Genomic DNA, 57671 nt, shown 5'->3' on the forward strand with positions numbered 1-57671 from the left:
AATATAGCGCAAGCACAACTCCAAAACAGGCATGTGCAGTTGGAAGTAGCCAAACCTGCAAAGTTTTCTTTCTTTGTAGATGAAATAAAAGATGAAAAACCGAACCGAAAAACGCTTGATTATTATCTGCGTACAGATATAAAATATACCCAAGAAGAAAAAGAAGAATACAAACGCCTGAAAGACCAAATGCTGGTGCATACTGAAGAATGGCAACAAGGTGACTGGCTCTACACATGGCAGGCAAATGGTATGCTGAAAAATGTGAAAAAACCAGATGGGAGCGAAATCTCTTTTGAATATGACGCATTGGGCAGAAGAACTACCAAAACATATCAGGAAAAAGTAACAAGATTTGTTTGGGATAGCAATGTTTTGCTACACGAATGGAATTACGATCAGAAAAAAAGCCCGAGATTCTCTCTTGATAACCAAGGCGAGTTTGTTTATACTTCTACCAAGAGTACAGAGAATCTTATTACCTGGGTATATGAAGATGGCAGTTTTGTACCAAGTGCTAAAATAATTGGTGGAGAAAAGTACAGTATCATTTCCGATTATATCGGCAGACCAATACAAGCTTATGATGATAATGGTAACAAAGTTTGGGAAACAGATTATGACATCTATGGAAGATTGCGTAATTTGCAGGGAGAGAAACAATTTGTAGCTTTCCGTCAGCTTGGGCAGTATGAAGATGAGGAATTAGATGGTCTTTATTATAATAGATTTAGATATTATGATTGTAATATTGGTGGATATATAAGCCAAGATCCAATTGGATTGGAAGGAAATAACCCTAATTTCTATGCATATGTTTATGATTCTAATCTGCAATATGATCCTTTTGGTTTGGAATGTCCTACAATATGGGATTCAGTTACGGGAAAAAGTTATAATACTGCAAGTGAAATGCCAGTTATAAAGCCTGGTACAAAGGCCTGGAAAAGTGCTGTTGAATCTATTAAATCACCAGGTAAAAGTAAAAATGTAAGAGTAGGGTCTAAAGCTGAAGCAACACAACTTATGAATGAAGCAAGACCTGGTTTAACCGAACAACCGACATATACAGAGATCCCCTATAAAGACGGATACGAATATCATCCAAATGAATCACATACAGAAAATGCTCCTCATAATAATTTGGAACATATTAAATGGAAGGAGTGGTCATCAGGTAAATCTTCTGGAGGAAATGGACATATATTTTATTAAATAATTATTAATATGACTACATTAAATGAATTAAAATTAACTACTGTAGGTTGGAGATTTACTGATCAGAAATCTAATAAAATAGATGAAGAAGATTTAAAAGACATTAAAATAAATGATCCTGAATATTCTAAATTAAAATGGACTGAGTTTACTCACTCTCAAGAATTTCATTTATTTAAATTAAATAATGATTTTTGGAGAAGCTTAAATAAGGTTAATCAAATTAATGTAGATTGGGGAAGCGAAAACAAAGAAGAATTAAATATAATTTCTAAAGAATGCAATTTAGAATTTGATGATAGAATAATTTTCTTTTGGGGTGGACAAACGTCATTTGAAATTAGTTGGTATTTATTTATTAAATATTGGGATGATTTTTGTTATCCAAGTGACGATAATAATCTTATCATTTGTGAAGAAAAAAAAATACTAATTACATATGTTGAAGATTGTTTTACTATATATTATTTACAATAAAAATCTTTAATATTTTAGCTTATTTATGTAATACTTTTCAAATTCATACCAAAATTAAGTCAGTAATAGTTGATTAGTGATCTACTGTTAGTCTTTGTATATATACAAGCAGGGTAATAAAATTTGAATTATAATGTGGAATATTTTCTTAAAACAAAATAGTGATTTTAAAAAAATAAATGAAGCAGTAGATGTATCTGATGCTATCAATAAATCATTTGAACATAATATCGATAAAGTAATAATTATATTAGATTCTATTGAAATTGAAATGTGCTTAGTTTACCAGTTTTCTGATTTATTTGAAGATTTTTTAAATATATTAACAGATGTTATTGATAATGAAAATGGAGACGGTTATTATGGTTTCTCTCAAAATGATTTATTTGATGCAGATTGGAATTTAAGTTGGGATAATGATTATCTAGAAATTAAAATTAAGTGGAGAATTTTTAAAGATAAAGATATTTCTTCATTACCAAATCAATTTCACTTCTCAAAAAAAGAATATATAAATTCATGGAAAATATTTTTAAATAGCCTATATCATAAATTAGATTTGGATAATTTGAAATTAGAGTATAATGATGAAAAATTAATAATAAATGAAATAATTTCAGAAAAATAAAATTAAAAAATCTAAAAGGAGAGAAACAATTTGTAGCTTTCCGTCAGCTTGGGCAGTATGAAGATTAACTCCCGGCTCCCTTTAGAAGGTTTTGAAAATGTAAATTATTCACTATCACTCTTTACGTAAATTCGTACAGAGTGATGGTAATAAAAAAATAGAGCAATCAGGATTTAATAAAAAGTTGAAATTTTATATTTTTACTTATGGTCTTATAATCAATATTTTATTGTTTAATAAGTATTGTTATAATTTTATCTGCAAACACCATTAAAATCCTTATAATAATACTCTACATAACCTTCTTCAAAACTTTCAATTTGTAGTTGTGAAAATTTCGCTGACTTTACTTTATAGTCTGCATAAACATTTTTATACACTGAAATGTTTAAAAAATTGTTTTCCTTTAGTTGACACAAATTTTTATCGGAGCAAGAAGGATTTACATTTCTTATTTCTTGACCATTGGAATTATTTACGAAAATTTATTTTGAAATTTCCAGTCTCCTATAAATGCATTTTAGGATAAATTTTGAGCTTCAATTTCGCCTGATGAATGCTACATGATGATTGTAAAATTAAAACCATAACAAGGCTTAAAATAATTATTTTTTCATTTTTAATTTATATAAGTTATTCATTATAAAAATCTTTATATATGATATCCGTAATTCTATAGTTATACGCTTCAAGTTCATTTTCATCGATTTGGTCAAGATCTCTTGTCTTGCCAGGAATATAAGAAAGCAAATTATCTGTGAAATACATCAACCCCTCCGATGGCTTATAATAATACAATAGCCATGTAAATACACTTTCATATGATTTTTCTGTTAAATATCCTTCGATTGGTCTAATATACCATGAGATTCTTGCAAGTTGGTTTGCGAGCATAGTTAAAATTTGAATAGGCATAATTTTCATTTTCACAAGACTATGTTCTAGAATTTCATCTTTTAAATCCAGTGGGAAGTAACGGTATTGAAAAGAGTAGTTTTTTCTTTGGATGTTTACAAGCTGATTTATTATCACTTTACAAGGATGGAATTTGTACCATTCCATAAGTTCTTGTCTTTCCTTAAATGTAGAAACCTCTAAAAAAAGAGTGATACTTTTTTCAAAATGAAGCATCAATTGATCCTGATTTTGATCTTTCTTCATAGGATCTAATGGGTTTTCCTCAAGATAAAGGGCTAAATCATGTGTAAGATAAAGTTTATCTCCTGGAGTTTTTCTGTTTGCAAATAAAAAAATATCTACAAATCTTCTAACAATTTTGGATTAGGGTGGAGCTTCAGGTAGATCTTTAAAGTTCATAACAAATTTGATTAGTGGTACAGTTCCGAATACCTTTTTTAAAATGCAAAAAGCGTGGAACTAAACTTAATTTGCTAAAGGAGGTTCTGACAAAACCTTACAGTACAAACAAGAATAGCCCACGCCATAGGCGAGGGCATCAACTGTCTATTCTGTACTGTATTTGAAATTGTCAGATTTCCTTTAACAGAATAAAAGCTAACGCTTTATTTTTTTCGATAAAATTTGAATAGCAAAGATAGAAAATTACTTTAAGAGATATCATCAAATTTTCATTGAAGAGATTGTCTTTTCCTCTTTTTCAAATTCATACCAAAAATAGTTGGTTAGTGATTTACTGTTAGTCTTTGTATATATACCGGCGGGGCAATAAAATTTGAAATATTTTGAAAAAGCTAAAACCCGTCCCCCTTTGGTTTCGTGCGTTTCGTTTTCTAAAATGAAAGTCGATTTTATCGGGCGTGATCCTGTCTGCTTCTGTGTTGTTTTAGTGGTTTCGTTTTCTGTTAGGAAACGAAACAAAACAGTTGCTCAATCAGTATTAATTTTTTTTCTGAGCTTCGAAAGAGGGTGATAAAATATTTTTAATTTCACAGTTGATTACAGTATGTTTAATGACTGGAATATTATTCATAAAAAATATAACTATATTTATAGTTGTAGAATAATTGATACGAAAACGTTTGCCTGCTGCTATCAGAAAAGTATTTTCGGAATGTTGAAACTATAATAAATGAAGAACCCTATACATATATTATTATATAGATATAGGGTAATTGAGTAGTTTATATTATTAAGGAATATCAACATCTATACTTTCTCCAATCTTCTTTTATTAGGAAATCAGCAATATCTAATCCATCTATCTTTTCCTGATATGTAGCTTTTCTTTCAAGAAAGTCCGAAACTATGAACTGTACGCCGGGAATTTTATCCTTAAAATAGTTTGCTTTATTCTCCCACTGTTTAAAAGTAGAACCATCTTTTGATAAATCCGGATATAGTGTAACTTTTCTGTTTTTAAGAATCTTTAATCTGTCAAGAGTAAATGTATCTTTGCTACCAACAGCTAACCAGATCTTATCATTCTGTTCTCGAGGAAATCCATAATACAATGTTCCATATATTACAGTTTTAGGAGCCTCAACCAATACTACAGGATTGTCTGGAAATTGTTTGAGAAGATGCTCTCCAAACAGGCAGGAAACCTTTTTCTCACTCTTAAAATAAGAACTTAACCAAGGCGGAATCGGCAAAAGGTTACCCTTTAAATATCGCACTAGCATGCTATGAAAAAAATCAGGTTTCCCTTTAGTATTGTTATTAACATCAAATTGTTTTACATGTACAGCTCTAATATTACTGTTGATATCTATAAAAGGAAATGCAACCGCCCCTTGTTTGCTACCTTTAACAATTGTTCCCAATTTATAAAGTTTTGCAACTTCATCAATATCTTTTTTACAAAAAGGATGGCGGACATTCACTAGTAAGTTATTAAGAAAAGCATTCTTACTATATCTGTTTTCATTTACAATTTTTTCAAAAGTTTGCTTGTCAAAAAAGACCAGTGGTAAATCTCTGTTTTTTTTAACAAATTTCGAATCAGCTATAACGTGATTTGATATATATCTATCAAGATAAGGATTTTTATGATGCTGACAATTATTACTGCGGTCACATCTGCCGTACTTTTCGGGAAGGTATTCCATGGTTATAATGTCTCTATATCTGGCAAAAGTTTTCTCTTCACATTTGGGACAGTAAAACTTTTTGCTACTTTTATCAAGTTGGAACTTAAAATTTTGTTTCATAAATAAGTTTTTAAAACGAAGCATTTGCTACATTTGCTACATAACTTTGTACAGTGCAGGAAATGCTTCAAATGCTGATTATTACAAAACTTTTTTTAAGGCATTAACTACTGTTCCAAAGCTTTTTCGACTTGTTTCAAAGCCCATGTTTCTAAGTCTTTCCGTAAAAGTTTTTAAAGAGCATTGCTTTAAACCGCTCTCATCACAATAGCAGCGATAATCATAAAACAGTTCTTTAAGAGCAATTTCGTTTGTAACTGAAGTTGAGATTTCATTGTCAGTAAGAAACATTTTAACGCTGTCACTCTGAGTTCTATATTGCTCAACTGCTAAACGAGCTGCATCGCATTCTGAAAACTTCTTTTGGCTTATAAGGCGATGAAGAGCTTGAATCACTAGATTTAGAACCCCAGGCATCTCAGCAGAAATAATTTTTGTATGAAGATCTTTATCCTGTTGTTCTGCAGGAATTGTAATGTTAAAAGGTATTATTAAAAACCGTCTAAAGTATCCGTTCGTCTGTTCAACATCTTTTGGAAGTTCATTACAATTAAAAATAAGTTTAGCATATTTTTTTAGGATAAAAGGCTGTCCGTAAGGTAACCTTGCTTCTACAGGTTCGCCGGAAACTAACTGTTTAAAGATAGACGCCTCAAGTTTTCCGTTAATTTCACTAGCGTAGTTAACAAGTTTATCAGATAACTTTGCTCGATAGTAACCATTTTCATTTGTTAAGCTTTGTAAAGAAAAGTTGCTAATGTTTTTTTCTCCTAAAAGCGCATTAACAATTTCAAAAAAGACACTTTTACCATTAGCTCCAGTGCCGTACAAGATCAGTGCTTTTTCTTCTTTCATTACTTTACTTCCATGTTTAAAGAATAAAAAGGCTATGTATTCAAGTAGAACTTTTTGGCTTTGCTCATCTGGTAAAACTTGGTTTAAATAGTTTTTGAATAGTGGACATTTTGCTTCAGGATCATACCTGTAAGGTAGCTGGTAAAGTAGAAAATCTGAACTATTAAAATTTCTTGTTTTAATCCCTTCCTGTGTAAATTCTAATGTTTCATTCAAGAGATTCACCATTACCTTATTATTATCTTCTTTAGGATTTGGAAGATATGCTCTAGACATAAACTGCTTATACAGTTGTTCCCGGAATTGATAAAATTTAGCTGTAAAAACAGGAACTCCAAGTCTTTCCGCTGCGGAACCAAGAAAATGTTCAAATTCTTCTTTAGGGACTTCTTCCCAGAAGCAACCATTATATAAATAAATTAAATTATTTTTTTTGCAGAGACCCCATTTCTTTTGCGCTTCTTCTAAAATGTGATCTACTATTATTACAAGATAATGATTGTTTTTAATCTTTTGATTGATTTCTTTATCATTTTCCTGAATGTCAGAATCTGAAGTATCAGTAGAATTTGTGGGATTTGTTTTTGGTTCAATTGCTTTTAAATCTTTTAAGATAAGCTCTTCATAATCCATAGGCTTATACATTTCTAATAACTGTCCTAGGATTTCTGTGTGTTGTACAGGAATGTTTTGTTTTTCCATTTTTTATTTTTTTGTTCTTGTTCTTGTTTTGTTAATAAAATATGCATCTGCAGCATTAGCAATTTCTAAAGATGATCTGACTTTATTCTGTCTAAGATTCTCAAGAAGTTCGGTTTTGAAAAAGTAGATCATTTTACCATTTTTCATATATGGTAATTCTCCTCTTGAAACTTTAGAATAAATTGTGGGTACTGCTAGATGAAGTAATTTAGCTGCCTGCTCTACATTCAAAAGAACATCATCATCATCTTTGTTGTTTGATTTATCTTCAGATTGTGATATAATAAGTTCTTTAAGTTCAGAAATCTGATTTTTCAAATCTAAAACAGCCGCAGGTAATTGCTCAAATGTTATCGCTTTGCTCATAACTCTTTTATTTGTTTTGTTATGCAATGTTACGGCAAGGATTTATGGTTAAAAAGGTGGGATTTATGGTTGATTGATTATCAATTTGTTATGGTTTGGTGTAAAACAAAAAAACCGATGCTATTAACACCGGAATCTTTTATTGTTTGTATGCTACTTATCTTAATAAAGTTTTATACAGTTCAGTATCAGAAAGATTAGAAAAGTGATTTAACGTGCGGACTACACAAAAAAAATTTTTATCCTGAGATAATTGCATATTCCCTAATTCTCTATAAATTTCATTCAAAATTTTTGCAACCTTAGTTTTCGTCATTCGTCTTAATTCGATTTTTTTTGAAATCTCATAATCTTGAAATTGAAAGAATGCAGATAGAGTATCCACAAAATATTTATAGTCATCTATGGTATAGAATGCGTATTCCCAACCTTTATGTGAAATATTTTCAAATTGTTCCTGAATTAATATTTTTGTTGGATTTTGATCACTTTCGTTACAATAATCTACTAAAGTTGGAGTCGATAGTGAGAACTTGAGAGAAATTTCTTTTTTACGTTTTTCAAGTAGGAGAAGTCTCTTATTCAATCGGTTATTTAACAAGATTGAAAAATTTTCATAGCCTACCATATTTTCGAAAGGGTAGGAATATAATGGCTTTGATAGTTCGGCTAAAACGGATTCAGATGATTTGATTTCTTTCTCTAAAAAGTCAATTTCTTCACTTTCAGGTGATTGGGATAAATATTCCTTAAGCCTGATTTTATAATTATTGGCATATTTTTCTACTGAGTAGAAAATAGGAAGATTTTCCTGCAGGCAATTATCTGATATAAATCTCAAAACATATTCATTATATTTTTTCAAGAGAATAATAGCAATTTCCCATCGATGTAATTTCGATTGTAGAAGGGCTACTTAGATGTACTGCAAATATTTGTCTTACAGTAAGCGACTTCGTTGAGGGTATAATTTCATCAATGTTAATATAATAATCGAATAGTTTTCCTGAGTGGAGATCATCTTGATCTTTGTTTAAAGATTCGAAGATTTTAGCTCGTAGGAAAAAAAAGGCGGCACTGACTGAGGGGGCAAAGTCGAAAACGTCTTCTTCTATTTCCCATTCTTTTTGTAAGGTTATCATTTAATCTAGTTCTAATTTTATTTTATCAGCAGCAATTCTTTTACTCTGATCGACCACCTTTGCATAAATTTGTGTCGTTGATAAATTTTTATGACCAAGCATTTTTGAAACTGTATATATATCAGTTCCGTTAAAGAGTTGTAAAGTTGCAAATGTATGCCGGAAACAGTGAAATGTTATATCCTTATCAATTCCTGCATCTTTAACCCATCTTTGCAACTCCTTATTAACATAGGCGGAGTATTTTAAACCCTGAAATACTTTTTCTATTTTATCCATATCATTTGGATCGGTCTTACCATTTGTAAAAGAGTATGCCTGTGAGGAAATTGGCAAATAATTATCTCTGTGAGTTTTTTGCCGCTTACTTATAATATTATATCCGCTATCTTTTGTAAAAGAAATGTCCCCCCAAGTTAGATTTTGAATTTCTTTAAAAGCTAAACCTGTGAGTGCAGAAAATAACGCTGCTCTTTTCATTACTTCATTTTTGAAAGGTGTCTTCGCCAAAGCATTTAATTCCTCAATTGTAACAAACTCTCTTCTAGTTTCTTCAGTTTTTATGGATTCCACTTTCGCATTTAAATCAATTTGTAAATAACCATCTTTAAATGCTTGTTTCAGAACACCTTTAATTTTATTAAAATAGGAAACAGCAGAATTTTGAGATAAACGAACCTTATCACTTTTGCGACTTTTAGTGGTTAAAAGATACTCCTTGAATTGTTCTAAGAGATTTTCATTCAAATCTGCAAATTTTAAAGTACCACTCGTAAAATTTTCTAAATAATAAAGAGCAGAAATCCAATTGTCATAATTTGATGATTTTTTTTATTAGCAATTGTACGAGCATAATCGACAAAGTCCTTTTGACCTATTTTTTTAATAAGTAACTGTTGTTTTTCAAACTCACTATATATTTCCGGTTTGTTTAGAAAGTTTTCTCTTTTGTAGCTAATACTTTTTGCTATCTAAGGTTTCGATATTGTGTTTTTTTTCTGCTGCAGTTTTAGGTTTTTCTAAAATATACATCCCTAAAAATTCTCGACGTGTTGAAGCTCCTGTTTCAGGATTTTTTATTGCTGGATAAAAGTCTAAATACAGACTTTTTCTTCCTTTAGAGATTGGTTTTTCTCTTAATGTAACTTTTATCATCAATTAGTCTTATTTTATATTGTTGAAAATTTCATTAATGATATCTTTCGACACATACACAAACTTGCCTTTTTGCTGCTTGCGAATATTTTCTCTTTTTATAATATTTTGCAATGCCGTCTGTGAAATATTAATTTTTTTTTTGTACCTCTGAAATTGTATAACATTTTTGAAATATCGAAGATTATTAATTCTTTTTTTTCTATTATTTCTTTATTTAAACAAGTGTCAAATAATTTATCAATACTTGATCTTTTAATTCTTGTTAGTCTGCTGCCTAAATTTCTTGCTGGAATACTTCCATGTTCAATGTAGTAGTAAACTGTTCTAATAGAGCAGCTAAGAAGTTTTGCTGTTTCTTTGACGGTTAAAAAATCTTTGTTCCTTTCATCAAAAGTCTTCTCTGATTTTGGATTACTTACTTGATTTATTACTGCGTTTATCTTTTCTGCTCTTTTTCTCGACTTATAAGTTCTTTTTGAACAAACCTCTCCGCAATATCTGGTTACAGTAGTTCTTGCAATAAAATCATTTCCGCAGTATTCACAACTTTTTTTAATTTCAATTTTACTGCTCATTTTAATATTAATAAGTGAATTTTTATGTAATTAAGTGCAATTAGGTGCAAAAATAAAAACCTTTTCAGATTATATTTCTCTCATTTATCAAATTCAAAAAACGAATAACAAAGCAAATTAAAAACAAAAATAAAATCAAACAAAACTCCTATTTAAAAGGGTTGTGTTTGATTTTGTATAATTTTGTTTGTTGTTGTTTTGTAATGATTACTTTCCGATACAGTATCTAAAGAAGTCTGTATTAATGGTAGTTTACGCAGATCGAGGTGTACAAAAGTGGTACAGGATTAAGATGCTGCAACATCTTTTTTTTCTACTTTTCCGCACGAATCTCGTCACATTAAGTACTTGTAAACCATTACTTTACAATATTTTACGATAAATTTAAAAGTACATTTGTACTACTTTTGTACACCTCTAAACTTATAAATAACTGTAAATTAGACAATTAACATTTCCCGAATGCGCCAGTGATAATTGATATATTTCGCCTGTACACCTCAATTTTATCTATTTTTCGAATAGATATAAATTTGTGATTCGAGCCTTAGTAGTTCAAAGTTCATAATAAGTCTTATGAGTTCTGTGCACTTTTCCTCAAAGTTATCGTTTTTTGAAACTTTGTTTTCCATATTATTTACTTTAGGAGACTATGGTACGATTGAACTATATTGAACAACTAAAAATAACACTTTGTAAGTATTTAATCAGAAAATATCATGTTCTTCGAAGACTCAATAAAGAGTTCGAGGGCAACTACTTAAATTTCATCTCGTAGTAATCCAATTGAAAGTCCTAGCGGATATGTTATATCACCCCATTTAAACTTAGAAATCATATCCTCATCATTATGTTGATTAAATTTAACAACAATTATCTCAACTTTTTTTTCGGCCAGTTCTTCTAATTCTATTTCATATATTATATCATTTGCAACAAGAACAATATTATCATTATTTATTAATCTGTCCAACTGTTGTAATATTTCACAGCCAATAACTTCATTAGTTTTACTTATAAAAACTTTAGCTTCGTTTCCATTATTAGTTATGAAATTTGAATTTACTAAACTACAATCAATTCTTTCTTCAAGATAAAATGATTCACTTAAGAATACATAACAACAAACAATCTTTTTTTCAGATTTATGCTTGTCATAGCTATCTAAAATATTTTTTAAAACAGTTATTAAATCAGGTTTAACAAATATTTTTTCTGGCCATATTTCGGAATAAATTTCTATGGTTTTATCCATAGCTTTTTCTAAAAAAATGCCATCAATTAGTACTGAAGTATAATTTTTAGGTTCAGCTTTGTTTAGTCTTTGGCTTAATATCTCAGACAAATCTTTATTGAAAAGTTTACTTTTGAAGTAATCCAATGTAATTTTATTATCATTTATAGATAAAAAATATTCATTTTTTTTATTAATCTTCCATTCTTTAACTTGTTCTGGCAGAAATAAATAAAGAAAATCATTTTTATCTTTATCAATAACATAAAGAAAAACTACAAAATTTTCCTCAATGTAGGATATAGGGATTACTACTGAAGAAGTTCCATTTTTTATATTTCTACCTTTACATTGTACTTTAAGAAATCTGGTTTTTTTTAAGTTGATGTTTTGAACAATGATTAAGTCAGTTCCTTCTTCATCGAAGAAAGGTTCTGTAACTTTAAATTCATACTTTAAAAGCTCAGAAGAGATATGATTTTCTGCTTGTTTCTGGAGTGGTTTAATATCCATAAATTGTTATTTATCGTCATTTTTCACTATATTTTGGGATTGTGTTTTGTGCCAAAATTTCAGGTACTAAGAAATCATAATTAAAATTATTTAATAATTCATTTAAATCATCTTAAATCGACGCAAGTAATTGATCTGGAAAAAGAGTAATATAGTTTTTATCATAATTACTTTAGTATTTATGTTCCAGATTGAATTTGTTTTTTTACAATTTTAAGTCACTAATTTTCTAAACATATAAATCGTAATGTGTAGGGAGCTTACACAACTCGCTAATATAGTTTTCTAAGAGAAATGTACAGAATAAGATGATAATTTTTCTAAATTATTTACTATATTTTAGTTGCATCACCAAATAGTTCCTCTGAATATTCCCTTTTTGTAATATCATAGACTGTTTTCACATAACCATAACCTGCGGTTCCATCTCCAGTTGAAATAAAGGAGTTTACATATTTCTTATAATCTCTAACTAAATTTTTATCAGGAAGACTATTTGCCCTGTAAGTTGTTGAAACAGCGGTAGGAATTTTATGTCCATTATAAACCGACTCAATTTTATGTAATAGTTTTGTAGATGTATTAGAAGTGTGATGTGGAGTTTTAATATATGTTAGATTTTCAAATAAATATTCAGGCATTAAACTTATTGTTGGGTTTTCAATATCTCCACCAAAAAGTAAATTTAATTCACCAACTTTAAATAAGGAGGCAATTGAGAAATCGTTTTTTTTTACAATTTTCCCAGTATCTATTCTTCTTCTAATTATTGCAGACATTGGAGCAATAGCTAAAACTTCGAAAGAAAAATTCTTCGAAGTTTTTTCATCAATATATTGCTTTTTGAAAATTGTATTATGCTGTCCTGCAACGAGTGTAATTGTATGTACATTGTAATTTTGTCCTGTGTTAAAGGCATTGATCTTATCAAAACAAACGCTAACTTCCGCATTGTATTTTACAAGATCTTCTACATTTCCATTAATGGCCTCAGGAAAATAGAAATTTGTTTTTTTATCACAATAGTGGTCTATCAAAATTTCAATTCCTACAGAATGATCTTCATCTGTATGCGTCCATATAAAATGATCAATATGTTTTATTTGATAAACATCTAATATGTCTTTAGTTTTATGTAAAGTCTGTGTTGAGTAACAGTCAATGACAAATGTTAATCGAACATTATCGTTTTTTTTATCCAGTAGAATTATAATTTGACTTTCTCCTTTTTCAGAATAGCCAACCGTAAAAACTTCTAATGTTAACTCATCGATATCCTCAACAATTTCTTTCAATTTCCTTTTTTTCTAATAGGTGGTGCGGAACGAATGTTTGAATCTGTTGAAGCAGGACGAGCAGTCCTCCTAACATCAGGAGTGAATGTATTTCCTGCTTTTTTAGCAATGCCACCAGGATGAAAGTTTTTATCAATAACTATTCTAGCCATGTGAATTTGATTTTAAAAATTGTTCTGTCACACTCATTTTAAAAATTTCAAATAAGTGCACATTATTAGTATTTTCTAATATTGCCTTTATATTTCCACCGTTTTTTATTAGCGCATCAAGAGCTTCTTCACTATAAGATGAATCAATATCTAAAAGCACTTGGAAAGCCCTTATGATCTCATCACGCTTGCTGTCATAATAATCTCCAGTATCAAATGATCTAACGTAATTTATGATTGGGCCATTTTGATCTGCACATTCCAACATATCTTTATATATACTTCTTTTACTTCGATATATTGACTCTTCAAAATCAAAATTAAAATATTCCTTTTCAAAATTATTAAAGATTTCGCCAGTTTCAAAAAATATGGAGCCTCCCAATTTTCGTAATCTCAATGCTTTTGCTTTAAAAAATGATATTTCTTCATCTAAAAAATTAATGTATTCTGAAAAGAAATCTAAATATAAATCTATCCCTTCATATTGAACACATTCAATTAGCATTGTAGAAAAATATTTACTAATATCTAAAATGACATAGTCTTTTCCAAACTTGTTTTCCGAAAATCTGTAAACTTCCTGATTTTCAATTTCTCTTTTTGGTATTGAGAGTGTATCACTTATTTCATTAAAATTGTAAATATCATGATCTAATTGATCCGCATACGTGGTTTCCATAACACCAAAATATTTTTCAAATTTAGTAGCAAATAAAGAACTAATTATATTTGGTGCCACCACTCCCTGATAGTTGACAGAAAATATAATTCTTTTCATTATATTTTCCTTTAAATCTTCCCTTTTTATTTGGTCTTTTACTTGATTTCTCATTAAGTCTATATTGGATTTAACTAAATAGTTAAGACTTTAAAATTAATTAAAAACATAAATTAATATGTAAAGTAATAATATCTTTCTTTAATAAACAAATTATTTGTATAAACTAAATTTGATTTGTATTTGTCCAGATTTTTTAAGTCGTAAGAATTTCGTTGTTGGCTCCCACCTTAATTACGATTACAGTATATTCGCAATTGGAGAAATGCGGTAAAACTGACGGAAAATTTCACTTTGTTTTTTAGAAATACTATTATATCACTAGCTCTTCTTCACAAATATAATTAGAGAGAAACTTACGATATCTGCAAGATTCCGAATGCGACAGTGTAAATTGATACATTTCGCCTATACACCTCAATTTCATCTATTTTTAGGACGAAAATAAAATAAGAATTCTAGAATGGACAGCTCAAATTTTCGATTAAAATGTTTTAATCAATTTCGTTATTAATTCTCTGTTGGATTTACTCACTCCAAAATCTTTTGATAGACTTGACCATTTACTAAGTGCGTAACTTGTTTGATCAATAACATTCTCTATGAATTCTTTTGATAGTTTAGCTTCCCTTCCTAATTTTGTTAGATGTTTGACAGTGATATTTCGTCCTTCTCCCATTACCATAGTGCTTTGTTCTCCACCTGGTCCAGATGAGAAAGTAAGGTCGTAAGCGGGTGATAATTTCCATTCACCAAATTCATTCATCAAAAACGAAAAATTCTTAGCATGGTCGTCTCTATTATGCGCAATAACATTGAAAACTGCTAACCGGAACATTTTTTCTACCTCTCGAATATCTTTGGTTAAAACCCCCGTCAATGATAATAAATCTTCATAATCAAGAGACGGAAACCTAAAATTGCTGTGAACGAGTCCGCTCACAGTATGCATATGGAAACGCTTATTTCCATCTCTATCAAAGCGTTTAACGGCAAAATAGCCATTTCCTTTCTGTGATGGAAACAAATGTACTTCAGGCATATTAATTCCTGCATTTAAAGCCATTAAAGCGTAAACATATTCTATTGCGCCCGCATCTTTCCCATCTAATGAGTTTGGAAATTTCACCATCCACGGTTCAAAATCGTCGCCTAACAAATTCGCCCCGTAGGAGATATTTTTTCTTTCTGTATCAATTCCAATCAATGCTTTTGGTCGTGCTCCGGCAGAAGATCCGTTCAAAGCTAAAAGTTCTGCAATCACTTCTTCCGAATCACCTTGCAAAACATCTTCTGTTTGAGTAGCCAACACGTCCAAATCAATCATCTCATTACTGCTATCTGGACTCTCATCCGGCTCATAAACCAACGCACCCATACCGTGCAACCCAACGTGCGCTAAGCGGTCAAGTGGAGAAATATCCGATGGAGAAATTCCTTCCGAGCGAAGCATACGATCAAAAAGCAATCTTCCCCAACCATCTGGCAAGTTATCATTGAAAACACCAGCCAAACCTTCAAATGGATCTCTTGGTAGCTCTATCACGCCTCGTTGCAAAGGAAGTTTTATAGGTGAAATCTCCAAATTGCTTTGCAGGAATTCTTCATCGTATTGAAAATAGATGATACCATCACGAATTGCAAGACGACCAACGGGTTGAATTCCAAAACCAAAATTTAATCCTACTTTTATTTCTCTTACTGCTATTTTCATTTTTTGTTTCCTCGTTTTTTAATGGGCTTTTCCTCTGATTTCAGTACATCATCAATAGATTTAAAATTCTGCTCCTTCGGTTTTAAAACATCAACCATTTCTTCTAATCCACCAACAACTGAAAGCAATTTTAAAAATGAATCTAAAGAAATCAAGCCTTTTTGCTCAAATTTCCTTAGAGTTGGTAAAGGTACACCCGATCTTTCCGCCAATCCTTCCTGTGTTAGATTCATTTGCAATCGTCTTTCACGGATATTATCAACTAGTTTTTTTTGAACCTTGGATAAAGAAATAAGTAACATAATAGTAGTATTTAATGCTATAATTTAAAAATAAATAATATTATTGTATTACAAATATACTGAATTTGTTAGTCCAAATAACGTATTGTTCAATTATTTTTACTGTTCGGTATTCCAATTACTGTTTTATTTTGACTAGCAACAATTAATAATAGTTTATGTTGAATCCAACCCAATTATGCATAAGATGAATATGGAATGTTTGAAAAGATATAGAAACTAATATACTGTGTTTTTTGTCTATTACTAATGTCCCTGAAACAAACAACCAGTCAGGATGTTTCGTTCAACAAGTTATAGCAAATGAATTAGAATATTTATATATTGTAGCAAAATAAACTAATATTATACTCAATCAATGATAAATAGAATCGTTCTTATTGGCAATGGCTTCGATTTGGCGCATGGAATGCAAACAAATTATAAAGATTTCATTAATAATTATTGGAGAAATAGATGTGAAGAGTTTGAAAAAAATACGGAATATATCTATGAGTGTGACGAGTTCTTATTAAGATCAAAGCATTACACGAATCATTTTGAAATCATTTCTTCATTTGCTGACTTATATAATTTCGCAGAAGAAAATGATAGAAAATTCACTAGCAAAAACAGTTTTTTTTTAAAATTAACGCAAGGGTTAAATTATCAGGGATGGGTGGACATTGAATCAGAGTACTATTCACATTTAAAAAACTTATCAAAATCAAAAAACCTAGATGAAGATTATAATATTGATAATCTTAACAAAGATTTTACGGGAATTATAAATTTACTCGAAAAATATCTTACTTCAGTTCAGGAAAATTTTAAAGTTGATGATCTGGTAAAGAATAGAATTACTGGAATTATCAACCATCCCGTAAAACTACAAGATCTCTCAGAGCATGTAATTCGAAAGATCATTGATGAAAACTGGAAATTATTACAATCTGATATTGAAACATACAATGGTTTTTTTAAGACAGGCTATAATTTAAGCAGTACTACTCAAAAAATTGTCAAGGATTTTGTTCAGAATAACACGCACTCACGTACCAAAGAGCACTTTACCATATATATGCTCAAAAATTTCGAAAACTTTTTTCTTTCTAAAAAAAACCATATTACATTTCTCAACTTCAACTATACATCGACGGAAAGTTTATATGCCAATCCTGAAACGCATATATGCCATATTCACGGAGAGTTAAATAATAAAGAAAATCCAATTATTTTCGGTTATGGGGATGAACTGGACGATTATTATAAGGACATTGAAAAGCTTAATGACAATAGATACTTGGAAAATGTCAAATCTATCAATTATGCAAAAACAGATAATTATAAAAAGATTCTTAATTTGATAAATGATGGATATTTTCAGGTTATCATACTAGGCCACTCTTGTGGAAACTCTGATAGAACTTTGCTAAATACAATTTTTGAAAATGATAATTGTGCTTCAATCAAATTCTTTTATCACCAAACAGATGAAACTAAAGATAACTATCTAGACATTTATAAAAACATCTCCAGAAATTTTAACGATAAGACAAAACTACGCGACAGGGTCGTCAATAAAGGTTACAGCGAAGCACTTATTCCTATTAACTTGCAATAAAGTTAGCAAAGAAAGTCTTCGATAATACAATAAAGTTTATTCTTTCAATAGCATTCAAATAACTAATATTACATAGAAATTACAGCAAGGATAACAGTAGAGAAGTGTGAAACAATATGACTAGTATATTGTAAATCTTATTAAGTCAGAAAGAAATCAATCACAAAATTTTCTGCAAATCATCTTCATATTGAGTTGATAAAAAACGATTTAAATCTTCAAACTTTTTTAATTCTGCTATTCTTTTTCGCAGTCTTTCAATTTCATAACTTTTTAAAAATTCTTCATTATTACCATCCTCATAAAATTTAGGATTTTTATCTAATAAGATATTGATTATAGCTGCATCAGTATTATCAGGGAGTTCAACAGCATTTTCCATCCATTCAATAACTTTTTCATCTTTAACATTTTTTGCTGCGTTTTGTAACAAATATTCAATCCATATTTTAGCTGTTTTATCAACTACTTTAACCATGTTAAGGCACTCCTCCACTGAATTATGGTCAAACTTATCATTAGTGAATTTAACTGCGTCACTATTTTGCATTACATTAAAAAAATGGGGGTTTTCTTTGTCTGGATTGAGCATTTCCAACGTTTCAAATATATTTTGAAATTGTATAAAAGGTCTTCGTTCATGTGGAAGCGAATTCCTATGCTTCCATAATTCTAGAACAGCCTCAAAGCATTCTTTCTCTGCATTATATTTCTCCATGCCAACAGATTCTTCAGCAATCGTTATTTTTTCAGCGATATAGTGAGCCATCCATCGTGATAGAGTATCAACACTAGTTTCTAATTTTAACTCTTTCACAAAGAGTTTACCCAAAGTTATAATCTTTTTCTGTAGTTCTAAGTTTTCCATCTGATGATAAAATAAATAATTGATGTTTTGGCTTTGAATATTCATACTCGTCGTCGTGATGACGGTACTTGTAAGATTTATCTCTCTTAATCTCGACTTCAATAATAAAATTACAATCAAGAGTTTTACACATATATTTCAAAAAGCTTAAAGATGCCTTTAAATTTTTACCGGCCTGATCTGGATTTTCATCTATTCTATATCGATGGCTACTCCAAATTTTGCAAATCATCGAAGGTTTTTCTGAAATTGTTGAATACCACTCCTTAAATAATCCATTTGATGTTAAATTCAACTTTTCTATAATCTCATCACCTAATAGATAGGGTGGATAATCTATATTATCAGCATAGGGATCATACTTATCAAATTTTTTAGAAGAATAAACATCTTTAATCCAGCCCACTAATTGAAATTGATTTAAATTAATTTCTGCATCTGATTCTTTGTAGTGAGGAAGTTTGTAATCGTACGGATCAATACAAGTTTGCAGAGCATTCATTAATGCTGTAGAACTACTTTTTGAAACCAATGCCGATCTTATTCGAACATTTTCGGTCTTATCACTCTTTTTATTTTCCCATCCGCCTTCTATATTGATCCAATACTCTTCATCTTCCGGTTCCGAAAGTAAGGTATTGTAAAAATAATCCTTTGGAATATTAAATCTCCAATTTTCATCATTGTCCTCAGACGACCATTCAGGGCGTAAGAGAGGTATGGGATCACGAAAATCTGATAGCCATTTACCGTTATCGCATGTTAAAAGGTGCTTTTCCAACCAATAGTCAAATCCATCATTCCAATCTCCTACTGCCACCAGAGGCATCTTTTTCAATAATTTAGATGCAACAACCATCATTGCGTGATATGATAAGTAAAAGGTCGCATTATCTGTTCTTGGATAATCTGTTTTACTGTACCAAGTATCTCTTTCACCATAAGATCTATCCCAAAGTATGTGGCGAGGATCATTTTTGTATCCGTTTATATGACCTAGGTTCCATTCATTAATTATAACATCAGCAGCAATATCTTCAATTTGCTTTGTTGAGATTCCAAAAGCTTCACCAAGAAATTTAAACCAATAGTCACCCATGTCGAGTCCAAAATGAAACCCGTGTTTTGTATCGATTAGTCCGTTTAAATGCCAGTAACTCTCAACCTTCTCACTATATTCAAGGTCTATCATAGGAAATTGATTTTTCTCTATAGATTTTAAGTGAATTGACGTTTTAGGATCCAGATATTCTTTATATACATCAGAAAGATTAAAAACTATTTCTGATGCAAATTTTTGAATAAGTATGTGTTCAGTTTCTTTAGCTGTACTAACAAAAGTATCAAAAAATGAAATAAGCAGATCAGGCCTTTCCTGAGAAACTTTACCGAAAGCTATTAAAAGATACATTTGTGCATGAAGTTTATAAAATGGAAATTTATGATGACCGAAGGAACTAATCTTGTCAATTTTCATCCATTTAACTAAACTATCAATAATATCTGCAGAACTGTACTTCCCAAGCATTCTAACTACATGGACAGCATTCCATCTCTCTTTCGAATGAGGTGAACCTAGTGCAGAATATACTAATCCAGCTATTTGATTGCTGATTGAATCTGAGGTGGCTAAATCATCTGTCCATTCTCCATCTCCAAAATCGTTTTCGATATGAAGTTCACAGCGCTGTAATGCGTAATCAACAAGACCATTTGCTTTTGAGGGTTCAATCACGGAGCTTGCAACACTAACAAAACCAAAGAACATTGCAGCATTTGAAAACTCATGTCCGCTCGATAGCCCTTCAAACATGCCTTGTTTGAGCTCAACAACATCATGGTCATTTAATTCCAGTTCTTCAATTAAAATATTAAAAGAGTATTTATTTGTTAAATCCTGTGCATATTTTTCACCGATTTTTCTAATGATTGAAGGCCATCTTTTTTTAAAGCTTACTTTAGCTTTCCAATTTTCAGGCAATAGTTTAAAAAAGGAACTCACTTCATAACGATTTATGGTTGAAATGAGCAATAGATCAATAAACTGAAAGTAATTTTTACCATCTAAAGTTTTAAAAGCTTGATTCCAAAAATCATCCGTATGAATGAAGGTTCCTTTTCTTTTAGTCCTATATCTTTGTAAACATATTTCAAATTGTTCAGCGATCAACAAGTCTACACCTTTAAAAAGATCACCCCAATCGAATGCATTATCAAAATGATTTGCGAGTCTGACTGATGTAGGAACATTAACTAACTCATCAACAATTTTATTTTTTTTATTCGCTCTTAAGATTTTATCTAACGCTGGGCAGTGAATCTTGTTTGTCACTGCTATCTTTTTCATCGTTTCATAATATTCAAAATCTGTCCCCTCAATCTGAAGTAAATGTATAGCATCGCTAAAAATCGTCTCCTTTTTCTCTATATCTTTTTCTTTTGTAAAAATTAATGAATGAAGAGATTCAAATTTATGTTTGGAAAAAAAACGAGCCATTGCCCAAGTAGTAGAGGGTGTTATCAAATCCGACTTAAGCATCTCTTGCAAAAGTGCTTTAAGATGCTCTTCAAAAAATCCAACATTTCTGTCTCTCCATCTACTTGTTGCGGCTATTCCCATAGCAGGTGACATTCTTGTACAGATTGCAATGGCCTTACCTCTATCTATTAGCTCATTCCCGCCGTAATTTCCCACAACTTCTGCACACCGTATGAAGCGATAGGCCAACTCATCAGAAACTTTTTCAGATAAACTTGCTTGTTTTGCAAGTGATCTGATACTTTCCCATCTTAAAGCTACTTCATCACCGAACTTTGATATGATATTCAAAGCTTCTTCGAAGTATACGCCTGCATCTTCGATTTCGTAATTGAATATGGCTCGGGCAAGACCTATAAATCTTTCTGCTGTTTGTTCTGGGCTATCATCATTAATGCTTTTGATTCGAGTATAATAATTATGCTCAAGATTTGCTTTTAAAAAAAATAAGTGAGGATTTCTAAAGGCTGCTCTAACAAGAGTCAGCTCATCAGGAACCCATAATCTTGTATTGTTTTTTATATATTTTTCGTGAAAGCTTTGTAAATCAGTGCAGCTTAGATTATGGGCCACTAATAAAATTTTTGATTGGATATCTGCAATTTCATTTTCTAAGGTATCGTGTGATTTGTAACGCCCAGACTTTACATTTGAAGATTCTTTGTCAGCTTTCGAGACTTCTTCTACAAAATCCATTTCAGTTGAACATATCGTTTTTATTCGTAAGATATACCATGGAAGAAGTCCGTAGATTACCTGTCTAAATTCCCTTAATTCAGTTTCTTGTTCATGTTTTGAAGAGTTCTTATCGATAAGTTTTTGCGGAATAATAGACTCAATTTCTGGAATAGTACTATCTTCTAGAAAATGCCTTATTGCTAAAACTTTAAGAAAGATTGTTCGTTCAGCAGATTGATAATCACGATGAACCATTGTAGAGGCTCTTTCAGGTATAAAATATTTTAAGACTCTTTGGATAATCTGCACCTCAAATTTATGGTGAATACATGCTTCGATAAAAGTTACAATCGATGATATTGAGGAAGAATTATTTTGAAACTCGATCGGTTTTTTAATTCTTTTTCCTAGATCAGATAGTAGAATCAAAACAGATTCTAAATATTCTCTTTCCGGAAATTTACCTACTTTTGAAAGCTCACTAACAATGGCAACTAAGTAATAAGGTTCTTTTTTGCTAATTTTCAGAAAATTATTAATTGCTTCAAAATTTCCGTGATCTATTAATCTGCTTATTAAATCCTCAAATATTCTAAAGGCATATTCTTTAGACCGAAAACGCTTGAGAAATACAATGCACTCTTCTTCTCCATAAATATTAAAAGTTGAATATGCAATTTCCAAAATATCGTTTAACGAAACTTTGTTTTGTCTGACCTGGTTGTCCTCCTCTTTAATATCATTATAATACATTTGCAGCCAATTTATTGCCGCTCGCAAATAACTTCTTGCTTCCCCTTTATATTCATCAATACCAGAGAGTAAAGAAGCTGTGTAAACGTTTTCCGAACCGGTCCACTCGCTTCTTAACAATCTTTTAAATGCAATATCCTGAATTTTCTGCTTGTCCTGAAGAACTATAAGTAGATCAACATTTGCTTTAAATAGATTGAGCTGCCTTTCATTACCAGCCATCTCCTCCCCTGCCCGAATAGCAATCTTTACTGCGTCGTAATAGTTATTTAACCGAAGTGCCGCGCGAAAAGCAAATTGCAATCTATAAATTCTTACATTTCGTGCATCGATTGGACTGTTTTGTGGTAAATGATCGTCTGAAAGGGAAAGCTCGATTAATCTTTCATACTTTCCTGATTGTAAGTAAAGCTGTGGCAAAACCGCAGCAACATAGGAAAAGTCATTGGCTAAAGGTTCTAATAAAGTAATATAAGACTCCAAGTTCTCTTTCCGACCTGAAAAAGTTTTTCTAAACCACGTTTCCGTTGGCTCATCTCTAAACTGTACGGATTCATCATACAACCAAAGCGAACGTCCCATATCCGATACAAAACTTTTAATTTCATCAAAACTCACATTAGCCGCCAATGCTAAAATTTTTATCGGCACATGCGGAGGTAAGCTTGCCAGTCCAATACATATTGCCTGAACTTGCTTTTGATAAGATTCAGATAACAAATCTTTAATTTTTGATACGGCGTTATTCAGTTGTAATTCGATTTGATCTTCAACCGTTGTACCAGAGGGACCTAAGCTGTTTAAGAGATGTAAAACACAAGATGCATTCTGGCTTAGGGCATTAGCCTGCACTCGGGGATTACCATTTGTGAGGCGATGAAATTCCTCACCATCTTTTTGAATGGCAGATGGAAAAAACCTTTGGAGATTAAGTAAAGTTTCAGCTTTTGAAAATGCCTTGAGCTCTAACTGAATTACTTTAGATGATGGCTTTAAGAGATTAATTCTTTCCGTGCGGCATAATAAAACCATTTTTGATCCTTGTGGCATCGTTTCACGAAGCAACTCATTTGCAAAACAGGCATCACTATTTTCTTTAGCAGCCATTTCTGCATTATCTGCCGCATCAATTAAAATATAAAGTAAGGCAGATTCATTGGTTTGCTTTATCGCTTTAACTGCCCCTTCAATTCTTGACAAAAAGACACTCATAATACTACTTTCAAGAGTATTTTCTTGTACTAAAAGCGGTTCGCACAATCCTTTAACTGACAATTCATTTATAATTTGAACAAGCCCTTCACGGTGACGGTGTCGCGGACTACTCCTATTTCGATAATTTCCAGCACCGAAACAGTCGTACGCTATTGCCAACGAACCTGATGGTAATGTATCAATGAGATTTTTACAGAAAACAGATTTTCCTACTCCGCCCGAAGCGTGGACAATTACAGGATGTACAGACTTAGTTATATTTTCTATGAGTTTACTGTGTTGTTTTCTTTCGATAATCTGTTCGGATTTTTCCCAAATTGCTGGCGCTGGAAAAAGCTTTCTTTCAGAAAAAATGTGAAACCGTTTCAAAATGTCTTCACGGTAAATGCTTTGTTGCGATTTATTAACCACTCGATCTTGTACGAGAGCAACAATATTTTCGACCTGAGCACTATCTATGGCCCCAGCAAATAATTGTGTCATCTCCCAATGTAGGTCATCTCTCTGTGCATTATAGTCACCCTCTCCATCCTGAAACTCTATACGTGAACAGAATTCAGTTAGCTTTTCAGAATCCATATCCGTATATTTTTTAATAGTAGTCAAAAATCTTTTGTTGACATTTTTTCCTTGAGCTAAAGAAATAATATTGTTTTTAAAGGAGTTATCGATTGGCCTATTAGTAACTATATGAAATGAGAAAAACGGCTCTTCTGCCTCTTTTACATGCTGTAAAAATCTTTTTGCAAAATGTTCAACAGTTTGCTTCAAATCACTTATGACAAAAGGAATACCCTTCTGCTGTGTGGTATGTTTGAGTTGATAATATTTTATAGTTTTTCTATAGCCTATTGTATAGTACTCAGATACATCGATTCCATACTCCCCATCTTTATCAATTTCTTCCGATCCTTCGATAACAATAGATTGTAAGGTAGAATTTGGATGAACTAAGGACAAACAACGACGTGCCGCCCATCTGTAATGAAACACGTCTCCGGCTCTGGAATAAGCAACTAAATCATTTGACATTTCTATGATGCTATAGTATAAAAGTGTTATTAAGATACTAATATAGAATTTTTTAATCAGAACATCTCCTTATTTTAAGTAGTTCAACATCCTATGATATTTTCACGAATTCCGATTAAAAACCTTTAAAAGATTATTATTAATAAAAAATTGCAACTAATTTCGAAGAATAAAGAAAATTGTTATCTCATCTTATTCTTACTTTTGTTTAACAATTATAATTATGAAGGAAAATCAAATTTCTGCACGAGGAGAAAGAGCCGCAATAAGTGGTTATTTACCACAATTTGATGAGTTTGCAAGATTCGTATACATTAATCTTATTAATAAAAGTTTAATATGGATTCGTGTTGCAGATCCTGAAGCAGAAAAACTTGATGACATCCTTTATGCAACAAACAATGAAATTCATGCCTACCAAATAAAATGGACCATTGCAGACGCAACCATTACTTACAAAAATTTTTTGGAGTTATTTCCGCTGTTGTTTTCAAGTTATAAAAAATTAAAAAAAACAAATCCATCAAAAATAATTATCCCGCATTTAATCACTAACAAAAAAGCATCCCAGAACGACAAAATTAAACTTCAGGATGATAGCACTGCTGATTTCGCAACTTTCTTAAGTGATGTTTTAGAAAAAATTAAGCGCGGTACAAGCCCTGAAAAAAAGTGGAATAATTTGATTACTGAGCTACAAAATTTTTGCGGAGGTTATGATGATTTTATAAATTTTATATCAGTTCTTGACTTTCAAACTAACTATGTACAAAAAACTTTTACAATACAAAACAGCAGACTTCATAAAGATGAACAAGATTTGACCGATTTAAGCAGATTCATTTTTGAAAAAGCTGCAGATAGCAAAAGAATCGTTGAATTTTCGCGCTCACAAATCATTAATGAACTAAGATGGGCTGATCGTTTTAGCACAGTTTTCAATCACGAAATCACTCATGATAGCCCCTTGTATCAACCCATCAGAGCTACTATCGATGAATTGGACAATATGTACAATATAATCACAACAGGTTACATCTTTTTAGTTGGTGGTCCAGGTTCAGGAAAATCTACGTTGCTAAATCGATGGACAAAAGGACTCAAGGAAGATGTCGTTAAGTATTACGCTTTTGATTTCCTCAATCCTTCGTCCGCTAAAAATTTCTACGAAAGAGGAAATGCAGTCAATCTTTTTTTTGATCTAGTTAATCAGTTAAAGGACTCAGGCTGTTACCATGGTGAGGTTTTACCATATAAGGATATTTTATTTCTAAAAGATATTTTTAACGAACAACTGAGGATTCTCGGAGACAAATTTGAAGCTAGCCAAGAAAAAACTGTTATCCTTATTGATGGGCTGGATCATGTCCCACGTGAATATAAAGAAGTAGCAAATAGTTTTTTGAAAGAACTTCCGTTGCCGGATGCCCTTCCTGAAGGAGTTGTTATTATTTTAGGTAGCCAATCATTTGAATTAAAAGATCTGCCTCAGGAGATACGTAAAGTATATTCTTTTGGTGACAGAACAGTAAAAATGAGCAGTTTGACCAAAGATAATGTTCATAAATATATTGAAGCCCTATCTTTAAATAAACCGGTAACGATAAGCGAAAAGGATTTAATTTTTCAAAAGTCTCAAGGGCATCCACTATATCTTAACTACATTGCAGGGTGGTTAGAGAAAAGGGATTCAATTGGTGACCTTTTGAATGAATTACCTGAAATTGACGGCAATATTGAAAACTACTATATGAAGTTGTGGGAGCCTATAGCTGGCAATGCGCAATTAATTGAGCTATTGGGCCTTTTGGCACGAATAAATGGAAGTATCAATACCGATTTCATGCAAGAATGGGATTTCCCCGCAATTACGATTAAAGAATTTAGAGATACGGCTAAAATACTTTTCACTCAAGAGAATAAATACATTTCCTTCTTTCATAATTCTTTCAGACAATTCTTAATAACGGAAACCGCTCTGAATTATTTTTCAAATGGACTAAATGAAAAAAGAGACAGAGATTTTCATCAACGACTTGCAGAGTTATATTTTGCTTCAGGGAAGGAAAAAGGTTGGAAAGCTAATTACCACCTATTCTACGGCGGTGACTACGATAAGTTTATAGAGGTTGTTGATGCAAGCCATCTTACAAATCAACTCCTTGAACTCAGACCTCCTGACGCTGTCAAGCAAGATGCGAAATTAGGAATAGAAATAGCGAGAAGAACCCAAAATCTTAAATTACTGCTCAGGTATTTATTTTGCCTATCAGAGATCCAAAGCAGATTATCTATTTACAATCCATCTTCATTTATAGAGGAACTGTTGGCAATCAATAAGATCCAGGAAGCTACAGAATGTTTGAGAAACGGAAAGACACTTACTGTAGATAATGACGTAGCACTTAAATCATCACGATTATTTATTGAAAAAGAAATAAGATCAGAAGCTCGACAGTTATATGATTTAGCTTATCCAGACATTGTAAATAATAATTCTATAACAATTGATGACAATCATCAGTTCGAAGAGTCGAAGAATCTTCTAGAAGAATGGGTGCAAACAGCAACATATTTTGAGACTACAGAAAGTTTGCTGGATAAGATTTTCAATATCCAACTTCCCGATGATTACGATACTTATGAAACAGATAATCCTGCAAAAGATCTTTTAAATTTTCTTTTACTCGAACTTGGATATAGTCTTATATCACAAAATAGGTGGGAAGATTTTGAAAAAGTTATTAGCAAATTAGAAACAGGTGATGTTGCGATGAGAAATACCTTATTACAACTTTTAAAAGATGCCATATTAGAATGTTTGGAGCAAAATGATAAAAATAGGTCGTATCATTTTTTAGAAATTATTAAAAAAGAGTTTCGCAAAGAAAAAATCACAAATGAGTATGGAAGGGTTTACATTGCTGATCTTGTGTATGCGGTCACGGCTGACACTGATGAAAGCTATTCATGGATTGAAGGAATCGAACATCCCACTACAGAGCAAATTGCAAAAAACTTAGGATATGGAGATACTCTGACTGAGTTTGAACATCAAATCAGACTTAATAAGTTGTTGAATCTATGTGACAAAAATAAATCTTTGTCCGAAGCTATACCTAGCGAAACGGGTGAGGAAGAAATTTTGGCAAAGTATCAGAGAATTTTATTTTTAATAACAAAAATTGAAACAGATATTATCAAGAAATGTGAAATTCAAAATCTGGTGGATAGAATTTCTCCGATCGTAAGATTTTTTTACAGAGATTTTCACCCTCGATTTAAATATTCATACAAAATTGGAAAAACAAAAAATTCAACAATTGAATATCTTATAGATTCTGTAGCTCCCGCTGGGGGAAGTGTCATAGGAAAATTAGCTAATTATTTGTTTAATGAATTTAGTGCATATCCGAAATATTGGAATCCAGATACCAAACGAAGGATTATTAATTGCTTACTTGAAAATGGTCTTGATCATGGCATCGCAGAAGTACAACTTAGAAATATAGAGGATGATATGTTGGCTGGTCTAGATCTGGATGCAAGAGTTTCGGAATGTTTATCCCATGCAAAGACATATCAGCTTCTCAATAAATTAGACGACGCTGAATTTTGGCTTAAGGAAAGTTGTCTACAGTCATTTGGAGTCGGATACCGTAAAGACTACCAGTACAGCACATGGATAGAGTGGTTAAAAAAAATTAATAAATATGAACCAGAAAGAGCACCAGAACGATTAAATTATTTCTTATCCCACTTACAACATATAAAAGACACTACAGAAGGCAGAGCTTATCTGGAGGCAACCGCAGATATATTAAAAGCCGGACTAGAGCATAACCTTCATACTGGATTAAAAATTCTAATATGGCAAACACAGAGAGGGCTTATTGATTTTACTGAAGGTACCCGTTTGTTAATTGATGAATTAGTGAAGGTTTGCTCATCTAAAAATGATTTTGATATGATTTTATCATTATATAAAAATTTATTTTTAATCCTCGCAAAAGATGAATCTTCGGACTTATTAAAAAGCATTTTAGAAAAAGGATATAAAGTATTTGGGATTGCTTTCTTCAGTCTTTATATTACCGAGCTTATCCACAATATTAAAACAAAATCTTTTGAAGGCAACCGACACGATTTCCTGAAGTGCATTCAGAAATTTCTTGATAGTGCAGATGTTGATGAGGCAAAAATCCTATTACCGATCGAAATTCCTCCTATAATCGGTAGAAGATCGGATAATAGTGCCACTAATAGTATTGTATTAAAAAATCCTTATAGAACTTTAGATGAGAGACAAGTGCTTGCTCTAGTAACAAACTTTGATTTGCTACAAAACATCATATTGGATGAGGATCAATCGAATTCTTATTTCGACTGGTCATCTGTGATTAAAAAATTACCATTTGAACTTTCTATTCCCGAAGTCAAGCAACTTATAAATTCAATTCATCCCCGAAAAAGAGAATCGGGATTCTTTTCCAATTTAAGTGCGATTGCTTTAAAGAACGGAGATAGAAAGTTAGCCACAGATTTGGCAGAAAAAAGTCTTAGTATATCTGGTGAGTCTGGCTGGAGCGTTGGCTATGACGGAGGTAGCAGAATTAATGCATTCAATGCCTTACGAAACATTGATTCTAAAAAATCTTCAGACAAAGCATTTGAAATTTTTTGCCAAGACGTACTTGCCAGTAACTATCCAACATTTTTTGTTAGCGAACTAGAAAATATTCTTCCTCTAATAGACGAAAATATTTCAGTACAAGATGTATGGCTGGAAGTTTTTGATTATTTCAAAAGATTAATGGGAAATAGTAATATGAGTACCGAGCTACCTACCTTAAGCACTAATGATAACATTAGCACAACCATAATTGATTACTTGGTCTTTACTTCATTGTTCTCACTCCCTTTTTTACAAGAAAGAATACAAAAAATATTTGCTGAGTATCTGCTCAAAGAGGATCATTATGCTGTCGAAATTATAAGAAGTAACAAATTAGATGAGAATTGCCGCTTTGCTATTTTACTTCATCTATTTGAGCGTGATTCTCTCGCTGCAGAAACTTTTATTGAAGACTTCAAATTTTATGCTGTATCGTTAAATGTCGAGTATCGAATCATCGCTAAGCGCATTCTTACACAGTATAATGAAAATATTCCAAATCCAAAAAATATTGCAATTCCTGGTCTATACTCAATTCATCTACACGAAAGTGCTGACTTATCCAGTAGTACAGGAGATATTTCCTTCGATTCAGATGAAAAAAGTAGTTATCTTAAACCTTTCTTTTATCTCATAAAGATATTATCTGCCGTATCATTACTTCCAGAGCAAAATATACTGTTTAGAGTACTTCATCTGAAAAAAGAATTTGAAAACAAAAATCCTATTCCTTATTCATTATCAGAATTAAAATATATTCTAAACGAAGCTGAATTGCACTACTCATTAGTCAATCCGCAACTTTTTAGTACCCGCACAGCCATTATGATGGCAGCGGGAGAATTAATAGACTGTGGAATAATTGAAGAAGTGGAAATCGCCCAATATTTCGAAATGATTGATTCTGGATTGTTGGATTTTCCTGAAGCCGAGAAACCTAATTTCATCGGTGAAATAAAAGAAGATGAATACGGAGGCTTAAACGATGATTGGGTAAATCGTGTCGCCTCCAATGTGCGACTTAACGATCCTATTAAACATGTAGATTACAATTTTCTAGTGATAGCTGAACATTCATTTCTTAAAAATTTGACTTGGGATTTACCAACGGAAATATTTATGACGCAAATATCTCCTGATGAAAACTTTCATCATTTTGGAACTGGTAACAGATACGAAACACTAATTGTAAGACAAAGCAAAAACTATTTTGATCTAACGGAATGTGGAGATAAAATCATTATTAAGAGAAAACCAGTCTTAAATTATGATGGTATAAAAAATAACTGGATTGCTTTTAATCCTGAGCTGGCGAGAAAATTCGGATGGATTCCCGATGAACAATTGTTTGCTTGGAAAAGTAAAGATCAAGAAGTTATGGCGAAATCAATCTATTGGTTGAATGGAAATGTTGAAATGGGAACCAGGTATGACGGTGAAGTAGGTGAAGGCTGGTACGTCGTTATTTCTCACAAAGCACTTGGACAACTTCAAAAAGAGTTTAAAAACCTTTTCTTTCAAAAAAAAGTTATACGCCACAGTAGTAAAAATATTGCAGAAGTTGATAATATCAAAAAAGTAACCTAAATTGTGAGTTATCTAATTTAGTTATCTGCTATGTGAGCTAAATTCTAAAACAATTACATTATTTTCAGGATTCAAATCCATCAGACTGTTCCGTTATCCATATTAGATAAAAAAGTTACATTTAATACCAATATATTTAATTCTTCAGGTAATGTTTCTGATTCAATAAGTGAAACAAGTTATTCAATAATGAAATCATCGTAAGAAAATTTACTTTTTTTATTTTAAGAACTTGTCTAACACGGAAAGGATTGATGTTTTACTCTATTATTTTTTCCATAATTAAAAAAGATGTTCTCTAAATCCATTAAGAATTACTCTTGCTTAGTTGAAGTTATGGATGTGCATTTTAAAAATTATCAAAATGTCTTTAATAATTTTTTATAGTTAATACTTGTTTAAGTAGTTAATAAGGGAAATTTATTGGTAGTATAGCGTATTAAATACATTAATTTTTCCAAATAAAGAAGAAGTCCAAAAAGTTTGGGCAATCTCTAATTTTTCGATTTTATATACTTCTTACAAGAGGGGAGTATACAAATATTACATTCTCAATAGGTATATCTTTGTTTAACGATATCCTCTATATAAATTTATAAGTAAAAAAATTGTTCAAAGATAATTTTCTTTCTTTAATTTAAAATCAAATAGTTCCTGTGGATGTACATCTAACCCTTTTGCTAACTCTTGAAGAGTAGAGATTCTAAAATCTACTTCCCCTTTTTCTATTTTGCTAATATTACTATGATCTACATCACATTTTTGCGCCAACTCTCTATAACTCAAATTCAGCTTTTTCCTAAACATTTCAACTCTCTTACCAAATGCTATTCTAAATTCTAATTTATCCATTGCGGTTAACTTTGAATAGACAAAATGAAGAGATTTTAATAAACAATTGTAGTCGAATTAACCTACATTAAGAAAAATGTTTTATATTTGCTAAATAAGTTACAATAAAGGTAACTTTGCAATACTTCAAAAATAATAATCGAAGCTATTGCTTAGATTCTCGACTAGAAAACTGGTAATTTTTATGTGTACGAGAAGATAAGTAAATTAGCTCACGACCGCGGCGTGGGCTCTCTTATCGTACACGGGTATACCAGTACCTCTAGTCAATAAGTTGAGTTCCACGCTTTTTCATTTGGGCAATATATGTAGTGAGTTAGCATTTTGAGGGAGAGATTCATCTTAATTTATCTAAGCAGTTCCTTCTAGCAATAATTTAGCTAAATAGGCTGCTTATGAAAAGAACAAACTCTTTGCCCCGGAAGTTAACCGATCTTCAGTTGTACGAACTGCTGAAAAAAGGCAATCCGACCGCTCTTGAATACATTCATTTACGCTACAAAAGACTTCTTTTTTGGGTTGGATGGCAAGTGCTTAAGGATGATTTTGTAGTGGAAACTATTGTTCAGGATACCTTTCTTAAATTGTGGCTACACCGGGACACCATTGAAACCCCGAATCATATTACTGGCTTTTTACGGTTTGTTATGAAAAGAGATTGTATATCGTATGTCTCTTCTCCAAGAAATAAATTCCACCGCTTAATTGCCTCTCTTGAAAGTTTTGAGAATTATCAGGATTATCTAGCAGGTTATGACCCGCTAAAAGATAAAGAGTATCTTCTCAGTCAGGAATCCGACCAAAACAAATTCGATGAAGTCAAAAAGATTTTACCCGTTCTGGACCCCAAAAGAAAACACCTGATTGAACTTTGCTTGGAATATGGCTTTCAACACAAACCAATCGCAGAAGCAATGGGAAGTAGTGTGAAAGACATCAGCAATGAGGTGAGCAGAGCTATAAATGATCTTCGGAAAATTCTTAGAGTAAGTTCTTTTGAACAGCCACAGGAAAAGGTTTTCGATAACAAGGAGCAGTCAGAAAAACTCAGTAATCAACAACTTGATATTTTGAAAAGAAGGTTTGAGCAGAAATCTTCATTTGCAGTTATTGCACGAGAACTCAAATTACCTGAAAAGGAAGTCCATCGGGAATTTCTGTATGCCTATCAACATCTGCAAAATCAAAACACGTCGGAAATAACTCTTTGAAATGGAAAAATCAACGATGACATTGACCCGAAAAATTCAGTTGCTGATCGACGTTCCATCTGATGAAAAAAACCAGATGTGGGAAAAACTCTACCGGTATCAGAACCGCTGTTTTCGTGCGGCTAATTTAATTGCTTCCCATCTGTATGTTCAGGAAATGATCAAGGATTTCTTTTACCTCACTGAAGATGTCCAATACAAACTAGCGGATGTAAACAAAGATGAAATGGGAATATTCACCCGTTCGAAAACAAATACAACAGCGCGCCTGGTCTCTGACCGTTTTAAAGGAGAGATTCCCACCGACATTTTGGGAAGTCTGAACAATACGATTCAATCAACCTTTTCTAAAAACAAAGCCGATTACTGGCAGGGAACAAAATCACTGAGAAATTTTAAAAAAAATATTCCAATTCCACTTCCGGTAAAATGCATCAGCAAAATGAAATATGATCCAGAAAAGAAAGCGTTTTGTTTCAATATGTTTGCGATTCCTGTTAAAACTTATTTAGGGAAAGACTTTTCTGACAAGCGGTTGATAATGGAACGCCTCTTGAGAAAAGAGATCAAGCTTTGTACATCGCAGATCCAGCTTAAAGATGGAAAAATATATTGGCTTGCAGTATTTGAATTTGAAAAAGAAGAGCGCCTTTTAAAACCCGAAATCATTGCAGAAGCTTCCCTGTCTTTGGAACATCCAATCGTAGTAAAAGCCAACAATGTGCGAATCAATATTGGTTCAAAAGAAGAGTTTTTATACCGCAGGCTTGCAATTCAGGCAAGTCAAAAAAGGATTCAAGCGGGCGTCGCCTATGCCCGTTCAGGAAATGGAGTCAAACGTAAACAGAAAGCACTGTATAAAACAGAGAATCTGGAAAGCAGATATGTAAGTCATCGGCTTCATTTGTACAGCCGGAAATTGATTGATTTCTGCATCCAGCAACAAGCGGGCACGCTTGTCCTTAAAAATCAGGAAGACAAGATAGGCATTGCAAAAGAACAGGAATTTGTACTTCGCAACTGGAGTTATTACGAATTGCAGACCAAAATAAAATACAAAGCAGAAAAGGCTGGTATCGAATTGATCATTGGATAAAAAAAATAACGAGGGTGCTTGTACACCCGCAGGGTGAGGTCTTGAACACTCACTAAATACTAAATAGTATATACAACGGCGTGGGCTCTTTTTTTCCATAAATATTAAACAAGAAAATAAATTCTGAATAAATTTAGAAAAACACATCAAGTTGCCAATGAAGTAAAGACTAATTTTTATTGACTTTCCAAAAATACCAAATGCAAACTTTTATATTGACTTAATTACTAATTTGGCGTAGTTATTATATGACCTCTATCGTAAATTATAATCTGACACTTCCTGCCACGAAATTTTATTACTAATAATCTCTTTGTAGTTCTCTGAGATTTTATGTTTATTACCAAACCCTAATTCAGTAATTTTCTTGTCTAATCCCTCAATCGAAGGTATATTATGCAAAACCATTTCAATTATCATTCTTGAAGATAGAAATTGTGCATATTTAAAAAACAAGTCAAACTTTTCATAATTTTTTTTACTCATTCCGGAGTGAACTAAAGCTGATCTGTAATTGTAAAGAAGTCTCGCATTTTCAAATATATTTTTGCCTTCCTCTTCTGAATTGGAACATAAAACTGCAAGATTTCTTCTAAAACTAAATGAAAGTTGCTCTCTTCCTGAAACTATTGTTTCTAAACAGATGCATAAGCAGATAAATGACATTTCTGGACTATTTACGTAAAATGAGTCTGAATAATATTTTATTGCATTACTAATGTAATTAATGTCTTTGTATTTTTTAAAAATTTGCAATAATGCATTTGTCTCTGAAAATTGATCTTCTGGATAAATAAAAAAATGTTGCTCAGGCTTATCATACTTATTCCAAACATATGACTCTGATTGAGACCAAGAACTTATTTGGGTACCCAAACCTTGATCATACGTGGTAGAAAAAATATTATGTATATATAATTCGGATGGATGTAAAATACGCAAAATATTGATTACTTCATAAAAGTCAGATTCATTGGGTTGATCGTTTTTATCTAAAGGCCATAAAAGACTTCTATGTTCATAGTCAACATACAATCCAGAACTATTACCTCTCTGGGTTGCTTCTACAATCCTGTCCCAAGCAATTTCAATAATCTGAAATTCCTCAACTATTTTTTTTCTGGTATTTTCATCTGATAGCTTTCCACCCTGAATTTTCCAGGGACTTAAATCTAACTTTGAAAAATCAACATAAGAATTACCTATTGATGCTATAAGTATTTCATTCATAAAAATTAATTTAAATTTTTAGTGACTTTGTAAGGTTAAGGTAATCAAAGAATAAATTTTCAATTTTGTACAAAAGTTCAATGGAAAAAATTCCGTTGAACTTTGCAGTTTCGCCCCACATTAGCAAAACCCTTGTTAGCAGAAGTCTTTATCTTTTGTATGCCCAACTCATTAGTTTATTTATTGAGTTTAAATTATTAATGTAATCATCACTGTTTCCATCATAAATTTTTAATTCTATTTCTTTGCTGATAGAAATTGTATTATTTATTTGCGTAATTATTTTATCCAACTCTATATTAGGTAATGGAAGAAGTGCTGTAAAACTTCTTTTAGATTTTTCTGAAATTAAATCAAAGACAATCATCACACATTCTAAACCTTTATTCATCACAAAATATAATCCTGGTTTCATTTTATTGGTGTTGTATCCCCAAAAATTCTCTGGATAAATTCTTTTGGTTGGATTAGAAATTTGTTCTCTAATTAAGTCGTAACTTTTATCAATTATTAATGAGTATCCGGTTTTTTGAAAAAGTATTATAAAAGCAGTTTTTAATATAGAATATTCTAAATTTTCAGGTATAACTCTACTTTTCAGGAAATTAAAATCAATGATTTTATCTTTTCCAACTTTTTCCATTATAGGATTAAGTATTTTAGGATTGTTATTTTTTGCACTGTGGAAAATACTCATTTCTCCCTTTTCATCAATTGAAATAGTTGTTCTTAAAGTCACCCCATCAATATTTGTTAAGGCTTTAAACTCTGTGTTAGGAAGAAATAATTTATTATCTAACTCCTTCATTCTTTCTGCAAGATGAAAATCAATTTTTTCGCCAGCTTCATTATTACACTTTTTGCAGGTCAATGTGTTCGGTCTTCCACCTAGAGATTTTGGTGGTGCATCTTCAAGTGTTAAAAAATTATTTTCATCGATATACATTGATATATAGCTCTTTAGACAAAGTGGACATAAGTAACTGTCTCTTTTGCTTGACAGTAATTGGTTATCTAATAAGAGATTGATATTGTTAATGTATTTTTTGAAAATTCGATTTCTTTGTGCTTCGTATCTTGACATAATCTTTATATAAATTTTCTACTAATGTTTTACAGCTACAAAAAGTTGGCGATTTCGGAGTCGAAAACTGTATGCTACCACCGAATTTGATTCTGAGCACAAAGCTTCTTTAAATCAGTGAACCGCCAATTTCTTGTAGGTGCTGTTACCTGCTGGCTTTATTTATAGTCCTTCATTTATTACTTCTTCTACAATGTCGCCAATTTTGTAAACTAAAGATTTTCGTTTATTCAAACCACTATGGCTAAATCCTAAAATGTGCATATACTCATGTGCATAATGTCCAGCTAATGAACCATAATCATTCTTCTCACTCCACATTTTAAGTCTTTGAGGGCAAATGGCAGTAACGCCATCGCCTTGCCCATCAATACCAATCGTTCCTGCCCATGAATTTGGCTCACAGTTTTTCATCCATTTTTCTCCATCTTTCTCAAGGGTAAGTGTCCTAATTCGTAGGTCAACAACGTTGTCATAACCTCCTAAACCTTGCACTTCATGTGATTTAATTATTAAGTCATAAATTTCTTGGTTTGACATCCCCTTAGTCTTTGTAAATTTCCTTGTAAGAACTTTTTGTTTAAACTTTTCTGAATTTAGGACTAGTTTTAATTTTTGAATTGACATATGAGCAAAGCTTTCATAATCTTCATAACCAACTATTGAATGTAACTTGACTGTTACTATTTGTTGACCAAAAGTTGATAAACTAAAAATTGAAAAAAGAACAATTAGTATATTTTTCATGGCAACTATTCTTTCAATAAATTAATACTTGGTTTTGGAAGAGTGATTTTTCTATCATCTATACCAAGTTGTTTTCTTTGCTCCAATGCTTGAATATAGTCTATTATTAATAATTCATTTGAATTAATACTTATTTGTTCTTTTGTTAAATCAGTTGTCTTAATAAAAGGTATGCCATTTCCAGGTTTATTGTATTCTTTTAAAGCTGTTTGAAATGTTGCATTAAATGTTGAACTTGTTTTAGATGACCAGTCTTCACTCAAAACTTTGTTTTGTATTTCAGTAGATGTTAGTGTAAGTGTAGAATTGCCTTTTGAAAAACTTGTAGTAACGGTTTGTTGTTTGTCAACATTACTTGAAAAGGCTTCAATGAAAAACATTAAATTGTCATTGCGTAATTCACTTGTTTGCGTTGGATTGTTTTTTGGCGCAACAACTATTGCTCTTTTTGGCTCCGTTAAAATTGAAAAAATATAATCGTTCGGCTTTTTTATATCAACATATCCTGATTGTAATGGAGGTTCTGTTCCGAAAATTACGGCAAAAATTCCTGTCTTTGTAGCGAAAGGTGAACTTGGTAAAAAATTTAAACTAATTTTTCCTGTTGGTATCCTTTCCCTGATGTTATTTTCCGCATCATTCTCAGGGCTAAGCATATCGTTTATTGACCCTGCTAAACTTTTGACAATTGGGTCAAATGGATTTGTAGGGAAAGGTAAATTTTGTGTAAGCTTTGCTACATTTTTAAGGACAAAGCCAAAGTCAGTGTCTTTTCTCTTTTTAAGCAATATAATTTCTAGTTCTACTTTTGTATAAACGTTCTTATCAAATGTTAGTGGAAAATTATCGAATAATGTTCCTTCGATTGGAAGGGAAACTTGTCCTGTTGGATATTTCGTTACATCAACTAAATAAAGTCTTTCAATAGTTGTAGATTGATTTGTTCTTGTTGGTTTGTCGTAACCGCTCAAAGTTGCTCTAACTAAAACTCCGGCTTGTGCGTCTTCTCGAAATAGACTTGCGGTTTTTGTGAGGTCAACACTAACAAGCCCCAATGTTATTACATCAGTAGCATTACTGATTGTTCTTGAGTCTGTGTAGCCTATTCTAAAAATGTCAGAACCGCCAAAGTAATTTTGACCATTTACTGAAAGTGTAGCAATTATAGCTATCAATGTCAATAGTAATTGTTTTTTTTTCATCTTATTGTTATTTAGTTTTTCAATTTATCTTGTCGTTGTTGTGTCGGTTAAGCTTGCAGATAGCTTCCAGTTATTTACGCATTGCGCCAATCTGAATTATATAGTTTGCGTAAAACTATTTCTACTGCTAATATAAAATTTATTTTGATTATTTGATTACTAGATACTTACATTTTTTTTCTTACATATTCTTTGGATTGACGAATATTTTGTTTTTTTTTAAAAAACAGATGCTGATAAAAATATACTCCACTGCTAAGACAGGGCTTCAATCTCCACCAACAACAAATCTACAATCAAAAGATATTTTAATTTCATCCTACACCTAAAAAATTGCACGTCCTATTTGAATTGTTTTTGATACTAAGTTGTATCAACTTAGTATTCTTATTCAATATCTGTCATTTAATTTTCGTCATTTTTTTTTTCTTTTCACCAGCAATTTCTTCTATGTATCTACACAAAATACATAGTTTTCTATTTTTAAAACAAAATGATTTCCATAACAAAAAAAACGAGTTCCGAAGTTTTTTCACCTTTTTCGCAGAAAAGGCAAGAGAGTCTAGGTAGTATAAAATGTAAATTTTGTACGTACAAAGACACATCTTGCTATATAGCTTTCATAATTTAGAAATTATATTTTAATCTACCTTAATTTAGACTAGTGGTCATAAATGATTTTAGTCTAGTTTCGGTCTTTTAATAATTGGAAGATCAGATAGCGAAGAACTTCCATTAAAGTGTGAAATATCAAGTGTATTCATATTTTTTTCGAGAGTAGACTGCCAATTCAAAATAGGTCTTCCTAATGAATTTTTCCACTCTGCTTCTTCCCATTTGTGAAATTTTTGAATCAATAAATCATCTAATTTTTCTGAATAGTCTTTTAAAGTTCTTGCAAAATCCATAAACTGTTTTATGCTAGGATATTTGGAAGATAAATTCTCCCCGACAATTGTCGACTCTAGAAACTGATCTAATTCTTTAATCGGGTCTTCCATAGTTTCAAGAGTCTTTGGTGCTACTTTGGGCAATTGATCTCCTTTTAGAATGAAACGATTCGGAAAACCACGATTTCTATTGTAATCTAAAAGTCCTAAAAGTTTGAGTTTATTTTTCGCAGTAATAATCGTTTGTCTGGAAAGTCCAAGTTCTCTTGCCATTTGATAGTCTGATAACTCAATTTCCTTTTGCAGATCTTCACATTTGTAGAGGATAAAAGTAAAAACAGCTATGGTATTTGCACCAATTTTATTTTTTGAATTTAATTCAAAAATTTTTTCAAATAAGTTTGCGTAAAAAGTTTTATTATTTTTCATCGCTTAAATCTTGGTTTATATTGGTTTTCAATTTCATTGATTTGCTGATTAAGATATTCATTCAAATCTTTAAATTTTGAATAAAAAGCCCTACAGTCTTTTGAATTTTGTATTTCATTATTAATGATTTCAACAGCACGATTTCCAGCTTCATCATTATCAAAATAAAGCTCCACCTTCTCATATTTTCCGAGTGAATTTTTAATATTATGAATCATCGAAACGGAATTCAAAATGAGATAATCAGAAGGTTCTTTTTCTAATTTATTTTCTAAATTTTTAAATGAAAGAAAATCGAAAAAACCTTCGAAAATCCTAACTGAATTTGAATTGTTTTTAATTGTTGAAATATCTTTTTTACCTAAACAAATTTTGGAGTATTTATTGCGAATTTCGTAACCGCAAGAATCATTTTTAAAACCAATCCCGAAATAGTTCTTATCGTTCATTCGATAATGAATTTCGTGTAAAAATTCGGTTTGCTTTTCAACTTTTCTTTCTTTTAAATATTCTAAAAGTGCAGGATGCTGAATTTCTTTTACATTAATTATCTCATAGTTCTTTGAAAGATTTTCCAGTTTACTACTGGAAATATTTTGCTGATGAAAAGAAGAGAAATTCTGATTTTCTGCCCAAAGTAAAACTTCACTTACTGATTCATTCAAATATTTTTTCATAAAAGCGACATTGTTTCCGCCGATTCCTTCGGAGTGTAAATACCAATAGTTTAAATTTTTATTGATTTTAAAAGAGGCTTGGGATTCGCTGGCAAAGGGGTTGAGATACCAAGCTTCTTTTTCATTTTGTTTCGTGGGAAGGTGTCCGAGAGAAAGGAGGACGTCTTCCAACGGGATTGTATTAAATTGCTTGCAGTTCATTTGTATATTTTCTATGATTTTTGTTAAAAGACTTACCTAATTACCATAGTATTAATAATCAATTTATTATCTCAATTTTTCACCTTACCTTAAAATACCTATTTACCATAATTTTATTTTAAAGGTAATTTCAGGTAGTTTTAAATAATAGGACATACCTTAATAACAAATTGGTTTTCTGATATTTAAAAGATTAAGGTAAGTAGGTAAATTATTATATAGTATTAAAATTAATTTGTGATTTTTGACCGAATGAGGTAACCATAGATCTGTCTTTGCGGATGTTTAACTCTGGGAAATTTGAAAGACGATAAAGCTCTTCCGATTTTCAAATGATTTAGGCGAATTCCGTGAGAATTAAGATCAATCATCACTTCTGTGGCTGTTTTAAATTCTTCCAGATTGTCAGATGCTTCATAGAATTTACTTACCATTTCCTGTTCTAAAGTCATTTGTGTGAATCGCTCATTACGTTTTTCGTTTTCGGAAATATCTGCTAAAGTGAGTTCAGGATTGTAATTTTCTCGTTTGTAAGCGTTGAAATAGGCTTGAGCCCAAACCTTATCAATATCAATTTCAGATGAATAATTGAAGTTGATTTTCTCGATTACTTCAAAAATAATCCAACGAACACTTCCGGATTCGTCTGTCAGAAAGTCTGTTTTGTTGGTAGAACCTACGAAACTGCAAATTCTTTCCAGATATTCGGCTTTCCTTGCATAAGGCAATCTTTCGTTAATGTGCGTTTTTGAGATCATCGCTTTCAAAGAATTGATGTCAGCTTTTGCTAAAACCGAAAGTTCATCTAAATTGATAATCAAATTTTTGCACAATTTGATTCTGCTATCTTTATCCAAACCAATATCTTCCGAGAGGTAATTCGTTAGTTTTCTAGGAATAAAAAATCTTAAGAATGTTGACTTCCCACTATTCTGAATGGTATTTGCCAAAACCAAACAATGCTTATTGATTTTCTCTTTTTCTAAAGCACAAAAGACCGCTCTGGTAAACCATTTCTCAACGTGATACAAAAATTTTTTATCGTCGTTAGTCTTCACATAACTGCATAATTTTGCGATATGATCTTCGCCATCCCAATCCTCCAAACTTTCAATATATTCTGAAATAGGATTATACTGTTCTATCAAATGGCTTCTGACCAAGATTTCCAACTTATTAATCGGTATATTAATTCCAGATTGAATGAGCTCTATATACAATGAGTTTAAATTTAGATCTGTCCATTTTTTATCTTGTATCAGTTTGATTTCAAACTCCAGAGATATGGTATTGAATCTTAATGAATACTTCGAATTGAGATAATTTAGAGTGCGATCAAAAATGGTTTTGCCTTCTGTACCATTTTGATACAGAGTATTTTTCTCTTCCATAAAAACATCTGGGTATTGTGGAAACAGAAACAAATAATTATTATATTTGTACTTTACTTCCAAGTAAAACAAAGATTTTAAGCCTAACTACTGCTTTAGTTAGGCTTTATTTTTTTCGTAAAGAAAATTCAATCGCTTCTTGTTGAATTTCATCATTTGATTTATGGCTGTTCTTTAACAACCATTCGTCAATTTTTTTGCGTTCAAAAAATAGAACTTTCCCGTTAGGTTTAGAGAAAGGGATGCTGTGCGAATGAACTAATTTGTATATGTAGGATTTCTTGAATCCCGTATAATCTGAAAGTTCTTCGACGTTCAGAATTTCCTTTAAACCGAAAATATGTTTTTCAATTCGGTTGAGTTTGTGCAGAATGATTTCGTTATTTTCCATTGCTTTCGTTTAACAAATTTAATGAAGCAAAAGTCATCATAGAAAACCATAAAAACAATAGAGTCAAACACTTAAAGGCGAAATAAGAATGATATGGATTAATCTGGAATGTGTAAAGTCTAAATAAGAATAATCTGGATTAAAATAGATTCAGTAAAATTTTACTAACTAAAATATTACTCTACCTAAAAATATATTTTTACAGTTCTATATTTAGTTCCGGGATAATCTCAGCGGCTTCTTTCATTTTACTATCCACAATTTTTGCATAGATCTGTGTCGTTCTCAATTCTCGATGTCCCAATCTTTTGGAAACTGTGTAAATATCTGCACCATTTTCCAAGAGTAAGACAGCATTCGTATGTCGAGCTGAATGAAAAGTAATATGTTTAGGAACCGCAGCGCGATTGCACCAACGGACTATTTCAGTATTGTAGGTCATTCCATATCTCAAACCTTTGAAAACTTTCTCTAGTGGATCTTGTCTTTCTCCTAACAAGTCTCTGGCTTGTTTTGATATATATAGATATTCTACGCCATCAGTTTTTTCTTGTCGGAAATTAACTCTTGAAATATCACCTTCATCACGAACTTCTTTCCAAATTAAAGAACTGATATCTGACCAACGTAATCCGGACAAGCAAGAAAAAAGAAAAGCTTTCTTTAATACCGGATACTTACATTCTGCTTTGGCTAAACGTTGCAACTTGTCAAAAATCAGATATTCTCTCTGGCTTTCAGCCTGTTCAAATGATTTTACCTTTGAAGCATAATTTACTGTCAAATATCCGTTATCAAAAGCACTTCGAAGTGCAGCTTTAAATTTGTTGAAATATGAATATTTGGAATTTTGAGAAAGTGGAATTTCACTTTTAGTTAGAGCATCTTTTTCAAAATATCGGTGAACTTTTTTGACGAATCTCTCGTCAATTTCATCGAAAGTCATGTTCTTTGAAACGATCTTTTTTAAATGTTGTAAAGTAGAATACCAGTTGCCATAATTATTAGAAGAATCTTGCAGTCGTTTTTCATCTGTCAACTCTTCAAAATATGTCAAAAAAGTTCTTTTACTTTTCACCGTATCTTTTAAGTCGTAACGTCCTTGGACATATTCAGCTTTTTTGATCGCCAAAATACTTTCGGCAAGAGCCATAGCTTCTTTATTTTCTTTTTTTTCTTTAGGTGTTTTAGGTTCAGGATGTAAATAAATTTTCAGGTACTCAAAATCCCGCAGATGAATTCTTTTTCCTTGTACATTAGTAGAAGAACCTTTGTAATACTCAATGAAAAGACTAATCCTTCCATCAGCTAAATTTTTCTGTTTTAAAGTGATATTCATACATTCTATTTGAGGTGTACATTTGTACACCTTGGGGCTTGTTTTTGCAGCTCAAGGTGTACAACAGGTGTACAAATATAAAAATAAACTCTAAAAAGAGAAAATAAAATTTTTATAAATGACTGATAATCAACTAAAAGAAAGAAAAAGAAATCGAAGAAAAGCTAATTTATTTCCCGATACAGAATTTCGAGAAAATATTCCCCAAAACCTCGTCATTGGTAACTTCGCCTGAAATTTCTCCAAGATATTCCAAAGCATTTCTAAGTTCGTAAGCTAAGAGCTCTGTTGAAATCTGAAAATTAATGGCTTCTTTCACTTTATCAACGGCATCTAAAGATTTTTGTAAAGCTTCAAAATGACGTTGATTGGTGATAATTACGTTGTTTTCAGAAGTTTTTAACTGTTCAACATATGAAGATAATTCATTTTTCAAATCTTGAATGTTCTGATTTTCAACAGCTGAAATTTTTATAAAATCAAATTCTTGAGAAATTTCGTCTATGAAAATTTGTTCTACATTTTCATAGTGATTCGGGATTACTTCGTCAATTTTTGTGGCGCAAATAATCAGTTTTAAATCATCCCTCAATAAAGATTTTATCATTTCGATGTCATCTGTAAAATCCGTTGTTGCAACATCAGCTAAATAGACCAAAATATCAGCATTTTCTACTTTTTCCTTGGCCTTTTTTACTCCTATTGCCTCAATTTCATCGATTGTTTCACGCAATCCGGCGGTGTCGATCAGACGAAAAGCATGCCCTTTAATATGCAGAACTTCCTCAATGGTATCTCTCGTTGTTCCTGCAATACTGCTTACAATAGCTCTTTCTTCTTTAAGTAAAGCGTTCAGAAGGGTAGATTTTCCAGCATTTGGCTTTCCGATAATGGCAACCGCAGTTCCGTTTTTGATGGCATTTCCGTATTGGAAACTTTCAATTAATGAATTTAATTTTAATTCAATTTTATCTAAAAGTTGATTTAAAGCAGAACGATCTACAAATTCTACGTCTTCTTCTGCAAAATCAAGTTCCAGTTCAATTAATGATACAAAATTCAGCAAATCGGTTCTTAAAAACGAAATTTCATTTGTAATTCCGCCTTTAAGCTGGTTAATTGCCACTTTTCTTGAAGCTTCATTTTCGGAAGCAATCACATCAGCAATCGCTTCAGCCTGAGAAAGGTCAATTCTTCCATTGATAAAAGCACGAAGCGTAAATTCTCCTGCTTTTGCCATTCTCGCTCCGTTTTTCATCAGAGTTTCCAAAATACGTTTACCGATATGTGGCGAACCGTGAAAAGTAATTTCCACAGAATTTTCTGTTGTAAAAGTTCTTGGCGCCAAAAAAATAGAAAGCATTACTTCATCAATCGCCTCATCTTCATCCATAAAATAACCGTAATGAATGGTGTGAGACTTCTGTTTTTCAAGTTTTTTTGAAGGAAAACATTTCTGTACAACAGATAATGCCTCATTTCCTGAAACTCTGATAATTCCTAAAGCTCCTATTCCGTTGGCGGTTGCAAGCGCGCAAATGGTATCGTTATTCATGCTGCAAAATTACGGAAATTTATATGGCAAAACATCCAAAATTTTATGTTCAAAATTCAGTTATTCAAATCCTCTAAGATTCTCAAACGCTCAAACTCTTCCATCCTCAAACTTCTTTTTTTGGAGCAGGGCTAAAAAGTTCTCTGTAATTCAAAATTTCTCTGTATAATGAAAAACTGTTATCTTTTTTGTAGATTTAAATAAGGCAAACACAATTCAGATTATGGATTGTATTTTGACTTAAAACTTTAAAACAAAATTTCATAAAATAGATTTACATGGGTATCGTTGCATTAGTTTTAATCGTTATCATCATTTTAATATTCTTTATCTTGAAAATTCCCAAACTTAACGTTGCAAAGAAAATACTTATTGTAATTTCGGTTTTACTGTTATGTATAACCACTTTAGCGGTCATTTTTATAACAGGTTTTGATCGTGGAAGGATGCCCAAGAGGGAAGAAGTTGAAGAAGGTCAGAAAAATTTTGATACAATAAAAAAATCAGATAGTACAATTACTAAGGTTTATGAAAATCTTCCAAAAGATAATTCAGAACAAATCAAAGCACTGTTATTCAATATTGAGGGAAACTATGAATTTAAAAAAGAAGAAACGACCTGCAAAATGAATCTGACTTTATATTACCAAAAAAATCAGTTGAAGTATAAGTTGAAAACCAATACCCGAGAATTTTCAGATAATGCTGAAATTGAATTAAATGAGAAAAAAGACGGGTATTATATTACATTCAAAAATATTGAATGGAGCGAATATTTGGGCGGACTCGACAATGAGGGAGAACCAATAGATAAAAATTTATCAATACCTGAAAACGTTTCTGGTACATTGTATAAAAATGAAATTATCATTCAGAATTATGGCAACTCAATGAATTATTACGTGGTTTTTGATGATTGTGGAGAAAAGTACATTGAATTGATTAAAAAATAAAGCATTTAAGACGATGAAAAAATTATTCTTTTTCCTTCTTTTTCCGTTGTTAATGTTTGGAAACATGGCAAAACCTTGGATGGATGGTTCTCAACATTCTGTCTTATACGGTGTAGGAAATGCTTCAGTGAAAAGTGAAATTATCAATATTCGTTTGGTAAAAGAACCCGTTGATGAAATCTATTTTGCTAAATATTCTATAAAATATCGAATCTATTCACCTCAAAAACAAAAGCTTCCTTTATTATTCATAGCGATTAATCTTAATGATGAAAGAGAGGTAAAAGTTAATGGTGTTTCAAAAAATACAGAGCTTTTAAATATCGAAAAAAAGAAATATTCATTTATCCAAAAAGACGAATCAGGATTTTTTGTTAAATATGATCAGTCTGATAAAGTACCGGTAAATCCGAATGATCTGCTTTATTTTTCTGCAGATTTAGTAGAAGGTGAAAATATCATTGAGGTAACATACAACGCAGATTTAGAATATAACACTTACGGTTTTATCAAGAATTATAAATTGGAATATTCCCTTTATCCATCAAAATTCTGGAAGTCTTTTGGGCCGATTGAAGTTAATCTGATTTTAGATGATGGAATTGAATTTAAAGATTCAAATCTCGGCTCCGGAAAAAAAGAAAGGAAGATTTATCAATGGAAAATTTCACCTCAAAATCATGAAAATATTGTAATCACAGTTTCTGAGAACACCTCTTTTATCTCCAAAATACTCTTATTTTTAGATCCTTTCGGAATTGCTTTGATTACTTTTGTTGGAATGTTTCTTATCCATTTAAAATTAATAAAAAGAAGTTCTAAAAAATACATTTTAGTTCTAGGGATTGTATTGGTTCCGATACTTTTTTATGTTATTTATTTTCTGTCTTTTGATCTCATCGATCTTAGTTTAGGAAAGAAAAATACTAAACACGGATATGTATTTTTATATGTAGTAACTTATCCATTATTACTTTTGATTTATTGGATATTGATGTGGTTGATTTATAAAAGAACAAAACGGAGTAAATAATTCAGCTTTAATTAAAAAATCACCTCATAAGCTGAGATGATTTTCAAAAGAAATAAACTTTCTTATATATATAAAGTGGTCGGTTTGTAAGTACAAAAGTAGGGGAGAAGAGTGTGATTATTTTCAGGATTTACCCTGAAAATAAAACCGTGAAAATACGGTTGCAAGATAAAAAATTGTCCTGCAAAATTTATTGCAGGACAATTTTTATCTTTAAAATGATTACAAATCGAATCTTAATAATCTAGACTTTTTAACTGAGTCTTAATGGTTTAAATTAAAATGCACAATTGTTATTTTAAATTGGATTTACCAATTCTAAAAACCATTCTTTTACCTCGCCTTCTAAATGTGAAGCTAATTTTTCTTCACAAGTTTTATGATAAGAATTCAACCAATTTATTTCGTCCTGAGAAAGAATTTCTTTCACAATATCATTTTTAAAGAACGGACAAAATGTTAAGGTTTCAAATTCGTAAAAAGTACCGTGAATTGTAGTTTCAGATTCTTTTACGGCAATTAGATTTTCGTGACGGATTCCGTAATCACCTTCTAAATAATATCCTGGCTCATTTGAAACAACCATTCCTACTAAAAGTTCCTGCGGGTTCATATCTTTTCTGATGTTTTGCGGGCCTTCGTGAACGTTCATAAAGCTTCCGACACCATGTCCGGTACCGTGATTATAGTCTTTTGCATTCATCCATAATGGAAGTCTTGCAATCGCATCCAATTGAACACCTCTCGTTCCTTTCGGAAATTTTACCATCGATAGACGGATCATTCCCTGTAAAACCAAAGTAGAATTGATTTTGAATTCTTGAGACACCGCCCCTAAAGCCAAAGTTCTCGTAATATCTGTTGTTCCTTCTAGATATTGTCCGCCGGAATCAACCAAAATACTTGCATCTTTCGTTACCTCTTTGCTTCCTTCACTTTTTGCCGAATAATGCATCATGGCACCGTTTTCTTTAAAACCAACGATGCTTCCAAAACTTTCACCCACAAAATTTTCACCTGCAGCACGGAAGCTTCTTAGTTTTTCACCAATTGAGTATTCGTTCATGGCTTCTTTTCCGGCATTATGAGTCAACCAATAAAGAAATTTTACCATTGCAACACCGTCTCTTACCATTACTTTTCTGAAACCTTCCAACTCTGTTTCGTTTTTCTGAGCTTTCATCAGATTTCCCGGAACGGCAGCTTTTACAAAAGTGTTGTTAATTTTTAAAGCTTCAAAAATTGACTGATTGCTGTTTGGTGAAACTAAAATGTTCTCGTTTTTAATGGTTCTTAAATGATTGTAAAATTCTTCATACGGCATCATTTTCACCCACGCTGCATCCATTTGTTTTCTGGCCTCAACTTCCATTTTTTCAAGGTCTGTGAAAAGAATCGCATCATTTTTAGTAATTAAAATATATCCTAAAAATACAGGGTTGCTTTCAACGTCACTTCCTCTCAAATTTAATGTCCACGCAACATCATCAAGACTTGAAATCACATGCACGCCAACTTCCTGCTCTTCCATCTTCTGACGGATTGCAGAGATTTTATCGGTAACAGATTTCCCCGCTCTTTCAATTGGGTGTGTATAAATAGGATTTTTTGAAGGTGTACTTCTTTCTTTCCAAACTTCTTTTAATAAAGGAGAATCAACTAAGTTTAAATTTTTTGCATTCAGTTTTTGATACAAAAGTTCCCAGTTTGAATGTGAAGTTGCCAAAGCATTTACGGCAACTTTTCCGTTTGAAGGAATTTCAGAAATAATCCAGTCGATATAGTTGGGAGTTCCTTCCATTCCGTCTTTGAAAAGATCAATTCCTGAACCAGCCAATTCAATCGGAGCTTGTGTAAAATATCTTCCGTCCGTCCAAAGTCCAGCTTTATCTTTTGTAATTACCACAAAACCTGCAGAACCAAGAAAACCTGAAAGCCAGGCTCTTTCCTGCCATTCTTCAGGTAAATATTCACTCATGTGAGGATCTGCGGAGTATACTATAAATGCATCAACATTGTTTTTCTGCATTTCTTCACGAAGCGCAGCTACTTTTTCCTTTGAAGTCATTATTTTAATAATTTTAAAGACGTGAAGTTACAAATTAAAGCTGATTTTGAGAGTTAAAAAATATACAAAGTTTTTGAGAGATGAGGTTGGATGCTGGAAGCTGGATGAGGGAAGATTGATTGGGATGTAACTTTCAGATTACTTATTTTAAAAAAAAAATCTCATAAAAATACATCATAAATTTGCTGACAGAAATTACTTCCAGCATCAAACACCCAGTTTCCAACCCAAATAAATACCATAAATCAGAAAATTAAAAAATTTTGGAAAGATTATTGCAGTATGGCCTTCATGGGAACGCAAAACTATAATAATCACAGGAAATATTATCCGCCACATCATTTTGTTTATCTACCATTATTGCTGGGTTTAGAAGTTTTTGGAATTTATAAAATATTCAATGATTCGGAACATCAAATTGTTTGGATTCTGTTTTCAGTTATTATATTTTTAATCTTGTATTTGGCGGTTATGATTCGTCAGCATTACGCTCTTGGTTTACAAAATCGTTTGGTACGATTAGAATTTAAACAAAGATATTTCGAGCTTTTCAACCAAAGATCAGATGAAGTGGAAGAGAAACTTAATTTCGGGCAAATTGCCGCACTGCGTTTTGCTTATGATGATGAATTTAAAGAACTTTTACAGAAAGCTTTACATGAAAACATTTCTGGAGACCAAATCAAAAAATCCATCAAAAACTGGAGAGAAGATCTTCATCGAATTTAAAATAATAAACCTAAAAATAAAATATTATGAAAAAGTGGACTTTATACAGCATGACTGTTCTTAGCTTAATGCTTCTTACAAGCTGTGAAGCAGTGGAAACAATTTTTAAAGCTGGAATGTGGTGGGGAATCATCGTTGTCGTTGGAATTATTGGGATTATCTTATGGTTATTCTCAAGGGGTAAAAACTCATAATTTATCGTATGGAAAATTCAGATCTTGAAATTATTTCACATTTAAAACCTTCCAAGATCATCAAAATCATGAAAGATCCGGTGGCTTCTGCAAAGGCTGTAAATTTAATTTACACTTCCGATGCAGAAGCCATTGGTATTATTCGCCGGAAAAGAGGCAAAAAATTTCAATACTTTATAGGTGACGAAAGAGTTAAAGATAAAGATAAAATCAAACGTATTAACAGTTTGGTCATTCCGCCGGCTTGGGAAAATGTTTGGATTTGCGCTTTAGATAATGGTCATCTTCAGGCAACTGGTTTTGATGTAAAAAACAGGAAACAATATCGTTATCACCCACTTTGGAGTGCTCTGAGAAATCATACAAAATTTTACAGAATGCTTCAGTTTGGCTATGCTTTGCCTGAAATACGTTTACAGCTTGAAAAAGATTTAGCCTTAAGAAATTTTGATAAAAGAAAAGTTTTAGCATTGATTGTAAGTTTAATGCAACGTACCAATATCCGAATCGGAAATAATATTTATGAAAAACTGTATGGTTCATTTGGTTTGACCACTTTAAAGGAAAAACACGTAAAAGTTGAAGGTCAGAAAATTAATTTTTCGTTTAAGGGGAAGAAAGGTGTAATGCACAATGTCAATCTTAAAAGTAAAAGATTGGCAAAACTGATTATGAAATGTAAAGAAATTCCGGGAAAAGAACTGTTTCAATATCTTGATGATGATGGAAACAGACATTCTGTGGATTCCGGAATGGTGAATGATTATATCAAAGAGTTGAGCGGAGAAGATTTTACGGCAAAAGATTTCAGAACATGGTCAGGAACGGTAAATGCTTTAATTGCCTTCAAAGAAATCGGTTATGCAGAAAACAATTCTCAATACAAAAAGAAAGTTAAAGCAGCTTTAGATATTGTTGCCGAACACCTTGGAAATACGAGTACAGTCTGCCGAAAGTATTACGTTCATCCTTTAGTCATCAATTTATACGAGAATAATACGATTAAAAAATATCTCGACGAATTGGAAGTTATTGAAGAAAATGATGGAAAAGCTGGATTAACACATGAAGAGAAATTAGTTTTAAAAATTCTGGAAAACGAGAAAATGTAGGTTATTGCAAAACTTTAATGTCCTGGAACTGTGGGTGGGAAATTTTCACCTTCATTCATTTCGATAACCTGTGCGTTTTCATCGAAAGAAACATCAACAGCTCCTGACAAAAAACTAAATAAATCTGTGACACATTTTTGATCAGGTGATGTAATTTTAAAAGGACGATGACCCATTTGTACGGTCGTACTTCCATCATTCATTTTCATGATCTCATAATTGCCCTTTATTAAACTTTTACAATTTTTCTGATTAATATTAATCTGAAATCGCCTCTCATCAACGAAATACAATACGTCAGGTTTTATATTGTCTTTATCTAAATAAAGCTTGCCTTCTTTATAATTTTTCATGTCAAAATACCATCTTGAACCTTTTAAAATGCCATTCAACAATTGATCATCAGGAATCTTATATACTTCTATTTGTTGTTTTAAAGGAATTTTCTCAACATTTTTTTTCTTATGCTGTGCGAAAACAGTTTGTGAAAAGCATAAAAGAATAAAGATTATTTTTTTCATTTTCTAAAACTTTAATATCTATCAAATATAATCATTCTCATAAATAATAAAACTGAAATAGTTTCTATCGATTTTCAGTCCAAATTAAATGTTGTAAATTTGTAAAAAAGCAAAAACAAACAATACAACTCATATGTCAAAAGCAATTTCGCAAGTACCATTTGCAGTAAATGAGCCGGTAACTTCTTACGAACCGGGATCATCAGAAGTAAAATCTCTTCTTGCAACTTACAAAAAAATGTGGGCAGAAAAGACAGAAATCCCAATGATTATCAACGGAAAAGAAGTGAAAACTGGTGATACTGTTCAGCTTCAGTCTCCACAAGATCATGCTCATGATTTCGGTTTTTATCATAAAGGAACAATGCAGCATGTAGATGATGCCATCAATACAGCATTAGCCGCAAAAAAAGCTTGGAATGACCTTGGATGGGAACACCGTGCAGCGATTTTCTTAAAAGCAGCAGATCTTTTGGCGGGACCATACAGAGATGTAATTAATGCAGCAACCATGATCGGACAGTCTAAAAATGTTCATCAGACTGAAATTGATGCCGCTTGTGAATTTATTGATTTCTTGAGATTTAATGTAGAATTTATGACTGAAATGTATTCTGAACAACCGGTTTCTGACGCAGGAATCTGGAACAGAGTAGAATACAGACCACTGGAAGGATTCTGTTTTGCGGTAACTCCATTTAACTTTACAGCGATTTCCGGAAATTTACCGACTTGTATGGCAATGCTTGGAAACGTGGTGGTTTGGAAACCTTCAGACAAGCAGATATATTCAGCTAAAGTGATCATGGATGTTTTAATCGAAGCGGGACTTCCTGCCGGAGTTATCAATATGATTTTTACAGACGGAAAAGAAACTGCTGAAAAAGTAATGGCTCACAGAGATTTTGCAGGACTTCATTTTACAGGATCTACAAAAGTTTTTCAGGGAATGTGGAAAATGATTGGGGATAATATTCACAACTACAGAACGTACCCAAGAATCGTTGGTGAAACTGGAGGAAAAGATTTCGTTATCGCTCACCCTTCTGCAAACATAGAAGCTGTTGCAACAGGTTTGGTAAGAGGTTCTTTCGAATATCAAGGACAAAAATGTTCTGCGGCTTCAAGAGCTTATATTCCTAAATCTCTTTGGGCTGATGTGAAAAAAGTAATGGAAACTCAGATTGCATCTATTAAAGTGGGTTCTCCTGAAGATCCTTCTAACTTCGTGAATGCAGTAATCGATAAAAATTCATTCGAAAAATGTAAAGGTTACATCGACAGAGCAAACGCTTCAGATGTTGCCAATGTTGTGATCGGTGGTAAAACTGATGATTCTAAAGGCTGGTTTGTACATCCAACTGTTATAGAAACTACAGATTCTCAATATGAAAGTATGGTTGAAGAAATTTTTGGTCCTATTTTGTCAGTTTTCGTTTACGAAGATGCAGATTGGTCTGAAACTTTAAAAATTGTCGATTCTTCTTCTCCATATTCATTAACAGGTTCAGTTTTCGCACAAGACAGATATGCTGTAAATGAAGCTTTCAAAGCATTAGAAAATGCATCTGGAAACTTCTATATTAACGACAAACCAACCGGTGCAGTTGTTGGTCAACAACCTTTTGGTGGAGGTAGAGCTTCAGGAACAAACGACAAAGCGGGTTCTAAAATGAACTTATTGAGATGGACTTCTGTAAGATCGATCAAAGAAACTTTTGTTTCACCTAAAGATTATAAATATCCATATTTAGGATAAGTAATGATTAATTGACAATGAGTAATTGTTGATGTTATATAAAAAAAGCCTCGAAATTTTGGTTTCGGGGCTTTATTGTTTTTAAATTTTATGTTTTAAGACTTTTGTTCTTATTTTTAAAATAATCAATAAAGCCTGAGTAATGATAAAAGTAAAAAACGGAATTGTAAAAGCAGGATAATTCAGAGCTTCTGAAGATACATACATCAATCGGCTTGCAACAGCAATAATCATTAAAGCTAAACTTAATAATGAAAATGGAATATCATATTTGCATTTTACTAAATTTAAAATCATGCCTACAAGTCCTAAAAAAGCAAAAAGCTGATCAATATTTCCAAAGTCGAATACAGTAAAACTTAACCATAAAATAAAAGGAATAGGTATCATTTGTCCCATCAACATAATTAGAGAATAGGTTATTAGAGAAAATATGTTCAAATATTTTATAAATATTGTCATTTAGAATATAATTAAGTTTTACCGGTATTTTAATAGATTCTAATTTTTAAGACGCTGTAAATTAGAAATTACTTCACAACCGTTGCTTCCATTTCAACTTTTAAGGTTTCAAACAAAGTTTTCACTTCAATTACGGTAGTCGTTTGCTGAATTTCATGTTTTATAATCCAGTTTTGCCAAATGTCGAAATTCTCAAAAAATGCTGGATGATCTGTTGTGTAAAGAGTTAGTCGTACGATATTTTTAACTTCAAAATCTGCCTGCAAGATCACCTTTTCAATATTTTCAAAGGTTTTGATGATTTGCGTTCTCATATCTGCACTGCTCGAAATGCCTTGGTCGTTAATTGCAGTTTGCCCGGAAACATACAGTGTACTCTGAACATTTTTTACTTCTACAGCTTGTACGTAATTTCTTTCGTCTTGCCATGTCCACGGGTTGATGATTCTTTTTTCCATGTTGAAATATTTTAATTTAATTAATGGAACAAAGTTCGGCAGAGTGGGAAAATTGATGTTGTGACCTGCATCACTATTTAAGGCTTTTTTAAATCTGATTCTAAATACAGTCTGCTTAATGTTTCTCTTGAAAGACCTAAATAAGCAGACAAGATGGTTTTTGGTAAGCGTTGAATGAGAGTTGGGTAAGATTTCAGAAACTGTTCGTATCGTTCTTTTGCGCTCATTGTCATCAAGGAAAGAATTCTTCTTTGATTAGAAATATGTCCGCTGATTGCTTTTTTAAGGAAAAAATCAGTCATTTTTGGAAGCTCTGTCAAAAGTTGTTGATAAGCGTCAAAAGAAAGTTTAAAAACTTCAGTATTTTCTAAACATTGAAGGGATTGCGTAGCTTTCGATTGCGTGTAAAATGCCGCATAATCGGTTTCCCACCAATCTTCCATTGCAAAAGAAATGATATGTTCTTTACCTTCACTGTCATTAAAAGAAAGCTTTACAAGTCCGGAAATGATAAAATAAACATCGTCGACTTTATCATTTTCGTTGATGATGAATTCTCTTTTCTTAAAAATTTCATGACTGAAAAAAGAACAGGCTTTCTCCAATTCGTCTTCTGAGAGATTAATTGTTTTCTGAATATGATTTTTTAGAATTTGCTTCATATTTTACCCTTGAAAATCTCCACAATCATGCTCCTCGAATTTTTCAACCAGACTTTGAGGGGTATAATATTCTGAAATTCTTTTGTTTTTGAGTACTGGTTTTTTGCCATCAATAGTAAGTTTATAGATAGGTTCATTTTCAACTTTAGTGAAAATAAAATTAGCATCAGAAGTGATTATTTTTAAACTGTTTCCCGAATTTTCATACTTGAAATCTTTATATCTGTAAAAATCATTTTTCTCACATAAGCTTACAATGTCAAAATTCTTTTTGTTGATTTTAAATTCGGCTAAATCACATGCATAACAATTTCCGGTAAATTCAATTCCGTATTTTTTGAAAACATCTTTATTATTAACATCCTTAATTTCAATCGGAGACAAATTGCTGTATTCCGACCATTCAATTTCCTCAATTTTCTTTTCTTCGACAGGTTTTTCAATAGTTTTAGGTTCAGAAATCTGTTCGGTATTTTCAGTTGGTTTTTCAGTTTCCTTATTTTCAGGTTTGCAGGAAAAAATTGTCAATAAAAGAGCTGTTGAGTATAATAGAATTATCTTTTTCATATTTAAATTTAAAAATTAATCTCCACCGCAACCACCACAACTGCTGCAAGAACTTCCGCCACAAGAAGAATCGGATGATGATGATGATGATGTTCCGCAACTGCTACCTGAACTATCTGATGTTGCACGGTTTGTTAAAGGAATAAATGAAGTTGTAAGAACTGCTGTTCCCATCAAAAAATAGCTCCATTGCCAATCATTGTTGATGTTTCTTTTGGGTAAAATTACAGTTTTATATAAATCGGGTAAAAATTTTAAACTGAATAAATTGGTAAGTCTGAATAAATAACCAAACATAAAAAGGATTAATAGAATTACAGCAAAACTTATTTGCAAAATAGGTTTATCCCGCAAAATTCCTGTCGCAATTCTAAGAAAACCCAACATCATCAAAGCGAGAAAAACAATGAAATTCAGCACAAATAAATTGGATAAAAACTTAGAGCGAATAAAATATTTTTTCAAGGCATCCATCGATTTAAAAATGTTCGAAAATACAGGTTTTAAGAGAAGTTGAGACGAAAAATTAGGATAAGAAGTTTTCCCAAGATCTTTTAATAACTCAATAATCTGCTCGTGTTCTTTAGATTTAATGAAAGTTAATTCGTTTGTGCTGATTGTTTTGTCAGTATTTATTTTTATTGAGCCATTATCAATCAACTCACTTACATTTCCATTGATGATGGATCTGATATTTCCGGTTTTAAAATAGATCAGTTCGTAAGGATTAAGATTAAACACAAAAGAATTTTTGTCGAATAAATTGATTATTTTTTGAAATTTTCTTCGGTTCAACCATTCCAAACCACTCACTGAAATAATAATTAACCCTAAATATAAAAGAATAAAATCAGGATTTTTTATGCTGTAATATACTGGTTTCAACAAAAAGTAGAGCGGAATTGTCAATATAATAAATGCTGAAATTCCAATAATAATCGCTGTTCTCAGTTTGAACTTTGATTTCTTTAGATTCAGACTTTCATAAGGACTTGAATAATTCCAAATATGTTCAGGCTGATTTCCAAAATGAGTTTCGTATAATTTTGTTGTGCGCTCTTTTGCAAGTCTAAATTTTTGAAAATCTTCTTTATTATGAGTTGAAGGAATATGCTGAATCTGTTTTTCTAAGACTTCGCAAAATTCATGATAAGATTTGGTGAAAATAAGATGTTGATGCCAAACTGTATCTACAATTTCCGACGGCGAAACCATCATATCTGAAACTGCAGCCAAATACATGAATTTCTTGTATTCTAAAATCGCTTGCTGGGTGAAATTTTGAGTCCAATAATTTTCGTTAGCCAATCTCAATGTAAAATCATATTCACTCGGAGGATGATCAAAGCTGAACTTATCAATTTTTTCCCAAAGATCTTTATTCATCATGTTTTTGAATATTGAACTTAAAGATAAGTAATTTTAGTTTTGAAAATATTTAAAAATTAATAATCTTAAAAACAATCCGTCACCAGTTCCATATTCACCATCGCTCCCGCTACATTTCCTGTCATCACCGAATTAGACACCGAGCGCATCATCGAAGAATTGTCGCCACAGACAAAAACTCCTGGAATATTTGTTTTCTGCATAAAATCTGTTTTGATATGACCAAATTCTGTAAACTCACAGCCCAATATTTTTGGAATATCAGAATGTTGCTGA

The 57671-nt window shown here is 31.7% G+C and carries 48 protein-coding genes and 1 pseudogene (2 of these 49 cut by a window edge); 13 read left to right on the top strand and 36 right to left on the bottom strand.

Annotated elements, in window-relative coordinates; translation table 11 throughout:
- The 3 genes from OEA66_RS20460 to OEA66_RS18420 all read left to right on the top strand — a co-directional run.
- On the top strand, positions 1-1215 hold the 3' portion of the coding sequence (locus OEA66_RS20460; RefSeq protein WP_311136925.1) for a DUF6531 domain-containing protein. 2028 nt of this gene lie to the left of the window's left edge; only the last 1215 of its 3243 coding nucleotides appear in the window; its start codon lies off the left edge, out of view; its stop codon occupies positions 1213-1215.
- 12 nt (positions 1216-1227) lie between these two features.
- On the top strand, positions 1228-1695 hold the full coding sequence (locus OEA66_RS18415) for a DUF2947 family protein (protein WP_267282775.1): 468 nt from the start codon (positions 1228-1230) through the stop codon (positions 1693-1695).
- A gap of 133 nt (positions 1696-1828) precedes the next feature.
- Complete coding sequence (locus tag OEA66_RS18420) at positions 1829-2323, top strand: hypothetical protein (RefSeq protein ID WP_267282776.1); 495 nt, start codon at positions 1829-1831, stop codon at positions 2321-2323.
- Between the two features lie 633 nt (positions 2324-2956).
- On the opposite strand, the gene OEA66_RS18425 is transcribed toward OEA66_RS18420, so the two are convergent.
- From OEA66_RS18425 to OEA66_RS18495, 15 genes and pseudogenes are all read right to left on the bottom strand, one after another.
- Positions 2957-3484, bottom strand: a complete 528-nt coding sequence (locus tag OEA66_RS18425; protein ID WP_267282777.1) for a hypothetical protein — start codon at positions 3482-3484, stop codon at positions 2957-2959.
- Between the two features lie 959 nt (positions 3485-4443).
- Entirely contained in the window at positions 4444-5454 is a 1011-nt protein-coding gene (locus OEA66_RS18430) for a DUF6371 domain-containing protein (protein ID WP_267282778.1), read from the bottom strand.
- An 81-nt stretch (positions 5455-5535) separates the two neighbouring features.
- On the bottom strand, positions 5536-7011 hold the full coding sequence (locus OEA66_RS18435) for a DNA primase family protein (RefSeq protein WP_267282779.1): 1476 nt from the start codon (positions 7009-7011) through the stop codon (positions 5536-5538).
- Positions 7012-7014: 3 nt separating this feature from the next.
- Positions 7015-7377, bottom strand: coding sequence for a helix-turn-helix domain-containing protein (locus OEA66_RS18440; protein ID WP_267282780.1), 363 nt, complete (start codon positions 7375-7377; stop codon positions 7015-7017).
- A gap of 157 nt (positions 7378-7534) precedes the next feature.
- Entirely contained in the window at positions 7535-8242 is a 708-nt protein-coding gene (locus OEA66_RS18445; protein ID WP_267282781.1) for a hypothetical protein, read from the bottom strand.
- Positions 8243-8519: 277 nt separating this feature from the next.
- Entirely contained in the window at positions 8520-9092 is a 573-nt protein-coding gene (locus tag OEA66_RS18450; protein ID WP_267282849.1) for a site-specific integrase, read from the bottom strand.
- A gap of 12 nt (positions 9093-9104) precedes the next feature.
- Positions 9105-9335: pseudogene (locus tag OEA66_RS18455) on the bottom strand (phage integrase SAM-like domain-containing protein); the annotation flags it as partial.
- A 138-nt stretch (positions 9336-9473) separates the two neighbouring features.
- Positions 9474-9674: a hypothetical protein gene (locus OEA66_RS18460; RefSeq protein WP_267282782.1), complete on the bottom strand. Its 201-nt coding sequence runs from the start codon at positions 9672-9674 to the stop codon at positions 9474-9476.
- A 98-nt stretch (positions 9675-9772) separates the two neighbouring features.
- Positions 9773-10252 carry a helix-turn-helix domain-containing protein gene (locus tag OEA66_RS18465; RefSeq protein WP_267282783.1) on the bottom strand — a complete coding sequence of 160 codons (480 nt, stop codon included), beginning with the start codon at positions 10250-10252 and terminating at the stop codon, positions 9773-9775.
- A gap of 760 nt (positions 10253-11012) precedes the next feature.
- Positions 11013-11999 (bottom strand): hypothetical protein, encoded by a 987-nt coding sequence (locus OEA66_RS18470; protein WP_267282784.1) that lies wholly within the window; start codon positions 11997-11999, stop codon positions 11013-11015.
- 332 nt (positions 12000-12331) lie between these two features.
- Complete coding sequence (locus OEA66_RS18475; RefSeq protein ID WP_267282785.1) at positions 12332-13294, bottom strand: ComEC/Rec2 family competence protein; 963 nt, start codon at positions 13292-13294, stop codon at positions 12332-12334.
- On the bottom strand, positions 13291-13446 hold the full coding sequence (locus tag OEA66_RS18480; RefSeq protein WP_267282786.1) for a hypothetical protein: 156 nt from the start codon (positions 13444-13446) through the stop codon (positions 13291-13293). Before OEA66_RS18480 ends, OEA66_RS18475 begins: the two co-directional genes overlap by 4 nt.
- Entirely contained in the window at positions 13439-14281 is an 843-nt protein-coding gene (locus OEA66_RS18485) for a hypothetical protein (RefSeq protein WP_267282787.1), read from the bottom strand. Before OEA66_RS18485 ends, OEA66_RS18480 begins: the two co-directional genes overlap by 8 nt.
- A gap of 430 nt (positions 14282-14711) precedes the next feature.
- On the bottom strand, positions 14712-15941 hold the full coding sequence (locus OEA66_RS18490; protein ID WP_267282788.1) for a type II toxin-antitoxin system HipA family toxin: 1230 nt from the start codon (positions 15939-15941) through the stop codon (positions 14712-14714).
- On the bottom strand, positions 15938-16243 hold the full coding sequence (locus OEA66_RS18495; protein ID WP_267282789.1) for a helix-turn-helix domain-containing protein: 306 nt from the start codon (positions 16241-16243) through the stop codon (positions 15938-15940). Before OEA66_RS18495 ends, OEA66_RS18490 begins: the two co-directional genes overlap by 4 nt.
- 358 nt (positions 16244-16601) lie before the next feature.
- Here OEA66_RS18495 and OEA66_RS18500 point away from each other — a divergent pair, with 358 nt between their 5' ends.
- Entirely contained in the window at positions 16602-17846 is a 1245-nt protein-coding gene (locus OEA66_RS18500; RefSeq protein WP_267282790.1) for an AbiH family protein, read from the top strand.
- A 160-nt stretch (positions 17847-18006) separates the two neighbouring features.
- On the opposite strand, the gene OEA66_RS18505 is transcribed toward OEA66_RS18500, so the two are convergent.
- A complete protein-coding gene (locus OEA66_RS18505; RefSeq protein ID WP_267282791.1) occupies positions 18007-18714 on the bottom strand; it encodes a hypothetical protein in 708 nt (235 codons plus the stop codon).
- Positions 18671-24931, bottom strand: coding sequence for a P-loop domain-containing protein (locus OEA66_RS18510; protein WP_267282792.1), 6261 nt, complete (start codon positions 24929-24931; stop codon positions 18671-18673). Before OEA66_RS18510 ends, OEA66_RS18505 begins: the two co-directional genes overlap by 44 nt.
- Before the next feature lie 223 nt (positions 24932-25154).
- Here OEA66_RS18510 and OEA66_RS18515 point away from each other — a divergent pair, with 223 nt between their 5' ends.
- Positions 25155-31193, top strand: a complete 6039-nt coding sequence (locus OEA66_RS18515) for an NACHT domain-containing protein (RefSeq protein ID WP_267282793.1) — start codon at positions 25155-25157, stop codon at positions 31191-31193.
- A 612-nt stretch (positions 31194-31805) separates the two neighbouring features.
- Here OEA66_RS18515 and OEA66_RS18520 read toward each other — a convergent pair.
- A complete protein-coding gene (locus OEA66_RS18520) occupies positions 31806-32045 on the bottom strand; it encodes a helix-turn-helix domain-containing protein (RefSeq protein WP_267282794.1) in 240 nt (79 codons plus the stop codon).
- 395 nt (positions 32046-32440) lie between these two features.
- Here OEA66_RS18520 and OEA66_RS18525 point away from each other — a divergent pair, with 395 nt between their 5' ends.
- Positions 32441-33256: an RNA polymerase sigma factor gene (locus tag OEA66_RS18525; RefSeq protein WP_267282795.1), complete on the top strand. Its 816-nt coding sequence runs from the start codon at positions 32441-32443 to the stop codon at positions 33254-33256.
- Between the two features lies 1 nt (position 33257).
- The gene (locus OEA66_RS18530) at positions 33258-34352 is read left to right on the top strand and encodes a transposase (protein ID WP_267282796.1); all 1095 of its coding nucleotides are present in this window, start codon (positions 33258-33260) and stop codon (positions 34350-34352) included.
- Between the two features lie 255 nt (positions 34353-34607).
- On the opposite strand, the gene OEA66_RS18535 is transcribed toward OEA66_RS18530, so the two are convergent.
- The 10 genes from OEA66_RS18535 to mnmE form a co-directional block, all read right to left on the bottom strand.
- Positions 34608-35582, bottom strand: coding sequence for a HEPN domain-containing protein (locus OEA66_RS18535; RefSeq protein WP_267282797.1), 975 nt, complete (start codon positions 35580-35582; stop codon positions 34608-34610).
- 148 nt (positions 35583-35730) lie between these two features.
- On the bottom strand, positions 35731-36666 hold the full coding sequence (locus OEA66_RS18540) for a hypothetical protein (protein ID WP_267282798.1): 936 nt from the start codon (positions 36664-36666) through the stop codon (positions 35731-35733).
- A gap of 162 nt (positions 36667-36828) precedes the next feature.
- Entirely contained in the window at positions 36829-37413 is a 585-nt protein-coding gene (locus OEA66_RS18545) for a hypothetical protein (protein WP_267282799.1), read from the bottom strand.
- A 5-nt stretch (positions 37414-37418) separates the two neighbouring features.
- Entirely contained in the window at positions 37419-38615 is a 1197-nt protein-coding gene (locus tag OEA66_RS18550) for a hypothetical protein (RefSeq protein WP_267282800.1), read from the bottom strand.
- A 680-nt stretch (positions 38616-39295) separates the two neighbouring features.
- Positions 39296-39934, bottom strand: a complete 639-nt coding sequence (locus tag OEA66_RS18555) for a hypothetical protein (RefSeq protein WP_267282801.1) — start codon at positions 39932-39934, stop codon at positions 39296-39298.
- Positions 39931-40812, bottom strand: a complete 882-nt coding sequence (locus OEA66_RS18560) for a DUF8464 domain-containing protein (RefSeq protein ID WP_267282802.1) — start codon at positions 40810-40812, stop codon at positions 39931-39933. Before OEA66_RS18560 ends, OEA66_RS18555 begins: the two co-directional genes overlap by 4 nt.
- A 230-nt stretch (positions 40813-41042) precedes the next feature.
- On the bottom strand, positions 41043-42203 hold the full coding sequence (locus OEA66_RS18565) for a VapE domain-containing protein (RefSeq protein ID WP_267282803.1): 1161 nt from the start codon (positions 42201-42203) through the stop codon (positions 41043-41045).
- Positions 42204-42309: 106 nt separating this feature from the next.
- Positions 42310-42594, bottom strand: a complete 285-nt coding sequence (locus OEA66_RS18570; protein WP_065720091.1) for a helix-turn-helix domain-containing protein — start codon at positions 42592-42594, stop codon at positions 42310-42312.
- A gap of 199 nt (positions 42595-42793) precedes the next feature.
- Positions 42794-43933 carry a site-specific integrase gene (locus OEA66_RS18575; protein WP_267282804.1) on the bottom strand — a complete coding sequence of 380 codons (1140 nt, stop codon included), beginning with the start codon at positions 43931-43933 and terminating at the stop codon, positions 42794-42796.
- 169 nt (positions 43934-44102) lie between these two features.
- Positions 44103-45488, bottom strand: coding sequence for a tRNA uridine-5-carboxymethylaminomethyl(34) synthesis GTPase MnmE (gene mnmE, locus OEA66_RS18580; RefSeq protein ID WP_267282805.1), 1386 nt, complete (start codon positions 45486-45488; stop codon positions 44103-44105).
- Positions 45489-45766: 278 nt separating this feature from the next.
- Between mnmE and OEA66_RS18585 the strand changes: the two genes are divergently transcribed.
- Together OEA66_RS18585 and OEA66_RS18590 are read left to right on the top strand one after the other, a co-directional pair.
- Complete coding sequence (locus OEA66_RS18585) at positions 45767-46441, top strand: hypothetical protein (protein ID WP_267282806.1); 675 nt, start codon at positions 45767-45769, stop codon at positions 46439-46441.
- Between the two features lie 13 nt (positions 46442-46454).
- Entirely contained in the window at positions 46455-47474 is a 1020-nt protein-coding gene (locus OEA66_RS18590) for a hypothetical protein (RefSeq protein ID WP_267282807.1), read from the top strand.
- A 298-nt stretch (positions 47475-47772) separates the two neighbouring features.
- Here the strand turns inward: OEA66_RS18590 and OEA66_RS18595 are convergent, their stop codons facing one another.
- Positions 47773-49542, bottom strand: a complete 1770-nt coding sequence (locus OEA66_RS18595) for an aminopeptidase P family protein (RefSeq protein ID WP_267282808.1) — start codon at positions 49540-49542, stop codon at positions 47773-47775.
- 291 nt (positions 49543-49833) lie between these two features.
- Here OEA66_RS18595 and OEA66_RS18600 point away from each other — a divergent pair, with 291 nt between their 5' ends.
- From OEA66_RS18600 to OEA66_RS18610, 3 genes are read left to right on the top strand one after another with little or no spacing between them, the layout of a single operon-like run.
- Entirely contained in the window at positions 49834-50271 is a 438-nt protein-coding gene (locus OEA66_RS18600) for a DUF6526 family protein (protein ID WP_267282809.1), read from the top strand.
- Between the two features lie 26 nt (positions 50272-50297).
- Positions 50298-50465, top strand: coding sequence for a phosphatidate cytidylyltransferase (locus tag OEA66_RS18605; RefSeq protein WP_267282810.1), 168 nt, complete (start codon positions 50298-50300; stop codon positions 50463-50465).
- Positions 50466-50473: 8 nt separating this feature from the next.
- The gene (locus OEA66_RS18610; protein ID WP_267282811.1) at positions 50474-51577 is read left to right on the top strand and encodes a DNA topoisomerase IB; all 1104 of its coding nucleotides are present in this window, start codon (positions 50474-50476) and stop codon (positions 51575-51577) included.
- 14 nt (positions 51578-51591) lie between these two features.
- On the opposite strand, the gene OEA66_RS18615 is transcribed toward OEA66_RS18610, so the two are convergent.
- Positions 51592-52098, bottom strand: coding sequence for a hypothetical protein (locus tag OEA66_RS18615; protein WP_267282812.1), 507 nt, complete (start codon positions 52096-52098; stop codon positions 51592-51594).
- Positions 52099-52231: 133 nt separating this feature from the next.
- Here OEA66_RS18615 and pruA point away from each other — a divergent pair, with 133 nt between their 5' ends.
- Positions 52232-53857, top strand: a complete 1626-nt coding sequence (pruA, locus tag OEA66_RS18620) for an L-glutamate gamma-semialdehyde dehydrogenase (protein ID WP_267282813.1) — start codon at positions 52232-52234, stop codon at positions 53855-53857.
- 81 nt (positions 53858-53938) lie between these two features.
- Here the strand turns inward: pruA and OEA66_RS18625 are convergent, their stop codons facing one another.
- From OEA66_RS18625 to OEA66_RS18650, 6 genes are all read right to left on the bottom strand, one after another.
- Positions 53939-54256: a hypothetical protein gene (locus OEA66_RS18625; protein WP_267282814.1), complete on the bottom strand. Its 318-nt coding sequence runs from the start codon at positions 54254-54256 to the stop codon at positions 53939-53941.
- A gap of 131 nt (positions 54257-54387) precedes the next feature.
- Positions 54388-54777 (bottom strand): RidA family protein, encoded by a 390-nt coding sequence (locus OEA66_RS18630; protein WP_267282815.1) that lies wholly within the window; start codon positions 54775-54777, stop codon positions 54388-54390.
- A gap of 77 nt (positions 54778-54854) precedes the next feature.
- Positions 54855-55439 carry a Crp/Fnr family transcriptional regulator gene (locus OEA66_RS18635; RefSeq protein WP_267282816.1) on the bottom strand — a complete coding sequence of 195 codons (585 nt, stop codon included), beginning with the start codon at positions 55437-55439 and terminating at the stop codon, positions 54855-54857.
- Positions 55440-55442: 3 nt separating this feature from the next.
- Positions 55443-56006, bottom strand: a complete 564-nt coding sequence (locus tag OEA66_RS18640; protein WP_267282817.1) for a hypothetical protein — start codon at positions 56004-56006, stop codon at positions 55443-55445.
- Between the two features lie 15 nt (positions 56007-56021).
- On the bottom strand, positions 56022-57395 hold the full coding sequence (locus OEA66_RS18645; RefSeq protein WP_267282818.1) for a glycine-rich domain-containing protein: 1374 nt from the start codon (positions 57393-57395) through the stop codon (positions 56022-56024).
- A 65-nt stretch (positions 57396-57460) separates the two neighbouring features.
- A protein-coding gene (locus OEA66_RS18650; protein WP_267282819.1) for an NAD(P)/FAD-dependent oxidoreductase crosses the window boundary here: on the bottom strand, positions 57461-57671 show its 3' end. The gene runs 695 nt beyond the window's last position; only the last 211 of its 906 coding nucleotides appear in the window; its start codon lies beyond the right edge, outside the window; the stop codon is at positions 57461-57463.

Origin of the sequence: Chryseobacterium luquanense (assembly GCF_026460945.1) — a bacterium.
Classification (GTDB): Bacteria; Bacteroidota; Bacteroidia; order Flavobacteriales; family Weeksellaceae; genus Chryseobacterium; species Chryseobacterium luquanense.

Excerpts from the sequence above, each read along its gene's own strand:
- OEA66_RS18550 (WP_267282800.1), bottom strand. The coding sequence starts at position 38,615 with ATGAAAAAAAAACAATTACTATTGACATTGATAGCTATAATTGCTACA.
- OEA66_RS18590 (WP_267282807.1), top strand. The coding sequence starts at position 46,455 with ATGAAAAAATTATTCTTTTTCCTTCTTTTTCCGTTGTTAATGTTTGGA.
- OEA66_RS18435 (WP_267282779.1), bottom strand. The coding sequence starts at position 7,011 with ATGGAAAAACAAAACATTCCTGTACAACACACAGAAATCCTAGGACAG.
- OEA66_RS18510 (WP_267282792.1), bottom strand. The coding sequence starts at position 24,931 with ATGTCAAATGATTTAGTTGCTTATTCCAGAGCCGGAGACGTGTTTCAT.
- OEA66_RS18615 (WP_267282812.1), bottom strand. The coding sequence starts at position 52,098 with ATGAAAAAAATAATCTTTATTCTTTTATGCTTTTCACAAACTGTTTTC.
- OEA66_RS18465 (WP_267282783.1), bottom strand. The coding sequence starts at position 10,252 with ATGAGCAGTAAAATTGAAATTAAAAAAAGTTGTGAATACTGCGGAAAT.
- OEA66_RS18495 (WP_267282789.1), bottom strand. The coding sequence starts at position 16,243 with ATGTTACTTATTTCTTTATCCAAGGTTCAAAAAAAACTAGTTGATAAT.
- OEA66_RS18640 (WP_267282817.1), bottom strand. The coding sequence starts at position 56,006 with ATGAAAAAGATAATTCTATTATACTCAACAGCTCTTTTATTGACAATT.
- OEA66_RS18530 (WP_267282796.1), top strand. The coding sequence starts at position 33,258 with ATGGAAAAATCAACGATGACATTGACCCGAAAAATTCAGTTGCTGATC.
- OEA66_RS18610 (WP_267282811.1), top strand. The coding sequence starts at position 50,474 with ATGGAAAATTCAGATCTTGAAATTATTTCACATTTAAAACCTTCCAAG.
- OEA66_RS18480 (WP_267282786.1), bottom strand. The coding sequence starts at position 13,446 with ATGGCTAGAATAGTTATTGATAAAAACTTTCATCCTGGTGGCATTGCT.
- OEA66_RS18490 (WP_267282788.1), bottom strand. The coding sequence starts at position 15,941 with ATGAAAATAGCAGTAAGAGAAATAAAAGTAGGATTAAATTTTGGTTTT.
- OEA66_RS18460 (WP_267282782.1), bottom strand. The coding sequence starts at position 9,674 with ATGATAAAAGTTACATTAAGAGAAAAACCAATCTCTAAAGGAAGAAAA.
- OEA66_RS18585 (WP_267282806.1), top strand. The coding sequence starts at position 45,767 with ATGGGTATCGTTGCATTAGTTTTAATCGTTATCATCATTTTAATATTC.
- OEA66_RS18560 (WP_267282802.1), bottom strand. The coding sequence starts at position 40,812 with ATGAACTGCAAGCAATTTAATACAATCCCGTTGGAAGACGTCCTCCTT.
- OEA66_RS18525 (WP_267282795.1), top strand. The coding sequence starts at position 32,441 with ATGAAAAGAACAAACTCTTTGCCCCGGAAGTTAACCGATCTTCAGTTG.
- OEA66_RS18520 (WP_267282794.1), bottom strand. The coding sequence starts at position 32,045 with ATGGATAAATTAGAATTTAGAATAGCATTTGGTAAGAGAGTTGAAATG.
- OEA66_RS18545 (WP_267282799.1), bottom strand. The coding sequence starts at position 37,413 with ATGAAAAATATACTAATTGTTCTTTTTTCAATTTTTAGTTTATCAACT.
- OEA66_RS18605 (WP_267282810.1), top strand. The coding sequence starts at position 50,298 with ATGAAAAAGTGGACTTTATACAGCATGACTGTTCTTAGCTTAATGCTT.
- OEA66_RS18470 (WP_267282784.1), bottom strand. The coding sequence starts at position 11,999 with ATGGATATTAAACCACTCCAGAAACAAGCAGAAAATCATATCTCTTCT.
- OEA66_RS18500 (WP_267282790.1), top strand. The coding sequence starts at position 16,602 with ATGATAAATAGAATCGTTCTTATTGGCAATGGCTTCGATTTGGCGCAT.
- OEA66_RS18600 (WP_267282809.1), top strand. The coding sequence starts at position 49,834 with ATGGGAACGCAAAACTATAATAATCACAGGAAATATTATCCGCCACAT.
- OEA66_RS18625 (WP_267282814.1), bottom strand. The coding sequence starts at position 54,256 with ATGGGACAAATGATACCTATTCCTTTTATTTTATGGTTAAGTTTTACT.
- OEA66_RS18425 (WP_267282777.1), bottom strand. The coding sequence starts at position 3,484 with ATGAAGAAAGATCAAAATCAGGATCAATTGATGCTTCATTTTGAAAAA.
- OEA66_RS18645 (WP_267282818.1), bottom strand. The coding sequence starts at position 57,395 with ATGATGAATAAAGATCTTTGGGAAAAAATTGATAAGTTCAGCTTTGAT.
- OEA66_RS18635 (WP_267282816.1), bottom strand. The coding sequence starts at position 55,439 with ATGAAGCAAATTCTAAAAAATCATATTCAGAAAACAATTAATCTCTCA.
- OEA66_RS18535 (WP_267282797.1), bottom strand. The coding sequence starts at position 35,582 with ATGAATGAAATACTTATAGCATCAATAGGTAATTCTTATGTTGATTTT.
- OEA66_RS18630 (WP_267282815.1), bottom strand. The coding sequence starts at position 54,777 with ATGGAAAAAAGAATCATCAACCCGTGGACATGGCAAGACGAAAGAAAT.
- OEA66_RS18420 (WP_267282776.1), top strand. The coding sequence starts at position 1,829 with ATGTGGAATATTTTCTTAAAACAAAATAGTGATTTTAAAAAAATAAAT.
- OEA66_RS18575 (WP_267282804.1), bottom strand. The coding sequence starts at position 43,933 with ATGAATATCACTTTAAAACAGAAAAATTTAGCTGATGGAAGGATTAGT.
- OEA66_RS18485 (WP_267282787.1), bottom strand. The coding sequence starts at position 14,281 with ATGAGAAATCAAGTAAAAGACCAAATAAAAAGGGAAGATTTAAAGGAA.
- OEA66_RS18540 (WP_267282798.1), bottom strand. The coding sequence starts at position 36,666 with ATGTCAAGATACGAAGCACAAAGAAATCGAATTTTCAAAAAATACATT.
- OEA66_RS18555 (WP_267282801.1), bottom strand. The coding sequence starts at position 39,934 with ATGAAAAATAATAAAACTTTTTACGCAAACTTATTTGAAAAAATTTTT.
- OEA66_RS18505 (WP_267282791.1), bottom strand. The coding sequence starts at position 18,714 with ATGGAAAACTTAGAACTACAGAAAAAGATTATAACTTTGGGTAAACTC.
- OEA66_RS18415 (WP_267282775.1), top strand. The coding sequence starts at position 1,228 with ATGACTACATTAAATGAATTAAAATTAACTACTGTAGGTTGGAGATTT.
- mnmE (WP_267282805.1), bottom strand. The coding sequence starts at position 45,488 with ATGAATAACGATACCATTTGCGCGCTTGCAACCGCCAACGGAATAGGA.
- OEA66_RS18565 (WP_267282803.1), bottom strand. The coding sequence starts at position 42,203 with ATGGAAGAGAAAAATACTCTGTATCAAAATGGTACAGAAGGCAAAACC.
- OEA66_RS18515 (WP_267282793.1), top strand. The coding sequence starts at position 25,155 with ATGAAGGAAAATCAAATTTCTGCACGAGGAGAAAGAGCCGCAATAAGT.
- OEA66_RS18440 (WP_267282780.1), bottom strand. The coding sequence starts at position 7,377 with ATGAGCAAAGCGATAACATTTGAGCAATTACCTGCGGCTGTTTTAGAT.
- pruA (WP_267282813.1), top strand. The coding sequence starts at position 52,232 with ATGTCAAAAGCAATTTCGCAAGTACCATTTGCAGTAAATGAGCCGGTA.
- OEA66_RS18570 (WP_065720091.1), bottom strand. The coding sequence starts at position 42,594 with ATGGAAAATAACGAAATCATTCTGCACAAACTCAACCGAATTGAAAAA.
- OEA66_RS18430 (WP_267282778.1), bottom strand. The coding sequence starts at position 5,454 with ATGAAACAAAATTTTAAGTTCCAACTTGATAAAAGTAGCAAAAAGTTT.
- OEA66_RS18595 (WP_267282808.1), bottom strand. The coding sequence starts at position 49,542 with ATGACTTCAAAGGAAAAAGTAGCTGCGCTTCGTGAAGAAATGCAGAAA.